Origin of the sequence: Sinorhizobium sp. NFACC03 (assembly GCF_900103435.1) — a bacterium.
Taxonomy (GTDB): domain Bacteria; phylum Pseudomonadota; class Alphaproteobacteria; order Rhizobiales; family Rhizobiaceae; genus Ensifer.
This window is the reverse complement of the sequence record NZ_FMXF01000006.1, coordinates 1-55887: the sequence shown is the minus strand read 5'-3', so window position 1 is coordinate 55887 and position 55887 is coordinate 1. Positions and strand designations below refer to the sequence as shown.

The window sequence follows — 55887 nt, the reverse complement described above, 5'->3', positions numbered from 1 at the left end:
TTTCTTGATGCGCATTTCCAAACGGACTATCCCTCTTTTCGGGCGGCGGGGACACCGCCTCCGACGGCAGATCAGCCGTCGTTTTCACTAGATCACGATGATTGTGGGTCGTTCGACCCACAATCATAAACGTGATCGATTCTCAGAAATGAGAGCGAGATGCGGGCGGAAAACCGCACGCACTTTTCCTCATCTCGCTCGGATATTGGGGCGCTTTGCTCTCGCCGGAGGGCTTTCGTGCGCCCGCAAGAGGGCCAGACATGCGAAAGACCTTGCCGATCCACTTCATGCGCGCGTCGCGCCGCGCGCTCTCCGCAAGCACCGTCCTGGCTGCAAGCGCTGCCGCCGTATTCCTTTCGTCGACTGCGGCCTATGCGCAGTCGGCCGAAAGCCAGAAGACGACACGGCTGGAAAAAATCGAGGTGACGGCCGGCAAGACAGCCGCGACGATCGCTGAGGATAACGATACAATCGTGCCGACGCGCAACGTCTCGGCGCTGAAGACCGACACGCCGCTGATCGAAACGCCCCGCTCCGTCTCGGTGGTCACGCGCAAGGAACTCGAAGAGCGCGGCGTGCAGGACATGATCCAGGCGACGCGTTACGCCGCCGGCGTCACCACCGGCGCCTTCGGCTTCGATCCGCGCTTCGACCAGATCTACATCCGCGGCTTCGAGACGACGACGACCGGTGACTTCCGCGACGGCCTGCGCCAGCCCTACATGAACTACGGAACCTTTCCGACGGAGGTCTACGGCCTCGAACGAATCGAGATCGTCAAGGGTCCGGTCTCGGTCATGTACGGCGCGGCCGGCGTCGGCGGCATCGTCAATCGCATATCGAAGATGCCCGAGGAGGAGACGCACCGCGAGGTCGAGCTGCAATATGGCACGATCGGACGCACCCAGGCCGCCTTCGACATCGGCGGGCCGGCAACGGCCGATGGCGATTTTCTCTATCGCATCGTCGGGCTCCTCAGGAACGGCGAGACCAACTACGACGTCGCCGACGACCGCTACCTGCTGCAGCCCTCCTTTACCTGGAAGCCCGACGAGGGCACGTCGCTGACCGTCTATGGTCTCGCGCAGAAAGGCGAGAGCGACGCCAGCCCGCGGGTGCTCGAACATGATGGCCGGCTTCTGCGCTACAGCGACCCGGACTACGACTATCAGAAGGTTCGGCAGTATCAGGCCGGCTACAAATTCGAGCACGAATTCGACAATAGCCTGACCTTCCGCCAGCACGGCCGCGTCAGCGATCTCGATCTGAGAGCCCGTTACCTGCAGTTCGGGACTGAGGTGGCACCCGACGTCTTCGATCGCTCGCCCGTCGCCATCAAGGACGACCAGCGCGCCTACCAGATCGACAATCAGCTCGAGGCCATCTTCGATACCGGCGCAGTCTCGCACACGCTCCTGACCGGCCTCGACTATACGTGGATCACCTCCGATTTCGGTCTCGGCTTCGGAGCCGTCGATCCGGCCTATCGTTTCGATCTCAACAACCCCACCTTTGGGATCAGCGGCCCGACGCCTGCGCTCACCAGCTTCAGCGGGCGGGATCTTCGGCAGACCGGCATCTACATCCAGGACCAGGCGGAGTTCGGCAACTGGCGCGCCGTCGGCGGCCTTCGTTATGACTGGGTCGACCAGACGAGCACCGACAAGAACATCGGCGTCGTCGACCGCAAGGACGATGGCGAACTCACCGGCCAGGCTGGTCTTCTCTATCTCTTCGACAGTGGCATCGCACCCTATGCCAGCTACAGCACCTCCTTCGTGCCGCGCACCGAACTTTCGGCCGACGGCAGAGTGCTTGATCCGACGACCGGCGAGCAGATCGAGCTTGGCGTGAAATACCAGCCGGAAGGCGGGGCCTATTCGCTGAGTGCGGCCTACTACCGGATCGTCGAAACCGGTGCTGCGCAATACGTATCGGACGCATCGCTTCCCGTCGGCTATTACTACAAGTCGGCAGGCGAGGTGACGACCAACGGTTTCGAACTGGAAGGACGCCGGGAGTTCGACAACGGCCTGAGCGTCATCGCCGCCTACACCTACAACGACGCCGAAATCACCGGGAATGTCGACCCGTCGCTGATCGGCAACGTGCCGTCGACGAAGCCGCGCCATGTCGCATCGCTGTGGGTCAATTATCTGCTGCCCGACGACACGCAGCTTGCGGGCCTGAGCCTCGGCGGCGGCGTGCGCCTGGCATCAAGCTCCTACACATCCGATGCCAATACCGCCAGGAACGGTGGTGCCGTCTATTTCGACGCCTCGATCGCCTACGACTTCAGCGTCAAGAACCCCGACCTCGACGGGCTGTCGCTCGCCGTCAGCGCCACCAATCTCGGCGATCGCCGCGAAGAGGTCTGCACCGATGGCTATTGCTATTTCGGCCAGGGCCGCACGGTACTCGGTTCGCTGAAATATCGGTGGTAGCAGCCGGAAGCCGTTACTTACTTCAAACAAAGCGGCCGGCGAGCGCGCCGGCCCGGCGGATCATCGCCTGCAGGTTCTCGCGGATGCGGGCTTCGACGAGCTCTGCCACTTCCGGGTACTCTTCCAACATGCGGCGGAAGAGCGGCCGGTTGATGCGGATGACCTCGCTGTCTTCCTCGGCGGTCGCCGTGAACTTGCGTTCGACCATCGAGATCAGCGCCAGTTCCGACAGCAGCGCCCCGCGGCCGACCGTCGAAACCGTCGCCTCGGAACCATCGACGCCAACTTTCGACAAGGACAGGCTGCCGCTGGCAATGGCAAAGGCGCAATCCGCCGGCGCCCCTTCGCGAAACAGTTCCTGCCCCTTGAAGATGCGACGTCGCTCCGCTCCAAAGGCGATCAGCCGCAGCTTGTCCTCGCTGATATCGGCAAACAGCGGGACGTTGGACAGAAGCACGATATCGTCGTTGAGCGCCAAACGGCTAACCTCCCGAAATCACGGCACCCGACCCCAAGCGAGCCGGATCGCGCACGATCAGTCTAGATGACATGGAGCAGGATTCGGGCGGCAAACCGCTTCGCACCTTCCCCACCCCGGCTACGGTACGATCTTGTAGCCGCCGTTCTCTGTCACCAAAATCTCGGCATTGGAAGGGTCCCGCTCGATTTTCTGGCGCAGCCGGTAGACGTGGGTTTCGAGCGTGTGTGTCGTGACGCCGGAATTGTAGCCCCAGACCTCTTCGAGCAGCACGTCGCGCGTCACCACTTTCTGGTCGGCGCGGTAGAGGTAGCGGATGATCGCCGCTTCCTTCTCGGTGAGGCGGATCTTCTGGCCGTTTTCCAGCGTCAGCAGCTTCTGGCTGGGCTTGAACGTATAGGGCCCGACGCTGAAGGTCGCATCCTCGCTCTGTTCATGCTGGCGCAACTGCGCACGGATACGGGCAAGCAGCACGGCGAAGCGGAACGGCTTCGTGACATAGTCGTTGGCGCCGGCCTCGAGACCGAGGATCGTATCCGAATCGGTGTCGTGCCCGGTCAGCATGATGATCGGCGCCTTGAAGCCGCCCTTGCGCAGAAGCTTCACCGCCTCGCGGCCATCCATGTCGGGCAAGCCGACATCCATGATCAAGAGGTCCACCTGCTGCGCCCGCGCGGTCTGGATGCCCTTGCCGGCGGTCGCTTCCTGGATGAGATCGAACTCTTCATAGAGTGAGAGCTGCTCGACCAATGTCTCGCGCAGGTCATTGTCGTCATCGACAAGAAGAATGGTACGGGTCGCCATGGGACAATTCCTGTTTGCTTCCGTTTTCAAACTAGCTCAAATGCCCGTGTTGGCAAGCGAGCCAGCGTCGGTAAGTCCTTATACCTGCAACCGTGCTTATGGTGCCGCCCAAATCACGGGCAAAGCAAAAATCCGTGAGAATGATGCGCAAGAAAACGTCGGGAAAAAGACCAGCCAAGTCCATCATCACAGTCCGCCCGGCGCCGCGCGATCGAAAGCGGGCCCTGGTGTGTTTCGATGGCCGCGTCGAGCAGGCGGCGATCGGACGAAGCGGCATTACCAGCCTGAAGCGTGAAGGCGACGGCGCCACGCCGCGTGCCGCCATGAAGCTGATCGGCGGCTATGTCAGGCGCGATCGTCTCTTTCTGCCGCCGACACCACTGCCGACGCGCGCGACGCGCAAGGACATGCTCTGGTGCGACGCCCCAGGTCACGCCCAATACAACCGTCCGGTCATGGCACCTTTCTCACCGAGCCACGAAGAGATGATGCGCGAAGACGGGCTCTACGACATCTGCCTGGTGATGGACTGGAACCTCCTCGCACGCCGTCGAAATGCCGGTTCGGCGATCTTCTTCCACCTGATCCGGCCGGGTTATGAACCGACGCAGGGCTGCGTCGCGGTCAGCCTGCCCGCCATGTCGCGGCTGATGCCTCATATGCGGCGCGGCACCGTCGTGCGGGTGCTTTGATCCAGGCCTGCAAACAACTCAGTCGAGCGAGCGCGGGGTCACAAAACGCGCGAGTTTGGCGCCGCCGGGCATAAGCTCACGCCAGCCCACAGCTTCGAACTCGAGCACCGCAAGGGCGGCCGTCGGAAACTTGTCCGCCATGCGTATGCGCAGATCCGCATCGCCGGAGCCGACGAGTTCGTGCGCCAGATCTTCCATGCCGGGATTATGGCCGACGATCAGCAAAGTCCTGACAGCCGGATCCGTCGCGCGCAGAACGCTCAGGATCTGCGAGGCGCCCACCTCGTAGATCGCACGGGTATTCTCGACCGCGACCTCGGACGACAGGGCGGACGCCACCAATTGCCAGGTCTCTTGCGCGCGCTTGGCGGTCGAAACCAGTGCAAGATCCGGCACGAGCTTATGCCGGGCTATGTACTTTCCCATCAGCGGCGCCGCCTTGCGACCACGCTCGCCGAGCGGACGATTAATATCGGCGACACCATCGGGCCAGGCGGATTTGGCATGGCGCAACAGCATCAGGCAGTAGCTTTGTGCAGGCAGATCGTCGCTCATCCGTCGTCCTCCCAAACGCCCTTCGGCCAACCGTTCCTACTGCATGTTTCCTTTAATCGTAGCCGATTTAAGGACAAAAACATGCAGCAATTCAAAGTGCTACAGCGACCTTTGCGCGTCTGATAAGACGCGCGGCGCTGTAGACTTGTGAGCAGGCAGCTTAGCGCAATTCGCCGACCCGCGCGGGGCGCCGACGTGCGGACAACAAAAAAGGCCGCCCCGAGGGGCGGCCATTTGCGCCGGAAAAGCTCAGATCCGGCTTATTTCCATTCGCGGATGTCGACGAAGTGACCCGAAACCGCAGCGGCCGCCGCCATTGCCGGCGAGACCAGATGCGTGCGCCCCTTGAAGCCCTGACGTCCCTCGAAGTTGCGGTTCGACGTGGACGCGCAACGCTCGCCCGGCTTCAGCCGGTCGTCGTTCATCGCCAGGCACATGGAGCAGCCCGGCTCGCGCCAGTCGAAGCCGGCTTCCTTGAAGATCTTGTCGAGGCCTTCGGCTTCCGCCTGTTCCTTGACGAGGCCCGAGCCCGGAACGATCATTGCCGAAACCGTCGAAGCAACCTTGCGGCCTTCCACCACCTTGGCAACTTCACGCAGGTCCTCGATGCGGCCGTTGGTGCAGGAGCCGATGAAGACGCGGTCGATACCGATGTCGGTGATCTTGGTACCCGGCTTCAGGCCCATATAGTCGAGCGCACGCCACTTGGAGGCGCGCTTGGTTTCTTCCTGGATCTCGTCCGGGTTGGGCACGATACCCTGAACCGAAATCACGTCTTCCGGAGAGGAACCCCAGGAAACGATCGGCGGCAGGTTGGCAGCATCGAGCACGACGACGCGATCATAATGGGCGCCCTCGTCCGTGTGCAGCGTCTTCCAGTAGTCGAGCGCCATGTCCCAGGCCTTGCCCTTCGGCGCGCGCGGCTTGTCCTTGATATAGGCAAACGTCGTCTCGTCCGGCGCGATCAGGCCGGCGCGGGCGCCGCCTTCGATCGTCATGTTGCAGATGGTCATGCGACCTTCCATCGATAGCGAGCGGATCGCTTCGCCGGCAAATTCGATGACGTGGCCGGTACCGCCGGCCGTGCCGATCTCGCCGATGATGGCAAGAATGATGTCCTTGGCGGTGACGCCGGGCGGAAGCTGGCCGTCGACGCGCACCAGCATGTTCTTCGCCTTCTTCTGGATCAGCGTCTGGGTGGCGAGCACGTGCTCGACCTCGGACGTGCCGATGCCGTGCGCCAGCGAACCGAAGGCGCCGTGCGTCGAAGTGTGGCTGTCACCGCAGACGATGGTCATGCCCGGCAGGGTGAAGCCCTGCTCCGGGCCGACGATGTGCACGATGCCCTGGCGCTTGTCGTTCTCGGAGTAGTATTCGACGCCGAACTCGGCGGCGTTCTTGGCCAGCGCCTCGACCTGGATGCGGCTTTCCTCGTTCTTGATGCCGAGGTGGCGGTCAGGCGAGGTCGGAACGTTGTGGTCGACGACGGCAAGCGTCTTTTCCGGGGCGCGGACCTGGCGGCCGGCCATGCGCAGGCCTTCGAAGGCCTGCGGGCTCGTCACTTCGTGAACGAGGTGACGGTCGATGTAGAGAAGACAGGTGCCGTCTTCCTGTTCGTTGACCAGGTGGTCGTCCCAGATTTTGTCATAGAGGGTACGCGGTGCGCTCATGGCGGTATATCCATCGAGTTTTTCAAAAGGTAGGGAAAGCCGGCGGCAGGGCGGCCGGAAACACTGATCAGCAGATCAGGATAGGCGGCTTGTGAGCGCCCCGTGGACGCGCGCAAAGAAGCGTGCCGGCAGGCGCTTGTGATCCTGCAGCACGACGATTTTCTGTTCGCGACATCCGAATTTGGATTCCATGAGCGCGTTCATATCAATTTTTTGACAGGTCGGCAATTGGCGTGATCGCGCTCAGCGGGCCTCCGCGCGCCGCAGCCGCCGCTCCAGACCCCGCAATCCCAGCGACAGACCAATAGTCAGCACCAGATAGACATAGGCGACGATCGAATAGGTCTCGAAGAAGCGAAAGGAACCGGAAGCATAGACCTTGCCCATCTGCGTAATGTCGGCGACGCCGAGCACCGAGACGAGCGAGGAATCCTTGACCATGGCGATGAAGTCGTTGCCAAGAGGCGGCAGGATCACCCGGATTGCCTGCGGAAAGACGACCAGGCGAAAGCGCTGGTAGCGCGAGAGCCCGAGCGCCTTGGCCGCCTCGATCTGTCCCTTGTCGACCGAGAGGATGCCGGCCCGGAACACTTCGGCAATGAAGGCGGAATAGCCGATCATCAAGGCGATGATCGCCCGCCACATCAGCGATATGTCGCGAACGACGAAGGGCTCGATCCAGCCGGCGCCGATCAACGGCGCGCAGATGAAATTGGCGGCGACGACAAGCGCCGGCGCCCCGACGAAGGCGATATAGAAGAGAAGCACAAGGATCGGCACACCGCGAATGATCTCGGTGTAGAAGCGCGCGATCTGCCGGAGCGACGAGTGCTCGGACAGCGCCATCAGCGCAATACCGAGGCCGAGCGTCGTCGCCAAAACAAAGCCCATGAGCGTTACGAAGACGGTGACGCCAAGGCCTTTGAAGACGACGGTGAAGACCTCGGAGAAGATGTCATTGCTGACGATCACGGCGGCAAGCGCCACCGCGATCACAAGAAGGGCGACCAACCACCAGGGATAGTCGCCCTTGCCGGACATGTCAGGAGATTGCGGAGCGGCCATAGCCTCGGATCAGCCGCCCATCTTGTATTCGAGGAACCACTTCTTATCGAGGGCATCGAAGGTGCCGTCTTCCTTCAGCGCCTTGATCGCGGCGTTGACCGGAGCAACGAGGTCCGAGCCCTTCGGGAAGATGAAGCCGAAATCCTCGGTGCCGAGCGGACCGCCGACGACCTTGAGCTTGCCTTCGGAGGAATCGACATAACCCTTGGCAGCGACGCTGTCGGTCAGAACCACGTCGACGTCGCCGGCCTTCAGCGCCTGGACAGTCGCACCGAAGGTCTCGAACAGCTTGATGCGTGGGTTCTGCTCGTTGCCGTCGAGCATTTCGTAGACGGCGGTGTAGAACGGCGAGGTGCCCGGCTGTGCGCCGACGAGACCGTCGGCAAAGGCGCCGAAGCTCTTGCCGTCGTTGAAACGGTTTTCATCGCTGCGCACCAGCATGAACTGCTGCGAGCGCATGTAGGGGTCCGAGAAGTCGACCTTCTCCTTGCGGTCGTCCTTGATGGTGATGCCGGTCATGCCGATCTGGTACTGGCCGTCATGCACTGCCTGGATCATCGCGTCCCAGCTGGTGTTCTGGTATTCGACCTTGAAATTCAACCGCTTGGCGATCTCGTTCATGGCGTCGTATTCCCAGCCTTTGGCCTCGCCGGTCTTGGGGTCGACGAACTGCAGCGGCGGGTAGGCGTTCTCCGTGACGACGACAACCGTCTTGCCGCCGAGATCGGGCAGATCGCTGGCAACAGCCGGTGCAGAAAATGCGAAAGGAACGGCAAGTGCAGCTGCGATGCCCGCAAGCACGTGGCGACGGATTGTCATTGGAGGGCTCCCGAAAAGTGTGGCAGCGGAAAATGTCACAAATTCCGTCGGAAAGACAAGCGCATAGTACCAAAAAAGAAAGGCGGCCTGAGGCCGCCTTTCCAACAATCCGAATGGATTGAAATCTTATTCCGCTGCAGCTTCTGCTGCCTTGGCTTCGGCGGCTTCTGCAGCGGCCTTGGCTTCTGCTGCTTCGGCTGCTGCCTTTTCGGCGGCGAGAGCCTGAGCTGCTGCGATCTTTTCAGCTTCGATGCGTGCCTTTTCCTCGGCAACGGCCTGGCGCTCGGCGTCGTTCAGCTTGCGGGCGCGCGTGCCGGTGTTCTCGACGATACGAGCCGACTTGCCGCGACGATCGCGCAGGTAGTAGAGCTTGGCGCGACGGACCTTACCGCGGCGAACAACTTCGACGCTTTCGACGAGCGGAGAGTAAACCGGGAATACGCGCTCGACGCCTTCGCCGTAGGAGATCTTGCGAACGGTGAAGCTTTCGTTGATGCCGCCGCCCGAACGAGCGATGCAGACGCCTTCATAGGCCTGAACGCGGGTACGGCTGCCTTCGACAACGCGGACGTTGACGCGCAGCGTGTCGCCGGCGGAGAATTCGGGGAGCGTGCGCTTGGCGGCAATCTTGGCGGCCTGTTCGGCTTCCAGCTGCTGGATGATGTTCATCGGTTTAACCTTTCAAGTTCTTCTGAAACAGCCAGAGCGCTCTCGATGAACCTGTCGGGCTTGCCTTCAGGTCTTGCCGGAAACCGGCAGGAGCGGATTCGCCATTCTTTGTTTTGGTCGACGGGCACAGAACCCGAACCGGGCCGGCACATACACCAATCGATCCGCCTTGTCATCCCCGGAAGCCATATTTTCTCGGCGATCCGCGGCAAGAAACGCCTTTCTATCAGAAAACCCGGATGGATGCATGCTCGATTGTCCGAGCGGACGGGCTTGCGGCCATCCCTGCCACCGGCTATCCCGAGCGTGGTGGGTCGGGGGAGACCATGCATATCTTTGAAGTGCTCATGCTGTTTGCGGCCGGCTTCCTGTCCGGCGTCGTCAATGCCATCGCCGGCGGCGGAACGTTCCTGACCTTCGGGGCGATGACGCTTGGCGGCCTGTCGCCGATCGTCGCCAACGCGACCTCGTCGATCATCCAGTTCCCGGGCTACATCACCTCGGCACTCGCCTATGCCAAGGAGATCCGCGCCGACAGACGATACGCCGTCCTGCTCGGCGTGATCTCGGCGCTCGGCGGCCTTGCCGGCGCACTGCTTCTCATCTCGCTTTCCAACGCCTCCTTTCGTGCTCTGGTGCCCTGGCTGCTGCTCGCCGCGACGGCGATCTTCGCCGCCGGGCCGCTCTTGAAGCCCAAGGCGCGCGTCGACGAGCATGCGATCAATCCGGCCGGCATCGGCGCCCAGTTCGTCACGTCCATCTATGGCGGCTTCTTCGGCGCCGGCATGGGCATCATGATGCTGGCGGTGTTGGGGCTGGCGACCGGCGGCGGCTATCACCGGCTGAACGCGCTCAAGAACTTCATCTCGATCGTGATTGCGGCAATCGCCATCGTCGTCTTCGCCGCCGGCGGCGTCGTCTCCTGGCTGCATGCGGCAATCATGGTGCCGGGGGCAGCACTTGGCGGCTACAGCGGCGTCTGGGCGGCTCGGAGGGTACCCCAAGCCGTCATCCGCGCGCTGGTGGTCGCCGTCGGCCTGCTGCTTGCCGCCTATTATTTCTTCACGGGCTGATCGAGAAGGTCGGGCCTGCGCTCGGCCGTCAGACGCCGCGCCTCTGCCTCGCGCCATTTGGCAATGGCGCCGTGATTGCCCGAGGTCAGCACCGCCGGGATCTCGCGCCCCTCGAATATCTGCGGGCGGGTGTAGTGCGGATGTTCGAGCAGGCCGCCCTCGAAGCTCTCATGCACGCCTGAAAGCTCATTGCCCATGACACCCGGCAGGATGCGCACCACGGCATCGAGCAGTGTCAGTGCCGCCGGCTCGCCGCCCGAAAGTATATAGTCGCCTATGGAAACCTCTTCGAGGCCGCGGGCATCGATCACCCGCTGGTCGACGCCTTCGAAGCGTCCGCAGACGATGACGACGCCAGGCCCGGCCGCGAGCTCGCGCACCCGCTCTTGCGTCAGCGGGCGACCGCGCGGGCTCATCAACAGCCGTGGACGGTCGTCACCCTCAGAGACATGGTCGATCGCGCGGGCCAGCACATCCGGCTTCAGCACCATGCCGGCTCCGCCGCCGGCCGGCGTGTCGTCGACGGTGCGGTGCTTGTCCTCTGCAAAATCGCGGATCTGCACCGGCTCGATCGACCATTGGCCGCGCTCTAGCGCCTTGCCCGAAAGGGACGCGCCGAGATGGCCCGGAAACATTTCGGGATAGAGCGTCAGGACAGTCGCGCGAAAAGTCATCGCCGCATCGCTCACTTGCGCTTGGCGGAAAACGGATTGCCCGAATCCTGGTCCTTGTCCTCGGAAAGACCGGCAGCCACCGGATCGACCAGTAGCTTGCCCGCTTCCAGGTCGATCTCCAGCACCGACCATTCGGTGAAGGGGATGAGCACCGGGCGTCTGCCCGGACCTTTCAGCTCCAGAAGATCGCCGGCGCCGAAATCGAAAACGCCGCTGACCTTGCCATAGCTGGTGCCATTGCCGTCGATCGCTTCCAGCCCTTCGAGATCGGCATAGAAGAACTCGTCCTCGTCGAGGTCGTCGTCCGGCAGGTTGTCCCGCTCGATGAACAGCTCAAGACCATTAAGCGCCTCGGCGGCGTTGCGATCGTTGACACCACGGAAGCGCACGATGACGACGTTCTTCGCCTCGCGGATTTCCAGCACCTCGAAAACACGTCCGTCGGCGCTGTGCAAATTGCCGTAGTCGCCGAGCGCCGTCGGGTCGTCAGTAAAGGATTTGACCCTGACCTCGCCGCGCAAGCCTTGCGCCGCGCCGATCGTCGCCATCAGAACCGGGTTTTCGAGTTTGCTCATCGTCCGCGTCCATTTCGGGAGTTCAGGGTGCACATAACGGAAAACGGGCGGCATGGAAATGCCACCCGTTTCCTTAAAGTCACGACAGGTTGGAAGCGGACGCGGACGGAAGCCCTTGCATCCCGCTTCAAACCATTTGCCGGCTATTATTCTGCGGCAGCTTCTGCAGCGGCAGCAGCGGCGTCTTCAGCCTTCTGCTTGGCTTCAGCAGCGCGCTCCTGAGCCTTCTTGCCCGGAACGGCCTTGGTCGGGTTGCTGCGAGCCGGACGCTTTGCGAGGCCAGCCTGGTCGAGGAAGCGCAGAACGCGGTCGGTCGGCTGGGCGCCCTGGGCGATCCAGTGAGCGATGCGCTCGGCGTCGAGCTCGACGCGCTTTTCGTCGTCCTTGCCGAGCATCGGGTTCCAGGAGCCGATCTTCTCGAGGAAGCGGCCGTCACGCGGGCTGCGGGCGTCAGCAACGACGATCTGGTAGTACGGACGCTTCTTGGAACCGCCACGGGCGAGACGAATTTTCAGTGCCATTTCAATTACTCCTTGCAGGCTTTCTTGACCGCTTCGTTCAAGCGGAATGGTTTGTGCCGGCGTTGCCCGCGTTGTGCGAGCGATCGGCGGCGATGGCTTCATGATGCCGGATGACTTCCTTGATGATGAAGTTCAGGAACTTCTCGGCGAAATCCGGATCCAGATTGGCATCCTTGGCCAGGCGGCGCAGGCGTTCGATCTGGTATTCTTCGCGCGCCGGGTCGGCCGGCGGCAGATCATGCTTGGCCTTGAGAACGCCGACTGCCTGGGTGCAGCGGAAGCGTTCGGCCAGCATGTGGACGAGTGCGGCATCGATGTTGTCGATCGACTGCCGGTAACCCGCCAATTCCTGTTTGATTTCGGGATCAATCATCTCTCACCGATCCTCACTTCTTCTTCGGCAGGCCGGGAAGGCCGGGGAAACCGCCACCGAGGCCCGGAAGCTTGGCGCCGCCGAGACCCGGCAGGCCACCGCCGCCAAGACCCGGCATGCCGCCCGGCTTGAGGCCGGCTGCTTCCGCCTGCTTCTGCAGCGCTTCGAGCTGCTTCGGGTCGAGCTTCGACAGGTCGGGCACACCGCCGCCGCCGAGGCCACCAAGCCCCATCTTGTTGGCAAGGCCGCCCATCATCTGCTTCATCATGCCGCCTTTGCCCTTGCCACCCATCATCTTCATCATGTCCGCCATCTGGCGGTGCATCTTCAGAAGCTTGTTGATGTCGGCGGCATCGGTGCCGGAACCGGCGGCAATGCGCTTCTTGCGCGAATGCTTGAGCAGGTCCGGATTGGCGCGCTCGGCCTTGGTCATCGAGGAGATGATGGCGATCTGGCGTCCGAACAGCTTATCGTCGAGACCGGCGGCGGCCATCTTGTCCTTCATGCCGGCCATGCCGGGCATCAGGCCCATGATACCGCCCATGCCGCCCATCTTCTGCATCTGGCCAAGCTGGTCGGCGAGGTCGTTGAGGTCGAACTTGCCCTTGGCCATCTTGGCGGCCATGGCGGCCGCTTTTTCGGCGTCGATGTTCTCGGCCGCCTTTTCGACCAGCGAGACAATGTCGCCCATGCCGAGAATGCGGTCGGCAACACGGCGCGGATGGAACTCTTCAAGTTCGCCCATCTTTTCGCCGACACCGATGAGCTTAATCGGCTTGCCGGTGACGGCACGCATCGAAAGCGCTGCACCGCCTCGGCCGTCACCGTCCATACGGGTGAGCACCAGGCCGGTGATGCCGACGCGTTCGTCGAAGCTGCGGGCAAGATTGACGGCGTCCTGACCGGTCAGCGCATCGGCGACGAGCAGGATTTCATGCGGATTGGACTTCCGCTTGATCTCCGCCATCTCGATCATCAGCGGCTCGTCGATATGGGTACGGCCGGCGGTATCGAGGATGACGACGTCATGACCGCCGAGCTTGGCGGCCTGGACCGCGCGCGCGGCGATATCGGTCGGCGACTGGCCGGTAATAACGGGCAGCGTATCGACGCCGGTCTGCACGCCGAGCTGACGCAGCTGCTCCTGGGCAGCCGGGCGGCGCGTGTCGAGCGAAGCCATCAGGACCTTTTTCTTGTCCCGCGTCTTCATCCGGCTGGCGATCTTGCCGGTGGTGGTCGTCTTACCCGAGCCCTGCAGACCGACCATCATGATGACAACCGGCGCCGGCGCGTTGAGGTCGATGGTGACTCCCTCGGAGCCGAGCATCTCGATCAGCTGATCATGGACGATCTTGACGACCATCTGGCCAGGCTTGATCGATTTCAGGATTTCGGCGCCGACGGCCTTTTCGCGAACCTTTTCAGTGAAGGAGCGCACGACGTCGAGCGCGACGTCGGCTTCGAGCAGCGCACGGCGAACCTCGCGAAGCGCAGCGGAAACATCGGCTTCCGACAATGCGCCGCGGCCGGTCAGTCCATTCAATATGGAACCAAGGCGGTCCTGGAGGCTCTCGAACATTCTCACTTCCTTCTGGTTTCCGGTGGCGATCAACTCGCCGGAAACGTGGGTTCCTTCGCGCAGAAAACAAGGCGCAAAGCCAAAAACCACCCGAGGGCGCAACGCGCTGTCGGATGTTGACCTCCGGGTTCTCTTTACACCTTTACGGGACCCGGTCGGCGGCTTCGAAGACTTGAGCTTGCGAAGGAATTGCGGCGGATAAACAGGAAAGCGCGGCAAAAGTCAAGGACGGCAGGGCAATGACGGCTTTTTTGGCTCAGAGCGCCTCGCCCTCGACGGCTGCATCCAGTTCGCCCGCCAGCTGCTCAAAGGCCGTCGCCACCCGCGTCATCACCCGGAGCGTAGCCACCACTTCGGTCTGATTGATATCGCCGAGCAAGGCGTGCAGCATCTCGACTTCGCGGCGATGGATTTCCTCGAACAGATCGCGTCCGGCGGCGGTCGGGACACAAAGATAGGCGCGTCGGTGCTCCGGATTCGGCTGCCGTTCCAGCAATTGCTTGTCCATCAGCCCGGTGACGATGCGCAGCACGAACTGCCGTTTCATCGACAGGCGTCGCGCCGCGTCCGGCACAGTCAGCTGCACTTCGTAAAAAAGTTCGAGAACCGCGCGCTCCGCCACGGATATACCCGCGCCATCGAGCATATGCTCCGACGCTCGCTGCATATTGAGATGGACGGAGCGGACCAGCCGAAGGGTCTTGTAGAGGCGTTCATGCGGGTCGAATCGAACGAGCATGAAAGCACGATAGCAATCCAGTTGCTGTTTTCAAGAATTTGTTAAAGCCCGATCTTCCATCGGATGCGCCGGCGCACCATCTCATGCAATCACAAGACATGCCGAAAGGCTCGGGATGAAGAAATCGCACAATCCATACTATCGAGGCTCCGTCTCCGACCATTTCGACGGGACGCGCTTCTTCAATCCCGGCGGCAGGCCGCCCAAGGGCATGGCTGATTTGCTGCGCTGGCAGTTCGCTGGTGGCAAGGCACGCTGGCCGGCGCGCAATCCAAGTCCGTTCGAGCAAGTGAAACCCGACCTCAGCGTCGAAGGCGAACGCCTGCGCGTGACGATGGTCGGCCACGCGACGTTGCTCATCCAGGTGCACGGCGTGAACATTCTCACCGACCCCGTCTGGGCGCGTCGCGCCAGCCCTTTCGCGTTTGCCGGACCGCAGCGCTACAACGCCCCCGGCATCGAGCTCGACGATCTGCCGCCGATCGACATCGTGCTCGTCACCCACAACCACTACGACCATCTCGATGTAGAAACGCTGGCCGCACTGCAGGAGGAGCACGCGCCCCGGATCATCACCCCGCTCGGTAACGACACGATCATCCGCCACGCCGTTCCCGATGCCGAGATAACCGTGGTCGACTGGAACGACCGGGTCGATTGCGGTGATGACATCGTGATCCATGCGGAGCCGTGCCATCACTGGTCGGCCCGCGGCTCGCGCGACCGCCGCATGGCGCTCTGGGCCGCCTTCGTTCTGGAGACTCCGGCAGGCAAGATCTACCATGTCGGCGATACCGGCTTTCATGACGGCATAAACTATCGGGCCGCCCGCGAAAAACATGGGTCGTTCCGCCTCGCCAACCTGCCGTTCGGTTCCTACGAACCGCGCTGGTTCATGCAGGACCAGCACCAGAATCCGGAAGAGGCAGTGCGCGGCATGATCGATTGCGCCGCCACTCATGTCGCCGGCCACCACTGGGGCACGTTCCGCCTGACAGACGAGGGCGTCGACGAGCCGCGGCTGGCGCTGGAACGGGCGCTTGATGCGGCCGGCATCGCCCGCGCCCGCTTCCGGCCGCTGCGCCCCGGCGAGATCTTCGACGTGCCTGCCGTTGCGTCGGCCGCGGAATGAAGGCGGCACTGGTAATTTCCGGGCTTTTCCGCCATATACAGCGCGAATGAAGGGTGCCCTGCTTGACGCGGGCCGGTTTGGACCATCGCCACATGACCGACAACGTGCAATTCGCCAGAATGAACGGGCTTGGAAACAAGATCCTCGTCGTCGACATGCGCGGTCGGAAAGACCGGGTGACGCCGGCAGCCGCGATCGCGCTCAATGCCGAAGCAGCAACTGCCTTCGACCAGATCATGGCGATCCACGACCCGAAGGCCACCGGCACCGATGCCTGGATCGACATCGTCAATTCCGATGGCTCCATGGCCCAGGCCTGTGGCAACGGCACGCGCTGCGTCGTCCAGGCGCTCGCCGCCGAAACCGGCAAGAAGGCCTTCCTCTTTCATACGGTCGCCGGCCTGCTCGAAGCCAAGGAACACGACGACGGCACCATATCCGTCGACATGGGAACCCCGCGCTTTGCCTGGAACGAAATCCCGCTTTCCGAGGAATTCCACGACACGCGCCGCATCGAGCTGCAGATCGGCCCGATCGACAATCCCGTGCTGCATTCGCCGTCGGTCGCCTCGATGGGTAATCCGCACGCGATCTTCTGGGTCGACAACGACGTCTGGTCCTACGATCTCGAGCGCTTCGGCCCGTTGCTCGAGAACCATCCGATCTTCCCTGAGCGCGCCAACATCTCGATTGCGCGTGTCCTTTCGCGTGGCGAGCTTGATCTGAGAACGTGGGAGCGTGGCGCCGGCCTGACGCTCGCCTGCGGCTCTGCCGCCTGTGCCGCTGCCGTCAGCGCCGCCCGCACCGAGCGCACCGACCGCAACGTCATCGTCAACGTGCCTGGCGGGCCGCTGACGATCGAATGGCGCGAGCGCGACGATCACGTGATCATGACCGGCCCGGCCGAATGGGAATGGTCCGGCACGCTGAACCCGACCACCGGCACCTGGCAGCGCGACGAGGCGAAGAGCGCGGGCAGCGGAGCGCGGGCGCTTTGAGCGGCGTCGAGGTCATAACCTTCGGCTGCCGTCTCAATACCTACGAATCCGAAGTGATGCGGGCCGAAGCCGAGAAGGCGGGGCTGAACAACGCCATCCTCGTCAACACCTGCGCCGTCACCGGCGAGGCGGTGCGCCAGGCGCGCCAAGCAATCCGTCGTGCCCGTCGCGACAATCCGCATGCGCGCATCATCGTCACCGGCTGCGCCGCGCAGACGGAAAAAGAGACCTTTGCCGAAATGGCCGAGGTCGACGCCGTGCTCGGCAACGAGGAGAAGCTGAAAAGCGCATCCTATCGCTCGCTGCCCGATTTCGGCGTTTCGGCGGAAGAGAAGCTGCGCGTCAACGATATCATGAGCGTGCGTGCGACGGCACCGCAGATGGTCAAGCACATCGACGGCCACGTGCGCGCCTTCATCCAGGTCCAGAACGGCTGCGATCATCGCTGCACCTTCTGTATCATTCCCTATGGCCGCGGCAATTCCCGCTCCGTGCCGATGGGTGCAGTGGTCGACCAGGCGCGCAAGCTCGTTGAAACAGGCTACTGCGAGATCGTGCTCACCGGCGTCGACGCGACCAGCTACGGCGCCGACCTGCCGGGTGCCCCGACGCTCGGCCTTCTCGCCAAGACGCTCTTGAAGCAGGTGCCGGAGATCCGCCGCCTGCGCCTTTCCTCGATCGACGGCATCGAGGCGGACAAACACCTCTTCGACCTGATCGCCGATGAAGCGCGCTTCATGCCGCATCTGCACCTGTCGCTGCAGCATGGCGACGACATGATCCTCAAGCGCATGAAACGCCGTCATTCGAGCGCCGATGCCCGTGCCTTCACCGATCAGGTCCGGCGGCTGCGCCCCGAGATCAGTCTCGGCGCCGACATGATCGCCGGCTTCCCAACGGAAACCGAAGAGATGTTCGAGAATGCCGCGAAGCTCGCCGAGGATTGCGGCATCGCCCATCTGCACGTCTTTCCCTATAGCCCGCGTCCTGGAACGCCGGCAGCACGTATGCCACAGCTCGATCGGGCGCTCGTCAAGGATCGCGCCGCGCGTCTGCGCGCGGTTGGCGCAACGCTCTACGCCCGCCACCTCGCAGGCATGGTCGGCAGCGAGCAGACGATCCTGGTCGAAAACAACGGGCTCGCCCACACACAAAACTTCACGCTCGTCGATGCCGCCGGCCTGAAGGCCCGCGCGCTTGTCCCGGTCTTAATCACCGGCCACAATGGCAAGCATCTGACGATGCAGGTAAAACAGATGGCTGCGGCCTGATTTATGCGGAATTCCTGAATGGCAATGGGTTTCATCAAGAGGATCTTCACCTTCGGCAAGGGCGCGGTGGAGGAAACGAAGCCGCCGGAAGGTGTGCCCGAGGAGACGATTGTCTCTTCGCCAGAGGTGGAGCCAAGTGTCGAGGTGGTGGAACCGTCTGCGCCTGTCGCCGCGGCTGAAATTGCCGAAGAGACCCCGGACGCCGCCTTCGAGCCGCCTGTCGATATCGAGACGCTGCCGCTCTCCGAGGACGATCCGGTGCTCGAAGCCGAGATCGAGACTGCGGGCGGTCCGGCTTCCGACGATGCCGAAGAGCTGACGCGTGACGAGGCCGGGGCCACACCGTTTGAGGACAGCGTTGCGATACTCCCTTCTGTCCCTTCGGGACATCTCCCCCAAAAGGAGGGAGATCAGACGGAGACCAAGGCAGCCATCGACAATGCGTCTCTAACCACCGAGACCGCGGAAGCTGTTGCCGACGAGAAGCCAGCGGATTCCCCAGCGGATTCCATTGAGATCGTCGTAACCTCCCACGTGGCCGAGACCATCGAGGGCACCGCAGAAGCGTTGCCAACTGCGGACGATGCCGAAGCGGAACTACGCGACATCACGACAGCCGAAACGCCCGTAGCTGACGCCGTGGGCGAGCCCAGCGCAATCTCCCCCCCTGTGGGGGAGATGCCCGGCAGGGCAAAGAGGGGTGAAGCCGCAGCCCTCCCCAAAAGCTTCGAAACCACAGAGAGCGACGCTGCAGAAGCAGTGGCCGAAGTCGCGCCGACCGAGGCCGGCGAAGCAGAGGTAGCCGCCGCAGCCCCTGCCCTTCCCAAGGGCTTCGCGACCACCGACAACAAGCCCAAGGACGAGCCCCTCGCCGCGCCGAAGGAAAAGGTCACCTGGTACCAGCGCCTGCGCCGCGGCCTTGCCCGCACCTCGTCGCAACTGACCGGCCAGATCGCCAGTCTCTTCACCAAGCGCAAGCTCGATGAAGCAACGCTGCAGGACCTTGAAGACCTGCTGATCCAGGCCGACCTCGGCGTCGAAACCGCGATGCGCATCACCGACACGCTCGCCTCCGAGCGCTATGGCAAGGATGTCTCCGGCGAGGACGTCTCGCGCATCATGGCCGGCGAGATCACCAAGGTGCTTTCGCCCGTCGCCAAGCCGCTGGAGCTCGACCTCAGCCACAAGCCGCATGTCATTCTGGTGGTCGGCGTCAACGGTACCGGCAAGACCACGACGATCGGCAAGCTCGCCGCCAAGCTTTCGGGCGCAGGCCTCAAGGTCATGCTTGCCGCCGGCGACACCTTCCGCGCCGCGGCGATCGAGCAGCTGAAGATCTGGGCGGAGCGCACCAAGTCCGACATCGTTTCCTCCAAGCTCGGCGCCGATGCCGCCGGTCTCGCCTATGAAGCGTTCCAGCAGGCGCGCGAGAAGAAGTCCGACGTGCTGATCATCGACACCGCCGGCCGCCTGCAGAACAAGGCGGAGCTGATGGCCGAACTTGAGAAGATCGTGCGCGTGCTCGGCAAGCTCGATCCGGATGCACCGCACACGGTGCTCCAAACGCTCGATGCCACGACCGGACAGAACGCGCTGCAGCAGGTGGAGATCTTCCGCAATATCGCCGGCGTCAGCGGTCTGATCATGACCAAGCTCGACGGCACGGCGCGCGGCGGCATCCTCGTTGCCATCTCCGCCAGGCACAAGCTGCCGGTCTACTTCATCGGCGTCGGTGAAGGCATCGACGATCTGGAGCCTTTCGAGGCCAAGGATTTCGCCGAGGCGATCGCCGGCGTTGCCGCCTGACGAGGCCGTTCTGCGCCCGCGCATTTGCGCGAGCCCGTTGCCTTGATATGGTTTTGCCGCAAAGCTGGTGTTATGAGCAGCAGGCACATGCAGAAACAGGACCCGGAAATGTCGTCGATCGAGGCTACCAAGCCGCAGAAGGAAGTCAGCCCCTTGCTCAAGATGGTGCTGGAGCTTGGACCGCTGATGGTCTTCTTCTTCGCCAATTCGCGCGGCGAATGGCTGGCCGGGCATTTTCCGGCGCTCGCCGAGCTCGGCGGCCCGATCTTCATCGCCACCGGCCTGTTCATGGCCGCGACCGCGATCGCGCTCGCCGTCTCGTGGATGCTGACCCGCACCCTGCCGATGATGCCGCTGATCTCAGGCATCGTCGTCTTCGTCTTCGGTGCGCTGACGCTGTGGCTGCAGAACGACACCTTCATCAAGATGAAGCCGACGATCGTCAACACGCTGTTCGGCGCGATCCTGCTCGGCGGTCTTCTCTTCGGTAAGTCGCTGCTCGGCTACGTCTTTCACTCCGCCTTCAAGCTCGACGAGGACGGCTGGCGCAAGCTCACGCTGCGCTGGGGCCTGTTCTTCCTGTTCCTGGCCGTGCTCAACGAAGTGGTCTGGCGTTCGTTCTCGACCGATTTCTGGGTCGCCTTCAAGGTCTGGGGCACGATGCCGATCACCATCCTCTTCACGCTCGCCCAGATGCCCTTGATCATGAAACATTCGCTTGACCAGGAGAACGCCGAGTGAGCACCGCGCTTGAGGAGAATGACAGCCGCAACCGGCACGCACTCCTCTGGCTCGCCGCCTGTTTCGCGGTTCTGCTGATACAGATCGTCACCCAGCATCTGATGAGTCGCATCTGGATCTGCGACTGCGGCTACGTCAAACTCTTCGAACCCGTCGTCAAATCCAGCGGCAACTCGCAGCACATCGCCGACTGGTACACACCTTCCCACATCATCCACGGCTTCCTGTTCTACGGCCTCGGCCACCTGCTTTTGCGCCGCAAGCCGCTGACGGCAAAGCTCTTCCTGGCGATGGCGATCGAATCCGCCTGGGAAATCGCCGAAAACACCCCCATGGTGATCAACCGCTACCGATCGGCGACGATCTCGCTCGACTATTTCGGCGACAGCATCCTGAATTCGACCATGGACACCCTGGCGATGGTCGCGGGCTTTATGTTCGCGGCCCGCATGCCCGTCTGGCTGACGGTCACGATCGCCATCGTCTTCGAGCTTTTCACCGGCTGGCTGATCCGCGACAATCTCACTTTGAACGTGCTGATGCTGGTCTGGCCGCTCGATGCCGTCAGGGACTGGCAGGCTGGGATTTAGTCGGGCTCGTCTCCGGCGCGCCCGTCGAATCCGGCTTGCACAGCTTGCCCAGCGCATATGGGCAATGCAGTCTCATCAAGCTTTTGCTCGGATATCACAGGGATCCAGCAGCCGCGCGTCCGCGCGGCGGAAGACTTAACCGCGCTAGCTTCCGGTAACCGGAAAGAGAAAGCCCCACGCGCCGCCGACGCGGTGCGGCTGGTTTCCTGTGACAAGCACAGGAATGAGGCAAGGTAGGTGATCCGCCCGGAAACCACTAAGCCGTTGGCAGCATTTCCAAACTACCACTCACGAGCCCGCAACGGCCTTCTCGATCGCCGGCAGCAGTCCATTCTTGACGCTGTTCTCGTCGAACGGGCCGACACGCTTGTAGAGGATCGTGCCATCGGCGCCGACCAGATAGGATTCCGGAATACCGTAGACACCCCAATCGATCGCCGCCTTGCCGCGGGGGTCGACGCCGACGGCGGAAAATGGATTGCCGAGCTCGCCGAGGAAACGCAGCGCGTTTTCGTTCTGGTCCTTGTAATTGATGCCGACGACGGTGAGCCGCGGGTCCTTCGACAGTTCCAGAATGAAGGGATGCTCCTGACGGCAGGGCACGCACCAGGAGGCCCAGACGTTGACGAGCGTCAGCTTGCCTTTGATCGCCACGTCGGTCAGCGCCGGCATCGGCTGGCCATCGCGGGTCGCCCCTTCGAGTGCAGGAAGGTCGAGTTTCGGCGCCTTCGTGCCGATCAGTGCGGACGGGATCTCGCTCACGTCCTTGCCGGAATTGAGTTGGCTCCAGAAGATCGCCGCAAGCCCGGCGAAAATGATGAGCGGCAGTGCCGCGAGCACGAAACGCATCGGCCCCGGTTTGCGCTCGTCGCTGCCGGGCGCAGGAGTGCTGGTCATCGTGTCTCTCCCGATGCCGGTTCGGCGGAGCGCCTGCGAATGCCCGAGGCTTCGAGTTCGGCAAGCTCACGCCGACGCGCGCGCCCATCCAGAACCACCCAGGCGATCAGGCCTAGAACCGTCAGCGTCGCTATTCCATAGCTGGTAAAGACGTAGGCGGCGTGGCTCATCATTTCGTGCGGCCTCCCCGGCCGGCGCTACGCGCCGCCAGACGGCGCAGCGCCGTGACGCGCCGGCGCAGGATTTCGTTGCGCATGGCGGCGATGTGCAGCGTGAAGAACAGTAGCGTGAAGGCAACCGCCATCACGATCAGCGGCCACAGGAACTCCGGATCGATCGTCGGCCCATCGAGCCGCATGACGCTCGCCGGCTGATGCAGCGTGTTCCACCATTCGACCGAGAACTTGATGATCGGGATATTGACGAAACCGACGAGCACCAGCACCGCGGAAACCTTGGAAGACCGCGCAGGATCGTCGATCGCGCGGTTGAGCGCCATCAGTCCCAGATACATGAGGAACAGCACAAAGACCGAGGTCAGCCGCGCGTCCCAGACCCACCAGGTGCCCCACATCGGCTTGCCCCAGAGCGAGCCGGTGACGAGCGCCAGGAAGGTGAAACAGGCGCCGATCGGTGCTGCCGCGCGCGAAGAAACATCTGCCAGCGGATGGCGCCAAACGAGCGTGCCAAGCGCTGCCAGCGCCATCACCGAATAGCACATCATCGACAGCCAGGCGGCCGGAACATGCACATACATGATGCGCACCGTCTCGCCCTGCTGGTAGTCGCCTTCTGTGGCGAAGGACAGCCAGAGGCCGACGGCGAAGAACAGCGCGGTCAGGCCGGCAAGCCACGGCAGCAGACGGTCGGCCAGCGCCAGGAACCGTGTCGGGTTGGCGAGGTCGCTGAATTTGCGGATGGCCAGGCTGTTTTCGCTCATGATGGCTCTTTAACGCTTAAGTCCCCCTGCTGCAATTGATCCGCGTCAATCGACCGATCACGATCAGTTGGGGCCTTCAATCATAAACGTGATCGATCTGAAGGACTTAGCGACGGCTGCGACGGAAAACCGCAAACTGTTTCAGCCGTTCCGCTCCTATTGCGTCAATCGGACGCGTGCCGAAGTGCTGCGGCGGCGGCAACCGGCCCGATGACGGCAAAGAACAGGGTGATCGCCGCGAGGATCATCAGGGGCGGCAGGAACGGCGCCGGGTCCTCGATCGCCGCATAGACGGCGCTGACGCCGAAGATCAGCACCGGGATCGCAAGCGGCAGCACCAGGATCGACACCAGCAGCCCGCCGCGTGGCAGCGACACGGCGACGGCAGCGCCGACCGCACCGATGAAGGTGATCGCCGGCGTGCCGATCAGAAGCGTCAGCATGGTGGCGCCGATCGCGATCTCGCTCATGTTCATGAAGAGACCGAGCAAGGGCGAGGCGATCACCAGCGGCAGGCCGGTCGCTGCCCAATGGGCCGCGCATTTGACGAAGACGGTGAAAAGCAGCGGCGTCTCCTGCATCAGCATCAGGTCGAGCGAACCGTCGTCCCGCTCCGCCTGGAACAGGCGGTCGAGACCGAGTAGCGAGGCGAGCAGCGCGCCGATCCAGAGGATCGCCGGGCCGATGCGCGAAAGCAGGTTCAGATCCGGGCCGACGCCGAAGGGAATGACCGCGACCACGGTCATGAAGAAGAGCACGCCGATCATCGCGCCGCCGCCGGCGCGTATCGACAGCTTCAGATCGCGGAAGAAGAGCGCGATCATGCCGGCACTCTCCCGGCAGCGAGCACGGACGCGCTTTTACGCATCATGCCAGAGCCCTCCCGCGAAATGCTCGAAGCCCTTCATGTGCAATTCCCTCGTTTGATCGAGCCCCAGCGGTTGATGCGTCGCTGCGATCACGATGCCGCCCTTCCCGAGATGCGCCTTTACCAGGTCGGCAAACAGCCGATCGGCGCCGGCGTCGAGTGCCGCGGTCGGCTCGTCGAGAATCCAGATCGGGCGATGGGCGACGAGCAGCTTCGCCATCGCCATGCGGCGTTGCTGACCGGCCGAGAGATATCCGAAGGGCAGATGCGCGATATCAGGCAGGCCGACCGCTTCGACCGCCTCGGTAAGAGCGATTCCGACGCCGCCGGGCGAATCGCCCATGAAACGCTGCCAGAAGGAAAGATTTTCTGCGACGGTCAATTCGCGCTTCATCGCGTTGCGATGCCCGAGATAGTGGCTGAGCTCCGATGGGTGAGCTATTTCTGGGGGGGCGTTCTCAAGTTTCAAATGTCCGCTTTCGGGGCTCAGCAACCCGGCCAGAACCCGCAGCAAAGTCGACTTTCCCGAGCCGTTCGGCCCCGTCACCACAAGGGCCTCACCGGTATCGAGCGCAAAGGAAATATCGTTAAAAATCAGATCCTCGCCGCGCTTCGCACTCAAACCTTCAGCCAGCAGGCGCATGAATATTAGACTTCCCTTCGCGTGTCTTCCGCAGAGCAAAAAAAGTTCCAATTGGACCTTCGTTGCTCTGGCACGTTTTGGAGAAATTATCTATAAGGCGGCCAACACGCCAGCGGTCGGCGTGAATTTCATCCTAGCGCCGAACATGGAATGAATTTCCACGTACGGACAGCGGAAATGGCCGCACCCGCATCCCAATTCGCGCTTCATTGCGCTCGGGCGTTCGTACGTCAGTTTTTGGCGATCAGACGGAACGGGGTATTATCCAGTGTCCAAATCCCTAGACAGCTTCAATTGTCGCTCCACGCTCACCGTCAACGGTGTGGACTACGTCTATTACAGCCTGCCCAAGGCGGAGGCGAACGGTCTCGCCGGCGTTTCCAAGCTGCCCTACTCGATGAAGGTTCTGCTCGAGAACCTGCTGCGCAATGAAGACGGCCGCTCCGTCACCAAGAAGGACATCGAGAACGTTGCCGCCTGGCTCAACGACAAGGGCACGGCTGAAAACGAAATCGCCTACCGCCCGGCCCGCGTGCTGATGCAGGACTTCACCGGCGTTCCCGCCGTCGTCGACCTCGCTGCCATGCGCGACGCCATGGTCTCGCTCGGCGGCGACCCGGAAAAGATCAACCCGCTCGTTCCCGTCGACCTCGTCATCGACCACTCCGTCATCGTCGACGAATTCGGCACGCCGAACGCCTTTGCCCGCAACGTCGAGCTGGAATACCAGCGCAACGGCGAGCGCTACCGCTTCCTGAAGTGGGGCCAGCAGGCGTTCAAGAACTTCCGCGTCGTTCCGCCCGGCACCGGCATCTGTCACCAGGTCAATCTGGAGTATCTGGGCCAGACCGTCTGGACCCGTGAAGAAGACGGCGAAATCACCGCCTACCCGGACACCTGCGTCGGCACCGACAGCCACACCACGATGATCAACGGCCTGGGCGTTCTCGGCTGGGGCGTCGGCGGCATCGAGGCGGAAGCTGCCATGCTCGGCCAGCCGGTTTCCATGCTTTTGCCTGAGGTCATCGGCTTCAAGCTGACGGGCAAGCTGAAAGAGGGCGTCACCGCGACCGACCTCGTGCTCATGGTCGTTCAGATGCTGCGCAAGAAGGGCGTGGTCTCGAAGTTCGTCGAATTCTTCGGCCCGGGCCTCGACAACATGACGCTCGCTGACCGTGCGACCATCGGCAACATGGGTCCGGAATACGGCGCGACCTGCGGCTTCTTCCCGGTCGACAGCGAAACCATCAACTACCTCACCATGTCCGGCCGCGAAGAGCAGCGCATTTCGCTCGTCGAAGCCTATTCCAAGGCCCAGGGCATGTGGCGCGACGGTGACGGCTCGGAGCTTGTCTTTACCGACACGCTGGAACTCGACCTCGGCGACGTCGTTCCCGCTATGGCTGGTCCGAAGCGTCCAGAAGGCCGCATCCCGCTCGAAAGCATCGCATCCGGTTTCGCAACCGCGCTCGAAGGCGACTACAAGAAGCCGGGCCAGCTTTCGAACCGCTACGCCGTCGATGGCACCGACTTCGATCTCGGCCATGGCGACGTTGCCATCGCTGCGATCACGTCGTGCACCAACACCTCCAACCCGTCGGTGCTGATTGCAGCCGGCCTGCTCGCCCGCAACGCGGTTGCCAAGGGCCTGAAGTCCAAGCCGTGGGTCAAGACCTCGCTGGCACCGGGATCGCAGGTCGTCGGTGAATACCTCGCCAAGTCGGGCCTGCAGAAGGACCTCGACGCACTCGGCTTCAACCTCGTCGGCTTCGGCTGCACCACCTGCATCGGCAACTCCGGTCCGCTGCCGGCCCCGATCTCGAAGACGATCAACGACAAGGGCCTGATTGCTGCCGGCGTTCTCTCCGGCAACCGCAACTTCGAAGGCCGTATCTCGCCGGACGTTCAGGCGAACTACCTCGCCTCGCCGCCGCTCGTCGTTGCCTATGCACTCGCCGGTACGGTCCAGAAGGACCTGACCAACGAACCGCTCGGCGAAGACAAGGACGGCAACCCGGTGTTCCTCAAGGACATCTGGCCGACCTCCAAGGAAATCCAGGAGTTCATCTTCAAGTACGTCACCCGTGAACTCTACGCGACCAAGTATGCCGACGTCTTCAAGGGCGACGAAAACTGGCAGGCCGTTCAGGTTCCTCCGGGCCAGACCTACGCCTGGGACGATGGCTCGACCTACGTGCAGAACCCACCCTACTTCGTCGGCATGGGCAAGTCCGGCTCAGGCATCTCGGACATCAAGGGCGCGCGCGTCCTCGGTCTGTTCGGCGACAAGATCACCACCGACCACATCTCGCCGGCCGGTTCGATCAAGGCTGCCTCGCCGGCTGGTGCCTACCTCATCGGTCATGGCGTCGGCGTTGCCGACTTCAACCAGTACGGTACCCGTCGCGGCAACCATGAGGTGATGATGCGCGGCACGTTTGCCAACATCCGCATCCGTAACCACATGCTCGGCCCGAACGGCAAGGAAGGTGGCTACACCATCCACTATCCGTCGAAGGAAGAGATGTCGATCTACGACGCCGCCATGCAGTACAAGGAAGAGGGCGTTCCGCTCGTCATCTTCGCCGGCGTCGAATACGGCAACGGTTCGTCGCGCGACTGGGCTGCGAAGGGCACCAACCTGCTCGGCGTCAAGGCCGTCATCGCGCAGTCCTTCGAGCGTATCCACCGCTCGAACCTGGTCGGCATGGGCGTCATCCCCTTCGTCTTCGAAGAGGGCACGACCTGGGAATCGCTGGGCCTCAAGGGCGATGAAATCGTCACCATCGACAACCTCGCCAATGTCCAGCCGCGCGAAAAGCGCGTTGCCAAGGTCACCTATGGCGACGGCAGCGTGAAGGAAATTCCGCTGATCTGCCGGATCGATACGCTGGACGAAGTGACCTACGTCAACAACGGCGGCATCCTGCAGACGGTTCTGCGCGACCTCGCCGCCTGATCGCCAGACCATGGCAAAGCATTGGAGCCGGGACGTCGAAAGGCGCCCCGGCTCTTTCTTTGGTCGTCAAATCCCAAAACGTCCCAACACAAGCCCGTGCTCACCCGTCACCTCACTCCAACGTGACTTCCCGTTGATGCGTGGCCGGCGTATGTAATGAACTCCCCCATAAGGAGTAGGCCGACGGCCCCCAACGAAGTGACGCCATGACATCCGCAGACCGTTCTTTCATTCGCCCTTTTGCACTGGCTTTCGGGCTGTTCGCAGCCGCTGGTGCACCGGCCGGGGCACAGGACGGACAGGTGATCAAAGGCGTCGTGGAACTGTTCACCAGCCAGGGCTGTTCCTCCTGCCCGCCGGCCGATGCGGCACTGAAGGCCCTTGTCGATGGCGGTGACGTCGTGGCGCTCGCCTACCATGTCGACTACTGGAACTATCTCGGTTGGGCGGACACCCTGGCCTCCAAGGAAAATACCGAACGGCAATACGCCTATGCGCGCATGCTCGGCCGCAATGGCGTCTATACGCCCCAGGCGATCCTGAACGGGCGCGACCATGTCAACGGCGGCAATCTTCAGGCGATCAAGACGCGGCTGGAGACGATGAAGGCCGAAGGCAAGGGGCTTGCCGTTCCCGTCGAGGCGAAGATTGAGGGCGAAGAAATCCAGATCAACGTCGGTAGCGGCATCGGCAAGGCGAACGTCGTCGTCGTCTATTTCGACCGCGCGAAAGTGGTGAAGATGGAGAAGGGGGAGAACAGCGGCAAGGAAATCCCCTACTGGCATGCCGTGCGCGACATTCAGACGATCGGCATGTGGGACGGAAAGCCGGCAACCTTCACCCTTCCCGCAACGGTTCTGACCGAGCGGCCCGGCAACAGCGGCTGTGCCGTTCTCTTGCAATCGATGAAGGACAAGGAAACGCCGGGCGCGATCATCGGCGCCACGGCCGTGCTCGCCGGCCCGCAAGGCAAATTGTAAGCGGGCGCGGCGCAAGGGGGTGGTTCGGCCCGGCAGCATCGAGGGGCTGGGGCTGAGGGTTCGAAGTTACCGGACCGAACCGGCCATGGCTGCGTTCGGTGAACTCCCGCAGCATGACGACCTGACCGGACATACGGTGGCAACGACTCTGTCCGTCAGCGCTCGCGAGTTTTGCGGTGAATTGGGGCGGCGATTTGACTGAAATGGGGCAGAGGTAAGAAATGCCCTCTTCGTCCAACGGCTTCCGGCTTGCTTTTCGGCTCACGTCAGGCACACTGTTATCGTTCTGTCACAACAGAAGGCCGGATTGCCGATGACCGATGAGCCGGATTTGCCGCAAGGCGAGGCGCGCCATCAGCGCGAGACCACTTCCGAAGTGGTCGTCCATCTTCACGAATACAAGAACGCCAAGAACCCTCCCCCCATCACTTTCCATCGCCGCGAGTTGGACCAGATCCTTTGGGTCTACGGTCGAATGGTCGGCGAAGGCGAATGGCGGGACTACGCCATCGACCACCTGAAGGACCGCGCGGTCTTCTCGGTGTTCAAGCGTTCGGGAGAAATGCCGCTCTACCGGATCGAGAAGAACCCGAAGCTGTCGACGAAACAGGGCGCCTATAGCGTGCTGAACATTCACGGCACGATCCTGAAACGCGGCCACGAGCTCGCCCAGGTGCTCAAGGTGTTCGACAAGGTCCTGAAGCTGGTGGAAACCTGAAGCAGGTCGCGCAAAACTACGCAGCGGTTTTGCAATAACGACCTGCGAAATATCAGAAGCTTGAAGCGCTGGGAGCGGACCTGCAAGATCGCGACGCGCCTTAAGACCTGATCCGCACCGGCGTCCCGGTGAGATGCGCGGCGACCTCTTCCGACGCAGGGCTTTGACCCGCCCCGGGACGGCCGACTGCAATCAGCGCATGTCGGGCGTCCGCGAGGCGACGATCAGTTCTGATAGAGCGTGTCTGGATAGACGTCTTCCGGCGGATCGCTCTTCTGGCCCTCGCCAAGCGCGAGCTGCATGATCGCCGTGTCGAGCCAACGGCCATGCTTGAAGCCGGTCGCTTTCATCGTGCCCTGATGCTCGAAGCCGAGCGAACTGTGTACGGCGATCGATGCCGGGTGGGCACCGCCGATCACCGCAACCATCTGCCGGAAGCCGAGCTCGGTGCAACGACGAATGAGTTCGACGAGCAGCGCCTTGCCAGCACCCTTGCCGCGCGCTTCCGGCGCCAGGTAGATCGAATCCTCGACCAGAAAGCGATAGGCCGTGCGCGTCCGGAAGGCGGACGCATAGGCATAGCCGACGATCGATCCGCTGCCATCGCATGCGACCACATAGGGGTAGCCGTTGCCGATGATCGTCTCGAAGCGGTTTCGCATCTCCGCTTCGGAAGGAGGTTCGATCTCATAGGTGGCGACGCCGTTCAGTACGGATTCGCGATAGATCGCTGCGATGGCAGGAAGGTCGGCCAAGGTGGCGTCACGCAGACTCAGGGACATGGCGGTAAACTGCATCTCGAGGTTTCGTCGTCCTTTACTCCCATGGGGGCCGGGACGCGATCAACTATTTCCGGCAACAAAAAAGGCGGCCGAGGCCGCCTTTTCCGCTATTCGTTTCAAGCTTAGTTGTTCCGGTTGCCCATGAACTGCAGCAGGAACATGAACAGGTTGATGAAGTCGAGGTAGAGCGTCAGCGCGCCCATGATCGCCTTGCGGCCGGCAACGGTGCTGTCATCGGCTTCGTAGTACATTTCCTTGATCTTCTGCGTGTCGTAGGCGGTGAGGCCAGCGAAGATCAGAACACCGATCACGGAGATCGCGAAGCCGAGGGCCGACGAAGCAAGGAAGATGTTGACGATCGACGCGATGATCAGGCCGAAGAGGCCCATGATCAGGAACGTGCCGAAGCCCGACAGGTCCTTCTTGGTCGTGTAGCCGTAGAGCGACAGAGCGCCGAACGAAGCGGCCGTGACGAAGAACGTCTGCACGATGCTCTGGCCGGTGAAGACCAGGAAGATCGACGACAGAGACAGGCCCATCAGGGCGGCATAGATCCAGAACGTCGTCTGTGCTGCGGAGACGCTCATCGAATTAATGCGGAAGCTCATGAAGAAGACCATCGCCAGCGGCGCCAGCATCACGACCCACTTCAGGGGCGAAGCGTAGATGAGCTGGGCGAATGCCGGATTGGAGGCGGCAAGCGCATAGGTTCCGTAAGCTGCCACGCCGGTGATCGCCAGGCCCAGGGCCATCAGGTTGTAGACCTTCAGCATGTACGCGCGAAGGCCCTCATCGATCACGGCACCCGCCTGAGCGCCGGCGGGCGACATTCGGGTTTGGTAGTTTCTCAGATCAGCCATTGTTTCCTCATTTAAGCTCCGGTGGAAGTTACGGTGTCGGGCGGCGAACAGTCTCGCTTTGGAAGGCTGGCTTCCACGCCCAGGCGCCGCTGCGGAGCTCCAGCATGCCTGTGGATAAATATGATGCCGAAACCCGTTGCGTACAAGACCCGAAGCCCCTGGATTCGAACGCATCCGGCCGTTTCCGGCATGCACGAGAGGGATTTACGGTTAACTTCACCGCTCAAAGCTCCCGCAGGACCGGCGCCGCCTTCTGCCCGAGAATACGCCAGGTACCGGCAAGACCGATGCCGACGGTCATCACCAGCGCCCCGACGACGGTCAGGATGGCGACATCCGGCAGGAAGTCTGACGGCAACTTCATGATGCGGCTGACGACGAACCAGGCGGCAACTCCGCCGGCAAACAGCGCGAAAACCGCAGTTGCGAGGCCGAGAATGGCATATTCGTAGCTGAACGCCCGGATGAGGGTCGCGCGCGTCGCACCCAGCGTTTTCAGCACCACGGCATCATGGACGCGCGCCCGGTTGCCAGCGGCGAGCGCACCGGCAAGCACCAGGACGGAGGCGACGAGCGCCACCGCGGCGGCTGCCCGGATGGCGGTTGCCAACTGTCCAAGCAGCCCGTTCACGATGTCGAGAGCATCCTTGACCCGCACGCTTGTGATCGTCGGATAGGCGTTGGTGACGGCCTTCAGCACCGCCGCCTCCTCTTCCGGCGTCGCTGCCGGATCGATGACCGTTGCCAACCACGCATGCGGCGCACCGGCAAAGGTGTTCGGCGAAAACACCATGACGAAGTTGATCGAAAGCGATTCCCACTCGACGTTGCGGAAATTGGCGATCTTGGCGGTGATGTTGCGACCAAGCACGTTGACGGTCACGGTGTCGCCGATCTTCAGGCCGAGTTCGCCGGCCTCTTCCGCCGAGAAGGAAACCAAGGGCTCGCTACTATAGTCGGCCGGCCACCACGTGCCCGCGGAAAGCGTCGCGTTCTCCGGCTTGTTCTTGGCATAGGTGATGCCGCGGTCGCCGCGCAGCACCCACTGGCCGCCGGGCGGCACGTTGCGGCTGTTCACGTCCTCACCGTTGAAGGCAATGATCCGGCCACGCAGCATCGGCACCTCGATGACCTTGCCCTTCGGGATCGTCCGGTTGAGCACCGAGCGGAAGCCTTCGATCTCGTTGCCCTGGATATCGACGAAGAAGAAGTTCGGCGCCCGCTCCGCCATGCTGCCGGTAAGCTCGCGGCGCAGATTGCCGTCGATCAGAGCCAACGTTACAAGCAGCGCCAGCCCAAGACCCAGCGACAACACGACCGAGGACGTGAGTGCGCCGGGGCGATGGATGTTGCCGATCGCCAGCCTGAGGGCCGGCGAGTTGACCCGCGGGCTGCGGCGCGCAAGCCAGGCGATCGCGAGCGCGACGACGCGCAGGACAATGAAGGCAAAGGCGATCGCGCCCAGGAACACCAGCGAAATATAGCGGTCGTAGGCCGTCCAGATCGCGAGCCCCGCGAGCGCGGCAAGACAAGCGACGGCGCCGAGCAAATAGGGCCATGCCGGAAAGCCGGAGGGGTCGAAGCCCTGCTGGCGGAAGAGCGCGGTTGCCGGAATGGCCCGTGCCCGCCCGAGCGGCAGGATGGCAAAAGTCAGCGCCGTCAGCACGCCGAAGAGCGCGGCAAGACCGAGCGCCCCCGGATAGAGATGAAACTCCGTCGAGATCGGCAATAAATCTGCCAGGAACTGCGCTGCGATGAAGGGGATCAGCATGCCGAGGGCGAGACCGATCACGATGCCGATCAAGGCGATCATCAGGATCTGCGCGAGATAGATCATCGCCACCAGCGAGGCAGGAGCGCCCAGGCATTTGAAGGTGGCGATCACGCTGCGCTTCTGGTCGAGATAGGCGCGCACCGCGTTGGCAACGCCGACACCGCCGACGATGAGCGCCGTCAGCCCGACAAGCGTCAGGAACTGCGAGAAGCGGGTGATGTTCGCCGTCAATGACGGCGCGGCGTTGGCGCTGGTGCGGATCGACCAGCCGGCCGCCGGAAAGCGCTTCTCGGCGTCGGTGCGAATGGCCGCGAGCTGCGCCGGGCCCGCGACCTTTACCTTGTAGCTGTGCTCGACAAGGCTTCCTGTCTGCACCAGGCCGCTCACGGCCAGCGCCTCGGCCGAGACCATCAGGCGGGGGGCAAAGCCGAAGCCGTCGGACAAGGCGTCCGGCTCGCGCACGATCGTGCCGGAGATCCGGATCCTGGCGTTGCCGAGAAGGATCTCATCTCCCACCTGCACGCCAAGACGGTCGAGCAGCAGCGGCGCCACGACGGCGCCAAAGGTCTCGCCATCGCGCGCCAAAAGCTCATGCAGCGGACGGCTCGGCTCGCTTTCCAGCGCGCCGTAGAGCGGGTAGGCGGCATCGATCGCCTTCAGTTCGACCAGCGCCTGGTTGGATCCGTCGGGCAACCGCGCCATCGACCGCAAGCCGGCGGAAACCGCGACGGTTCCGAGACTGTCGAGATAGGCGCGCTCGTCCGCGGTCGCCACGCGATTGTTGAGCTCGAAGCGGATGTCGCCGGCGAGCAGTTCCTGCCCCTGCGTCGCGATCGTCGCGGTGATCGATTGCGACAGCGAATTGACGCCGGCAATCGCCGCGGTCCCGAGCGCGATGCAGGCGAGGAAAATGTAGAAACCTCTAAGCCCGCCGCGCATTTCGCGCAGTGCCAGGCGAAGGGCAAGCAGCGGCCGCAGCCGAACCGATGACGCGCCGCTCATGCCGAGGCCGCCTCCTGGCGCGGCGTCACCGCAAGCGGCCCCGCCTCGCCGCCGGCGACAATCTCGCCGGAGCGGACGCGGACTTGCCGCACGCAACGTGCGGCAAGAGCCGCATCATGCGTCACGAGAACGAGTGTCATGCCGCGGTCACGCTGTTCGGCGAAAAGCAGATCGGCGATCTGGCGTCCGGTTTCGGCGTCGAGGTTGCCCGTCGGCTCGTCGGCGATTAGCAGTTTCGGCGAAGGCGCCAAGGCGCGAGCGATCGCCACGCGCTGCTGTTCGCCGCCGGAAAGCTGGCCGGGATAGTGGCTGAGCCGCTCGCCGAGACCGACGGCGACGAGTTCCTTGCGCGCGATCTCGAAGGCGCCGGCCACATTGGCGAGTTCGAGCGGCACCGCGACGTTTTCGAGCGCGGTCATGTTGGGGATGAGGTGGAAGGACTGGAAGACGATGCCGATGTTGCGCCCGCGGAAGTCCGCCACCCGGTCCTCGTCAAGCCGATGCAACGGCGTACCGTCGATGACGATCTCACCGCTATCCAGCCGCTCGAGCCCGGCAAGCACCATCAGCAACGTCGACTTCCCCGAACCCGACGGACCAACGATCCCGACGGACTCGCCGGCATCGATCGTGAGGCTCATGCCCTTCAGCACGTGCACCGAGGCCGCCGCCTCCCCGAGCGTCAGATCCGCGTTTTTGAGTTCGATGATGGTGCTGGCCAAGCGAAACAACCCTATATGAACGAAATGGGGAACAGAAACGGCATTCGGGATTTAGGAACAGGCCCATGGCATTAAAAGGATTTCAACGGGTTTTCTTGGCACTGACGATGACAATTGCGTTATCATCGGCAGCACGCGCCGAGACGATCAGCCTCGTGGGGTTCGGCGACAGCCTGATGGCGGGCTATCAGCTCCCGCCGCAGGACGCCTTCCCCGCTCGGCTCGAAAAGGCGCTCAAGGAAAAGGGCCTGGACGTGACGATCGCGAACGCCGGCGTTTCCGGCGACACTTCATCCGGCGGTCTTGCCCGCATCGACTGGTCCGTGCCCGATGGCACGAAGGGCGTGATCCTCGAGCTTGGCGCCAACGATGCGCTGCGTGGTATCCCGCCGGAAGAGACCCGCAAGAACATCGAGGCGATGATTACACGTCTCAAGGACCGCGGCATCCCGGTGCTGCTCGCGGGCATGATGGCACCGCCGAACATGGGCGCCGACTATGCCGCCCGCTTCAACCCGATCTTTCCGGAGCTTGCCGAAAAATATGGGCTGGAACTCTACCCGTTCTTCCTCGACGGCGTAGTGACCGAGGCGAAGCTCAAGCTGGAAGACGGCATGCATCCCAATGGCGACGGCGTCGGCGTAATGGTCGAGAAGGCACTGCCTATCGTCGAACGCTTTCTGGCAACCTTGAATAAGACGGAGTGATGACATCGTCCACAGTTAAGGGAACGTTAATATTCGTAAGTGTCAAATACTAGTTGCGTGCAGACTCGATGCGTGATTCGCTGAGACATCTGCAAGAGATTCGGGGAGCTCGCCATGCCGAGACTATTCACCGCCCTCGAAATTCCGCGCAATGCAGCAATGAGTCTTTCGTTGCTGCGCGGAGGACTTCCCGGAGCTCGCTGGATAGATGTGGAGAACTACCACATCACCTTGCGCTTCATCGGTGACGTCGACTGGCGCACCGCCGACGAGATCATCGACAAGCTCGATCGGATCGAAAGACCGGAATTCCAACTGCAGCTGACCGGCACCGGCGCTTTCGGCTCGAAGAAGCCGCATTCCGTCTGGGCCGGCGTCAGCAACCACCCGGAAATGTACGCCCTTCAGGCCGAGATCGAGCGCATCTGCCAGCGGCTCGGGCTCGGGCCGGATCCGCGAAAATTCACGCCGCATGTGACGCTCGCCCGGCTGCGCTCAAGCCGCGTCGAGGATGTGGTCGAGTACCTCTCCGGACGCGGTAATTTCATGACTTCGCTCTTCACCGTCTCGCGCTTCGTGCTTCTGTCATCGCGCGACTCGGTCGGTGGCGGGCCATACCTCACGGAAGAGGTCTTCCCGCTTCACGAGGCGCGGTCACCGAACCTTTCGAGCAACGACGAGCACCCGGCTTCGAGCATCTGGTAGAGCGCCTCGAAGGCTTCTGGCCCTTCGTAATAGGGGTCCGGGACATCCTGATTGCGGGCGGACGCATAGTCGAGGAAGAGATGCACCTTCTCGGCCGCATCGGCGGGCGCCAAGCGCTTGAGCGTGCGGACATTGTTTTCGTCCATGCCGAGGATCAGGTCGAAATCCCGGAAATCGTCCGGCCGAACCTGGCGCCCGCGCAGCGCAGAGATGTCGATCCCGCGCCGCCGCGCCGCCTGGATCGAGCGGTTGTCGGGCGGATCGCCGATGTGCCAGGCACCGGTTCCGGCCGAATCCACCTGCAGCGCTGGTGCCAATCCCTTTTGCTCGGCCAATGCGCGCAGCACACCCTCGGCCAGCGGCGACCGGCAGATATTGCCGAGACAAACGAAAAGAACTCTGACCGGTTTCATGCTATTCAATTTCGACAGGACTGGAGATTGATGCGCATTTATACGCAGCAGCTCGGCCTTCGAACAGGTCGATGTGTGGGAGAGAGACGATGACTGCGGAAAAGCTCGACGAGGCAACGATTGCCGAAAACCTGCACAAGATGGAAGGCTGGGTGCGAGCCGAAGACGGCAACTCGATCTGGAAGGCGTTCCGCTTCAAGAACTTCGTCGAAGCCTTCGGTTTCATGACCGAGTGCGCGATCGTCGCCGAAAAATTCAACCATCATCCCGAATGGTTCAACGTCTACAATCGCGTGGACGTAACCCTGACCACCCATGATGCCGGTGGGCTGACGGAACTCGACTTCAAATTGGCGGCGCGCATGGACAAGGCGGCGGCCGGCCGGATGCCGGATCATTTGAAATAGCACGGCCGATCCCCATATTGAGAAACGCCAGAGCATCCCGCTTTCAAGCGGAAAGCGGATAAGATGCTCTGGAATCAAAATGCAGAGCGCCGGAAGCGGGACGATGGACGACATCAAGATCGGTGAAATTCTCTTGCCAGGCGAAGAATCCGAGCAGGAGCGCCGGGAAAAGCGCGTGAAGCGACGCTTCTGGCCGACCTTTCGGCGCGCTGCCCGGCAGATCCCGTTCAGCCGCGATCTCGTCGCCGCCTATTACTGCGCGATTGACCCGAAGACGCCGACACGCACCCGCGGCATTCTGCTCGCAGCGCTCGCTTATTTCGTGCTGCCGCTCGACTTCCTGCCCGACGTGCTGGCAGTGGTCGGTTTCTCCGACGACGTGGCGGTGCTGACCGCGGCCTTCGCCGCCATCAGCGGACAGATCAAGGAAACGCACTATACCAAGGCCGACGAGACGCTGGCCGACACGCCCGAGGGCTGATGTTGAAAGCCGGCCGCCAGGTTGTGGCGCCCCATTCCTGCCCGAAAGTCAAACTCTTGCCCGAATCTTTGTGGCATAGACTTGCAAATGACGCTGGTCGCACGGTTAGGCGCGGCTGGCGCCATGTAATGGCTTGGGGCAGGAAACCTTCTGGAACAGCATTCCGAGGCGACGCGCATCCGGCATCGACCCTTGGTTCGCTCACCGCGAATCATCGGGTGAAAGACGCTGGGGCAGATGGGGCAAACCGCCCCATTTCGGGGCTAAACCCGCGGTTTTCAGCCTTCGTTGACGGTTTGGTAACCTGAATTAAGTCAAAACAAATCAAATCATGACTACGCGTCGCCCGTCTGACCTGTTTCGGGTGATCGAAAAGCAAGAAAAGCGGCAGGACCTCATGTTTGTAAGAAAGATCGCAACCGCAATCGCACTCGTTCTGGCAACCGCCAGCATGGCTGCCGCTCAGTCTCCGACGCGCATCCAGCAGTTCAACGCCTGGGGCGCCTATTCCTACAACGCCGGCGGCGGCAAGGTCTGCTACGTCCTCTCGGTTCCGAAGGAAAAGAGCCCGGCCGGCGTCGACCACGGCGACATCTTCTTCCTCGTATCCCAGCGCCCGGGCCAGAACATCAGCTATGAGCCGCAGGCGATGATGGGCTACCCCCTTCAGGAAAACTCCAAGGTCAACGTCGTCATCGACGGCCGCACCTTCGTGATGTTCACCAAGGGCAACTCCGCCTGGGTGGAAAACGCGGCCGAAGAACCGGCGCTCGTCGCCGCGATGAAGACCGGCAAGGCGATGTCGGTCAACGCCAAGTCGCGCAAAGGCACGGCCACCTCCTACTCCTATTCGCTCTCGGGCATCTCGGCTGCGCTGAAGCAGATCGAAGCCTGCAAGTAGTCCAGGCATGTCACGCAGTGTGCAGCGGTCTTGCGGCACAACAGGCGTGAAAGCCATGGCGAAGAACCAGACATTGGGCCGGCTGCGAAGCCGGCCTTTTGCGTTCAAAGGGTCTGCCTCGTGACTCCTGGCCAAAACAATGCTAAAGCGCGGCCCAACTTGAGAGCCTCCGCGCCCTGATTGGCCGCTTTCGATGGCTCGACCGATTTCAATTCGCGCATCAGGACGAACTCCGGACCCGCTCTCCGGACGGCCTCACGCCCGTACGACAGGACATCACGAGCATGGCAGCCACTGAAATTCTGAACCGGGTGGAGATCGCTAAGGCGCCGCAGGTGCGCACGGCACCGCAGGCGGAGAAGCCGTCGCTGATCGGCCTTCTGCGCGAGCACATGGCCAAGGCGCTGGTCGAGAAGGGCATCCCCGAGCGCCAGGTCAAGATGCGCGTCAGTCAGCTCTGGCACTGGCTCTACGTGCGCGGCGTCTCCGACTTCGACCACATGACGAACGTGTCGAAGGACATGCGCGAGATGCTGAAGCAGCATTTCACCATTGCCCGGCCCGAAATCGTCGAGGAACAGATCTCCGGCGACGGCACCCGCAAGTGGCTGTTGCGCTTCCCGGCTCGCGGCGCCGGCCGCCCGGTCGAGATCGAGACCGTCTACATTCCCGAGGAAGGCCGCGGCACGCTCTGCATTTCAAGCCAGGTCGGCTGCACGCTCACCTGTTCCTTCTGTCATACCGGCACGCAGAAGCTGGTGCGCAACCTGACCGCCGAGGAAATCCTCGCGCAGCTGCTGCTCGCCCGCGACCGGCTCGGCGACTTCCCGGAACGCGACACGCCGCAGGGTGCGATCGTTCCGGCCGAAGGCCGCAAGATCACCAACATCGTCATGATGGGCATGGGCGAGCCGCTCTACAATTTCGAACAGGTGAAAACCGCGCTGCTGATCGCCTCTGATGGCGAGGGCCTGTCGCTCTCCAAGCGCCGCATCACTCTTTCGACCTCCGGTATCGTGCCGGAGATCTATCGCACCGGTGAGGAAATCGGCGTCATGCTGGCGATCTCGCTGCATGCGGTGCGCGACGACCTGCGCGACATGCTGGTGCCGATCAACAAGAAGTACCCGTTGAAGGAACTGATGGACGCCTGCCGCGCCTATCCGGGGCTTTCCAACGCCCGCCGCATCACCTTCGAATATGTGATGCTGAAGGACGTCAACGACAGCCTCGAAGACGCCAAGCAACTGGTGAAGCTCTTGAAGGGCGTGCCGGCAAAGATCAACCTTATCCCCTTCAACCCATGGCCGGGCACCAACTACCAGTGTTCCGACTGGGAGCACATCGAGAAATTTGCCGACTTCATCAACCAGGCCGGCTACGCCTCACCGATCCGCACCCCGCGCGGTCGCGACATCCTTGCCGCCTGCGGCCAGCTGAAGTCGGAATCGGAGCGCATGCGCAAGGTCGACCGCCTCGCCTTCGAAGCAATGATGATTGCCAATCACGGCGAGGACTGAGACGAACCGCCTGCATCGCTGCAGTTCTGCGATCCCGGCACACCGGGATCGATGAAGAACTTTGATGGGTGATGCAGTTCCTATCGATTGATTTCATGTCACCGGTTTCCTAAGAAAGCGGGAAATCAATTGGAGGACAACCCATGCGCTCACTTCTCATCGCCCTTGCCGCCACGGTGGCATTCACCCTGCCCGCCCGTGCCGATGAGGTGACCGTCGCCGTAACCGCGATCGTCGAGCATCCGGCGCTCGATGCCGCCCGCGACGGCGTGAAGGATGCGCTGGCCTCCGCCGGCTACAAGGAAGGCGAGAACCTCAAGTTCATCTACGAGTCGGCCCAGGGCAACCCGGCAACCGCTGCGCAGATCGCCCGCCAGTTCGCCGGCGAGGCACCGAACGTGATCGTGCCGATCTCGACGCCGTCCGCCCAGGCGGTCGTTTCCTCGACCCGCGACATCCCGGTCGTCTTCACCGCCGTTTCCGACCCGCTCGGCGCCCAGCTCGTCAAGGACATGGAAAAGCCCGGCGGCAACGTCACCGGCCTCTCGGACATGTCGCCGGTTGCCGAACACGTGGCGCTGATCAAGGAGATCCTGCCGAACGCCAAGTCGATCGGCTATCTCTACAATTCCGGTGAAGCCAACTCCGTTTCGCTGCTTGCAGTTCTCAAGACCGAAGCCGAAAAGGCCGGCCTGACCGTCGTCGAATCCGCCGCCACCAAGTCGGCTGAAGTCCAGGGTGCGGCCCGCGCCCTCGTCGGTCGCGCCGATGCGATCTACGTGCCCACCGACAACACGATCATCTCCGCGCTGGAAGGCGCCGTCGCTGTCGCTGAAGAAGCCAAGCTGCCGCTCTTCACCGCCGACACGGATTCGGTTGCCCGCGGCTCGCTCGCAGCCCTCGGCTTCAACTACTACGACGTCGGCAAGCAGACCGGCGAAGTCGTCGTGCGCATCCTCAAGGGCGAAAACCCCGGCGACATCGCCGTGAAGGTCGCCGCCGGTTCCGACCTGGTGATCAACAAGAAGGCCGCCGAGAAAATGGGCGTCACCCTTCCGGAAAGTGTCGTAAAGCGCGCAACGCGCGTCGTTGAATAAGGCTTTCGGCCTTTTCAGGTTCAAGTTTGTTGCGTTTTGCCCGCCTCCGTTCCATACGGGGGCGGTTCGCTATGAGGGGCCTGCATCCTTGGGATTGAGGGGCCGCTCCGAAGTTCTAAGCCGCACATGCGCCCGGCCACAGATGGCCCCATGTGCCAGGCGGGAGCGTCGCGCCCATAAGGACAACCACGCGCGACACGTAGAAAAGAGGGTCTGGGGTTGAGTCTAATCGCTTTCTGGGGAGCCGTGGAACTGGGGCTGGTCTACGCCTTTGTTGCCGTCGGCGTCTTTCTTGCATTCCGGGTACTCGATTTCCCCGACCTGACCGTCGACGGATCGTTTCCGCTGGGCGCCGCCGTCACCGCCGTGCTGATCATTGCAGGCGTCAACCCATGGCTTGCCGCCTGCGTGGCGATGGTCGCGGGGGCTGCCGCCGGCATCGTCACAGCGATGCTCAATGTGCGCTTCAAGATCCTCAACCTGCTCGCCTCGATCCTGACGATGATCGCGCTGTTCTCGGTCAACCTTCGCGTCATGGGCAAGCCGAACGTCGCGCTGATCAATGCCGACACGATGCTGTCGCCCTTCTACGGTCTCGGTCTTCGTGATTTCTACGTCCGGCCGCTGTTCATCGGCGTGCTCGTCGTCATCGCCGTCATCGTGGTCTGGCGTTTCCTTGAAAGCGATGCCGGTCTTGCGATGCGTGCCACTGGCGCCAATGCCCGCATGGCTCGCGCACAAGGCGTCGACACCAACCGCCAGATCTACCTGGGCATGGCGATCTCCAATGCGCTCGTCGCCTTCGGCGGTGCGCTCTTTGCCCAGACCAACGGTTTCGCCGATGTCACCTCGGGCGTCGGAACCATCGTCGTCGGCCTTGCCGCCGTCATTATCGGCGAGACGCTGCTCGGCGCGCGCGGCATCCTGATCGCACTGATCGGCTGCGTGCTCGGCTCGATCCTCTACCGCATCGCCATTCAGTTGGCGCTGTCGACCGACATGCTCGGGCTGCAGGCCTCCGACCTTAACTTCGTCACCGCCGCGCTCGTCACCTTCGCCCTCGTCCTTCCCCGCCTGCGTCGTGGAGGTGCGGCATGATCAGCGTCAACAACATCCAGGTCGTCTTCGGCAAGGGTACGCCGCTGCAGAAGCAGGCGCTGAATGGCGTTAGCCTGACGATCGAACAAGGCTCCTTCGTCACCGTCATCGGCTCCAATGGCGCCGGCAAATCGACACTTCTCGGCGTGCTCGCCGGCGATGTGCTGCCGAGCGAAGGCCAGGTGATGATCGGCAAGACCGATGTCAGCCGCAAGGGCACCGCCGCCCGCGCCGGCCTCGTCGCCCGTGTCTTCCAGGATCCGCTGACCGGCAGCTGCGGCGCGCTCTCCATCGAGGAGAACCTGGCACTCGCCGCCAAGCGCGGCGAGGCGCGCGGCCTGACTGCCGCGCTCGGCCCCAAGCGCCGCGAGCATTTCCGCGAGCGCATCGCCGAACTCAACCTCGGCCTTGAAAACCGCATGGGCGATCGCATGGATCTGCTCTCCGGCGGCCAGCGCCAGGCGGTTTCGCTGGTCATGGCGACGCTCGCGGGTTCCGAAGTGCTGCTGCTCGATGAGCACACCGCAGCGCTCGACCCGGGCATGGCCGAGTTCGTGATGAACCTCACCCAGAAGATCGTCTCGGAGCGCAAGCTGACGACGATGATGGTCACCCATTCGATGCGCCAGGCGCTCGATTACGGCCACCGCACCATCATGCTGCACGGCGGCGAGATCGTACTCGACGTCGCCGGCGACAGCCGCAAGGAATTGCAGGTCGAGGACCTGATCGCCATGTTCCGCCGCATCCGCGGCCAGACGCTCGACGACGACGCCCTGCTGATCGGCTGATCCGGTCTGCCTGTCTCGCGGTCACAGCCGGCCCCTCATCTGCCTGCCGGCATCTTCTCCCCGTTGCCACGGGGAGAAGAGACAAGTGGCAGCCTCTCAGTCCTTTTTCGGCAGAGGGCGTGGGTTGCAACCTATGACCGCTTCACACTTCGCCTGAAAGCACCCCCAACAATCACCGTTTCCGCCGAACAGTGCGGCACGTGTTCTTCTCCCCGCAAGCGGGGAGAAGATGCCGGCAGGCAGATGAGGGGCGAAACTGTCCGCTTACCGCGCCGTCGTCATGAAGATCTTGACCGCAAACACCGAAAAGACCCCGGCGAAGCTGTAATCGAGCGCTCGCATCACGCCCCTGTTGCGCTGCAGCCAGGAGGCCAGCCAATCGGCGGTGAACACCACCAGCATATTGACCGGCATGCCGATCAGGATGAACAGCAGGCCGAGGAACAAAAGCTTGCCGGTGACCGAAGGATCGTCGGCGCTGACGAACTGCGGCAGGAAGGTCATGAAGAAGATGATGACCTTGGGATTGAGCAGGTTCACCCAGAAGCCGGCCGAAATGTTGGCAAGCGCGGTGCCCTCCGTGACCTCGACCTTCTGAACGGAAATGCTCGAACCAAAGCGGATCGCCTGCACCGCAAGCCACAGAAGATAGGCGGCACCACCGGTCTTGAGGATGGTGAAGGCGGTGGGCGAAGCGGTGATCAGCGCCGAAATGCCGAAGGCGACGAGAAGCGTATGCACGACGATGCCGAAGCTGGTGCCGAGCACCACGAAGAGTGCCGCCTTCTTGCCCTGAGCCAGAGCCCGGCTGATCGAAAGCGTCATGTCCGGGCCGGGCGTCGCCGCCAGAAGCAGCGTTGCGGCGGCGAAGGTGGCGAGGGTCGGCAGGCCAGGAATGAAGTCCATCGTCAGTCACCTCGGGGCAAGATCGCCCCCTCTAACGCCACGCCTTCGCTTTTGCCAGCGGATTCGCGCCATGGCGCGTTCTAGCGCTTGTATCGCCGCAGGTTCTGGCTAAAGTGCCGCAGATTTGCACGCGGCATCGCCGCCCTCCCCAAGACCAGACGGACGGAAACCATGGCATCGCATAAAGACGTGAAAAAGGTCGTTCTCGCCTATTCGGGCGGTCTCGACACCTCGATTATCCTGAAGTGGCTGCAGACCGAACTCGGCGCGGAAGTCGTCACCTTCACCGCTGACCTCGGCCAAGGCGAAGAGCTCGAGCCGGCGCGCAAGAAGGCCGAAATGCTCGGCATCAAGGAGATCTACATCGAGGACGTCCGCGAGGAATTCGTCAAGGATTTCGTCTTCCCGATGTTCCGCGCAAATGCCGTCTATGAAGGCGTCTACCTGCTCGGCACCTCGATCGCACGCCCGCTGATTTCCAAGCACCTGATCGACATCGCCAAGAAGACCGGTGCCGACGCCATCGCCCATGGCGCCACCGGCAAGGGCAATGACCAGGTTCGCTTCGAGCTTTCGGCCTATGCTCTGAACCCGGATATCAAGATCATCGCTCCCTGGCGCGACTGGTCGTTCAAAAGCCGCACCGACCTGCTCGAATTCGCCGAGAAGCACCAGATCCCGGTTGCCAAGGACAAGAAGGGCGAGGCGCCGTTCTCCGTCGACGCCAACCTGCTGCACTCCTCCTCCGAGGGCAAGGTTCTCGAAGATCCGGCCCAGGAAGCCCCGGAATACGTGCATATGCGCACGATCTCGCCGGAAGCCGCTCCGGACCAGGCGACCGTCATCAAGATCGGCTTCGAGCGTGGTGACGCCGTCTCGATCAACGGCGTGCGCCTGTCGCCCGCCTCTCTGCTTGCCAAGCTTAACGAGTACGGCCGCGACAACGGCATCGGCCGTCTCGATCTCGTCGAGAACCGCTTCGTCGGCATGAAGTCGCGCGGCGTCTATGAGACCCCCGGCGGCACGATCCTGCTCGCCGCGCACCGCGCGATCGAATCGATCACGCTCGACCGGGGTGCCGCACACCTCAAGGACGAGCTGATGCCGCGTTACGCCGAGCTGATCTACTACGGCTTCTGGTTCTCGCCGGAGCGCGAAATGCTGCAGGCAGCGATCGACAAGAGCCAGGAGCATGTCGAGGGCGAAGTGACGCTGAAGCTCTACAAGGGCAACGTTATGACCATCGGCCGCGAAAGCGACAAGTCGCTCTATTCCGACAAACTCGTCACCTTCGAGGACGACCAGGGCGCCTACGACCAAAAGGATGCCGCCGGCTTCATCAAGCTCAACGCGCTGCGCCTGCGCACGCTGGCTGCGCGCAACCGCTAAGTCGGTAAGCGCTGAAAGACAAAGCCTCCGCGATCCGTTCGCGGAGGCTTTTTTGTTTCCGCTACTCCGCCGCCTCCAGCAGCGGATCCTCGCGGTCAACGGCCGCCGCCAGCGGCTTCAGCCGAACCGTCCGGCGATACCAGACATAGCTGAGGATAGAGACGAGGCCGAAGCTCGGAATGATCGTGCCGAGTGCCAGCACCGGGACCCCCACCGCAGCGGCGATCGCGCCACCGAGCAGGCCTGAGCCCATCTGGACGAAGCCCATCATCGCGGATGCCGTGCCGGCGATATCGGGAAAGGGCGCCATCGCCGCCGTCATCATGTAGGGCATGACGAAGGCGATGCCGAAGGCATAGATGCCAATCGGCAGCATGACCGAGAGGAAACTCGGCGCAAGTGCATGCATGCTGTAAGCAAGGATCAGGCTGGCGAGACCGATGAAGACGAGGCCGGCCGGTACCAGCGCCTGCGGTGTGAAACGACGCATCAAGAGCCGCACAACCACCGTTCCCGAGAAGAACAGGCCTGACTGCATCAGCATGCCGACGCCGAACTCGGTGGGCGTCAGGCCGACTTCGTTGATGAGCACGAAAGGCAACATCGTCGCCCAGGCGTAGAGCGCGCCGACCGCTCCGCCGATGACGAGCGTCGAGGTGACGAAGCGGCTGTCGCTCACCAATCGCCGATAGGCCGCAAGGATCGGCTTCAGGTGGCCCTTGGCCGGGTCGGGTGTCACGGTCTCGGCCATGAAGAACTGCACGGTGAGGCAGGCCATGGCGGCAAAGCCGACCATCAGGAAAAAGATCGACTGCCAGCCGAAAAGGCCGAGCGCCAGGCCGCCGAGGGTCGGCGACACCGCGGGCCCGAGCGCCAGCATCATGCCGATCATGTTCATGATGCGCGCCGCTTCGGTGCCGGTGAACTGGTCGCGCACGATCGCGCGCGCCACCGTCATGCCGACGGAAGCACCGATGCCCTGTACCAGGCGTCCGGCAAGCAGCACCGCGACCGACGGCGCAAAGGCAGCCATCAGGCTGCCGACGAGATAAATCGCCATGAAGATCAGCGTCGCGCGGCGGCGCCCGATGACGTCGGACAGCGTGCCGGAAACGAGCTGGGCAAAGGCGAAGCCGGCGAAATAGAGCGACAGCGTCATCTTGATCGCCGCTTCGCTCGACGAAAACGCCCGCACCAACTCCGGCATGGCCGGCGTATACAGAGCCATGGAAACAGGCCCGAGCGCCACCAGGAACGCCCCGATGATGCTGGTGCGCCGCTCGCTCATGCGACGCGTCATTGCGAGGCTCCGGACTTGTCCTCGGACTTCTCGCCAGTTTCCTTGCCGGCGAGACACGGATCAAGCTCACGCAAGTTGTCGCGCAGGATGCGCAGATTGGCGCAGAGAACCTCGCGCGTCGCCTCGTCGAGCCCGGCAGTATAGGCGTCCATCATCTCCCTGAGCCCCGTCATCAGCTCGGTGAGCAGCGGACCGGCCTTCTCGGTGATGACGACGTTCTTGGCGCGGCGATCCGCCGGATCCGGCACGCGGGCAACAAGGCCCATCGCCTCCAGCCGGTCGAGATAGGCCGAAAGCGTCATCGGCTCGATGCCCATGCGGGTGGCGATTTCGGCCTGTTTGATACCCTCTTTCAGCACCACCTGGATCAATGTGCGCGCTTCGCCGGGCGTGATGCCCAGATCCATGGCATTGACCTTGCGGTCGAAAGCCCCGCGCAAAAGGCGCGAGACATCCGTGAGCAGCATTCCGATGGTTTCGGATTCAAGTTTGAAGGGCATCAGGATCGTTCACAAATGATATAATAAGCTTTTCTTATCATATCCCCTGACGCCGTTCAACACGCCCCTGGTTGCGGCTAGCCTTCGAGCTCCTCGCGCAGCATTTCGAGCTCCAGCCATTCCTCCTCCATGCGGGCGAGATCCGCACGAAGCTTCTCCAGTTCCTGCGCGAGCTTCGCAAAGGCGTTTGGATCTTTTGTGAAAAGCTTGGGATCAGCCATCTTTTCTTCGCGCTTGGCGGCCTCGGCCTCTGCCTTGGCGATCTCCTTCGGCAGGTTTTCGAGCGCGAATTTCTGCTTGTAGGAAAGCTTGCCCTTGGCGGCCTTCGGCGCATCGGCGGCGGGTGCAGCGGCGTCGGCTTTGGCCTTTTCCGCCTTCTCTGCCTTGCGCTTCTCTTCAATCGCGCCCTTGCGCTGCGCCATCATGTCGGAATAGCCGCCGGCATACTCGATCCAGCGGCCATCCGGCTCCTCCGGGTTTGCCGGCGCGATCGTCGAGGTGACCGTACGATCGAGAAAGTCGCGGTCGTGGCTGACGAGGATGACCGTTCCGGCAAAGCCGGCGACGATCTCCTGCAAGAGGTCCAGCGTCTCGATGTCGAGGTCGTTGGTCGGCTCGTCGAGGATCAGAAGATTGGTCGCCCGCGAAAGGATGCGCGCCAGCATCAGCCGAGCGCGCTCGCCACCCGAGAGCTCGCGGATCGGCGTGCGCGCCTGTTCCGGCTGGAACAGGAAATCCTTCATGTAGCCGGTAACGTGGCGCTGCTCACCGTTGACAAGCAGGTTGTCGCCGCGCCCGTCGGTCAGGTAATGGGCCAGCGTATCGTCCAGGTTGAGGTCTTCGCGCTTCTGGTCGAGCGTCGCCATTTCGAGGTTGGTGCCGAGCTTGACGGTGCCTGTGTCCGGCTCGATCTGCCCGGTCAGCATCTTGAGGAGCGTCGTCTTGCCCGCACCGTTCGGGCCGACGAGACCGATGCGGTCGCCGCGATGCACTCGGATCGAGAAGGGCGCGACGATGGTGCGGTCACCATAGGCCTTGCTGATCTTCTCCGCCTCGATCACCAGCTTGCCGGATTCCTTGGCATCGGCTGCCGTCGCCTGCACGGTCCCCTGCGGCCCCTTGTGGCCACGATAGACCGCCCGCATGCTCTGCAGCTCGCCGAGACGGCGCATGTTGCGCTTGCGCCGGGCCGTCACGCCATAACGCAGCCAATGCTCCTCGCGCTCGATCGCCTTGCCGAGCTTGTGCTGCTCCAGTTCCTCAGCCTCCAGCACCTCGTCGCGCCAGGCCTCGAAATGGGCAAAGCCGCGATCGAGCCGGCGCGACTGGCCACGATCGAGCCAGACGGTCGCCGTCGAGACCTTCTCCAGGAAGCGCCGGTCGTGCGAGATCAGCACCAGCGCCGAACGGCTGCGGGTAAGCTCATCTTCCAGCCATTCGATCGTCGGCAGGTCGAGATGGTTGGTCGGTTCGTCAAGCAGCAGGATGTCAGGTTCCGGCGCCATGACGCGCGCCAATGCCGCACGGCGCGCCTCACCGCCCGAAAGGCGCGTCGGGTCTTCTTCGCCGGTCAGGCCCAGATGCTGCAGCAGGTAGGCGACGCGATAGGGATCGTCGCTCGGGCCGAGACCGGCTTCGGCATAGGCCTGCACCGTGTCGTAGCCGTCGAAATCCGGCGCCTGGTGCAGATAGCGGATGGTCGCTGAGGGATGGCGGAACACCTCGCCCGACTGTGCCTCTGAAAGGCCCGCGGCGATCTTCATCAAGGTCGACTTGCCCGAGCCATTGCGCCCGACAAGGCAGATGCGATCGCCCGGTTCCACTTGCAGATTGGCACCGGCAAGCAGCGGCGCGCCGCCGAAGGTCAAGAAGATATCGTCGAGTTTCAGAATTGGGGGCGCCAAGGCTCAGGCTCCGGAAAGATCATAGGGGCGGGCAAGCACGATGGCGCGTCCGCTCTTGAGGCTGAAGCGAAGGGGACCCTCCGCAACGTTGGAAACGGTTCGGGACGATCCGAACGGCAGGGTGAAATCGTCAAGCGGATAGCGCGCATTGACGATCGAAAGGCCGGTCAGCTCGGTCAATCCCAGCACGGAAAAGAGACAACCTTTCGGCAGGTCGAGATCGAGCGTGCCTGCCAGCAGCGGGTAGGCTTCTTCCTCGCCCGAGGTCATCAGCACCGAAAGCCCGCGCTCGGCAAGCGCTGCGGCCTGCAGCAGGTGCAGGAAGGCATGGTCGCTGCGGCTGCCGCCAAGCGCGCCGGCAAAGATCAGCCGATCAGCGCCGCGGGACAACGCAGCCTCGACCGCGATCTCGCCATCCGTCGCAGCCTTTGCCGCCGGGTAGGGCTCGCGTGGAACGGAGGCGAACTCGGACAGCAGGGCGTCTTCGGTCGAATCGAAATCGCCGACCCAGACATCCGGCACGACGCCGAGCAAGCGGGCATGGCGCATGCCGCCGTCAGCGGCAACGAAGCGGCTGCCGCTGAGCTGCTCTGTCAGCCGGCTGGTCACCGAGAGGGCGCCGCCAAGCAATATGGTGAAGGTCGATCGAGCCATGGCAATGCCCATAGCGCAAAGGATCGCGGAAGGAAAACGAAGAAAACCGCAAACCGCTGCGATCGCAGCAATTTGCCGAAGCCGTCAGTGTCCTTCCGGCACCGGTTCCGGGAATAGCATGCCGGCATAGATCCCGGGTGTTGAATCGGGAATTTCGATCGCGCCGGCCACGCGCTCGTAGAACTTCGCCGGGCCGACGCCACCGATGACCGCATAGCCGTAGCCCGCCTCGCGCATCGCCGTCAGGCTTGCAAGCAGCAGCGCCTCGCCGATGCCCTGCCCACGCATACCTTCATCGACGCCGGTTGGGCCGAAGAAGCCGAGCGCTGTCACGTCGTGGCAGGCAAAGCCGACGATCTTTTCGTCGTGCACCGCGACGTGCATGCGTGTCGGGGTCGAGGAGAAGGCAGCTTCCGCTTCGCCTGCCCAGCCGGCGCCAAACGTCTTTTCGATCCAGGAGACCACCAGACGGCGTTCCGGCGCCATGGCGCGACGGATGCTGATGCCTGAACCAAGCCGCGACTGGGGCTCTGCCGGAAGGGCATAAAGTCGAACTAGCATATCTGGCATGGGATTTCCTCCTTGCGGCCAAGCGTGATGGTGTCATAGCGCAGTTGCCGGTTGGCGAAAACGCCCGACAGAAAATGGGCTCGCCCCATGCGTCGCCCATTCCAAACACCGCTTGCCATGGAGCCGCCGCAGCGGTAAATCTCTTGCCGCTCTAACGGGGTGCCTCCCGACCGCATGGCGGCCGGAGGCTGAGAGGCGTCAAAACGCCAACCCGCGGAACCTGATCCGGCTCATACCGGCGGAGGGATTAGACGCGATCGCACCGATACGCCCTTTTCCCGTGCAACAACGAACTTTGGGAGAGGTGCTTCGCATGTCCAATTCATCACAGCTCAAAATACTTAGCCGGCTAGCGCTGGCCGCAAGCGCAAGCCTTGTTTTCACCGGTTATGCCGCCGCTGCCGACAAGACGCTGACCGTCTACACCTATGAAAGCTTCATCACCGAATGGGGGCCGGGCGCCAAGGTGGCGGAAGCCTTCGAAAAGACCTGCGAATGCAAGGTCAACTATGTCGGTGTTGCCGATGGCGTCGAACTCTTGACGCGCCTAAAGCTCGAGGGTGCTGCCTCGAAGGCCGACATCGTGCTCGGTCTCGACACCAACCTCGTGGCGGAAGCAAAGGCAACGGGCTTCTTCGCACCGCATGGCATCGAAGCGAAGGACCTGAAGGTGCCCGGCAACTTCTCCGACGACACCTTCCTGCCCTATGACTACGGCCATTTCGCCGTCGTCTACGACACCGAGACGCTGAAGACACCGCCGAAGAGCCTCAAGGAACTGGTCGAAGGCGACGCGTCGCAGAAGATCGTCATCGAGGACCCGCGCACCTCGACGCCGGGCCTCGGATTGCTGCTTTGGGTCAAGGCGGTCTATGGCGACGAGGCGGGTGCTGCCTGGGCGAAGCTCAAGGACCGTGTTCTGACCGTCACCCCCGGCTGGTCGGAAGCCTATGGCCTCTTCACCAAGGGCGAAGCGCCGATGGTGCTCTCCTACACCACCTCGCCCGCCTACCACATGGTCGCTGAGAACACCGAGCGCTACCAGGCGGCCACCTTCTCGGAAGGTCACTACATCCAGATCGAAGTCGCCGGCATGACCAAGAGTGCCAAGGAGCCGGAACTGGCAAAGCAGTTCCTCGCGTTCATGACCGGTCCGGAATTCCAGTCGATCATTCCGACAACCAACTGGATGATGCCGGTCGCAGCAACCAAGGAGCCGCTGCCGGACGCCTTCAACAAGCTGGTCAACCCGGAGAAGACCTTCCTGCTGCCATCGGAAGAGGTCGCGAAGAACCGCAAGGCCTGGATCGACGAGTGGCTTGCTGCCATGAGCAAGAACTGAGGCCGGATTGTTCGCACTTCGCGAAAACCGCATGACTGTTGTCGCCGGGGCGATTTGCCTCGGCGCCTTCCTGCTCTTCGTCGGCCTGGCGATCGCCGCCTTGCTCGCCCAAACCGGCGGCACGGACGAAGGCACTCTGTTCGACGCCTATATCTGGCGCGTCACCCGCTTCACGCTGCTGCAGGCAAGCCTTTCCACTCTGCTGTCCGTGCTCTTCGCGATACCGGTGGCGCGGGCGCTGGCGCGGCGGCCGCGTTTCTTCGGCCGGATCTGGCTGTTGCGGCTGATGGCGCTGCCGCTCGGCCTGCCCGTTCTCGTCGGCGCACTCGGGCTGATCGAGATCTGGGGACGCCAGGGCTTCCTCAATTCCGGCCTGCGCTGGCTCGGCCTCGAGCAACCGATCAGCATCTATGGCCTGTTCGGCATCCTGCTTGCCCATGTCTTCTTCAACATGCCGCTTGCGGCGCGCCTGTTCCTGGCCGGCCTCGAGCGCATTCCCGCCGAATACTGGCGCAGCGCTGCCAATCTCGGCATGCCCTCCCGAGCGCTCTTCCGCTTCATCGAATGGCCCGTCCTGCGCGGCCTGTTGCCGGGCGCGGCCGGCCTCGTCTTCATGCTCTGCGCCACCAGCTTCACGCTCGTGCTGACGCTTGGCGGCGGGCCCGCTGCCAGCACCATCGAGGTCGCGATCTATCAGGCGCTGCGCTTCGATTTCGATCCGCCACGCGCCATCGCGCTGTCCGGCCTGCAGATCGCCATGACCGGCGTCCTGCTTCTCATCCTCAGACGTCTGGCAACGGATCCGGAAGAGGGCATGACCGGCGGCCGAACCGTTCGACGCTTCGATGGCACAACGACAGCGGCGCTGTTCAACGATGGCGCCTGGATCATCCTGGCATTGCTCTTCCTCATCGTCCCGTTGATTGCGGTGGTCGTCTCCGGCCTGCAGGCCGATCTTCTGAAGCTCGCGCGCGATCCGAGCGTGCACCGGGCACTGATGACGAGTGCGGCGATCGCGCTCGCCTCGGCACTCGCCTCCGTCGCCATGGCGGCCGTGATGATCCGCGCCGCGGCGACGGTCACCGCGCCACGCCATGCGGGCGCGCCGGCACACGGCCTTGCCGGTGCGATCGGCGCCAGTACCTCGCTGATCCTGCTGGTGCCGCCTGTCGTGCTCGGCGCCGGCTGGTTTCTGCTCCTTCGCCCCTTCGGCGATGTCGCGCGCTTTGCGCCTGCCATCGTCGTGGCAATCAACGCCCTGATGGCGCTTCCTTTCGTCCACCGCATCCTGGCGCCGGCCATGGCGACGCACGCGGCGCGTTCCGAGCGGCTGACAGCGAGCCTCGGCATCCGCGGTTTTCATCGCCTGCGATGGATCGACCTTCCGGCGCTCCGAAGGCCACTGCTGATGGCGCTCTCCTTCGCCATGGCGCTATCGCTCGGCGATCTCGGCGCCGTCGCCCTGTTCGGCTCGCAGGACATGGTGACGCTTCCCTGGCTGCTCTATAGCCGCATGGGCAGCTACCGCACCGCCGATGCGGCCGGCCTCGCCCTCTTCCTCGGGCTTCTCTGCCTGATCTTCACCATCCTCGGCACAGCGGAAGACGTCCGCCGGCGGGAAGGACGCAAAGCATGACCGAGCCCAACGCTGCCATAGAACTGCGCAATGTCGAGATTCGTTTCGAAACGACCACGCTGCACTTCGATTGCACTATCGCTGCCGGCGGCATCGTCGCCGTTGCCGGCGCCTCCGGTTCCGGCAAGTCGACGCTCTTTCACCTCATCGCAGGCTTTGAAGATGCCGACCACGGCGAGATCCGTGTCCTCGGCCAGAACGCTGCCAACCAGGCACCTTCGGAGCGTCCGGTCTCGATGATCTTCCAGGACAACAATCTCTTCGCCCATCTCGATGTCGCGACCAATGTCGGCCTCGGTATCGACCCGGCACTTCGCCTGACGGACGAAGATCGGAAGAGGATCGAGGACGCGCTTCGCCGCGTTGGGCTTGAAGGCTTCGGACGAAGGCTGCCGCCTACGCTTTCCGGCGGCGAACGCCAGCGGGTCGCGCTTGCCCGCGCACTTGTGCGGCACCGCCCCCTCCTGTTGCTGGATGAACCATTTGCTGCCCTCGACCCCGGGATGCGCACCGGCATGCGCACGCTTCTTGGCGAACTGCACGCGGAAGAAGGCAACACCATTCTGATGATCACGCACCATCCCGAAGACGTGAAGGCGTTGGCCGATAGCGTGCTTTTTCTCGACCAGGGGCGTATCATTGCACACGATATGCTCGACCGCTTCCTGGAGCGGCGCGACAATGCGGCAATCGACCGCTTTCTTGGCAACGCGTGACGGTGGGGCCGGTTTCTCCTCGCCCTCAGCCGATCGCCACAATTTGACCGCGGCGCCGTGCGACGCGCGAAATATCCGGCCGGGAGCGCGAATATTCGCGCATCCGTTGCCGTGATACCACGGGGCAACTATTTCTACCGAGACAAACTAGGCAGGTGGCGCTGAAATCAGATACAGCAAGACCAGGGCTGAACGGTCGCGGCGGAGCAACGCTGCCGGACTGAAAAAGTAGGACTTTCAACGCTGTCGTTCCATTGCCCCGCTGCATGCGGGTGGAGCGACAGACGGGAAACGGGCTGAGGCATGGAGAGGCATACAGTCACACACGACCGGTTCCCGCCGAAACGCGGACGGCTGCGTGCACGCGCCGTGGTTGCACTGATCGCGACCGCGCTTCTCTCCGCATGCCAGTCGGTGATCGAGCAATCCTACGAGCCGACAGTTTCGCCCTCGTCCAATCCGCAGATTGTCGACGAGGTCCAGAAGAACGATCCGCGCGCGAAGATGGGCGCACGCGAACATCCGCGCATCGTCGCAAGCTACGGCGGCGAATACAAGGACGCGAAGACCGAACGGCTGGTCGCCCGCATCGCCGGAGCGCTGACCGCCGTCTCGGAGAACCCGCAACAGTCCTACCGCATCACCATCCTCAATTCGCCGGCGATCAACGCCTTTGCGCTGCCGGGCGGCTATCTCTATGTCACCCGCGGCCTGCTGGCCCTTGCCAATGATGCCTCCGAAGTCGCCGCCGTGCTCTCGCACGAGATGGCGCACGTCACCGCCAACCACGGCATCGAACGTCAGCAACGCGAGGAAGCGGAAGTCATCGCCAGCCGCGTGGTCTCCGAGGTGCTGTCGTCCGATCTCGCCGGCAAGCAGGCGCTCGCCCGCGGCAAACTGCGGCTTGCGGCCTTCTCGCGCAACCAGGAGCTCCAGGCCGACGTCATCGGTGTGCGCATGCTCGGCGAAGCCGGCTACGATCCTTACGCCGCCGCACGCTTCCTGGACTCGATGGCAGCCTATAGCCGCTTCACCGCCGTCGATCCGGAATCCGACCAGAGCCTCGACTTCCTGTCGAGCCACCCGAATGCACCGCAGCGTGTGGACCTTGCGCGCAGGCATGCCCGCGCCTTCGGGCCGGAAGGCACCAGCGGCGATCGCGGCCGGGACTATTACCTCGCCGGTATCGACGGCCTGCTCTACGGCGACAGCCCCCAGGAAGGCTATGTCCGCGGCCAGACCTTCCTGCACGGCCAGCTCGGAATCCGTTTCGACGTGCCGACCGGCTTCCAGATCGACAACAAGGCAGAAGCGGTCCTTGCGACCGGACCCGGTGACATCGCTGTGCGCTTCGACGGCGTGGCGGATACGGGCGGTCGCAGCCTGACCGACTATATCGCCAGCGGCTGGGTCACCGGCCTGCAGCCCGACACGATCAGGCCGATCAACATCAACGGTCTGGAAGCCGCGACCGCGCGTGCCTCGGCCGATCGCTGGGATTTCGATGTCACGGTCATCCGCATCGACACCCGCATCTACCGCTTCCTGACCGCCGTTCCCAAGGGTTCGAACGCGCTCGAGCCGACAGCGAACCAGCTGCGCAGCTCGTTCCGCCGCATGACGCAGGGCGAGGCCCAATCGCTGAAGCCTCTGCGCATCCGCGTCGTAACGGTAAGGCCCGGCGAGACGATCGCAACGCTTTCCGCCCGCATGATGGGGACGGATCGCAAGCTGGACCTGTTCCGGGTGATCAATGCGATGCAGGTCACCTCGACAGTGAAGCCGGGCGACAAGGTCAAGATCGTTTCCGAGTAAGCACGGCACCAAGGCGCATATGCTGCTGAAGGCTCCGGCCTTCGCTGCTGCGCCAGACCTCGATGTTCGAACACAGGGCAGTGCCTCGGATTGAGGTCCAAGCCCGTACGACTATGCCCCTGAGGCCTACAGCGCCGCGCGTCCTGTCAGACACGCAAAGGCACTTTGAAGTGCTGCATGGTTTTGTCCTTTGACCGGCTACGGCCAAAGAAAACATGCACGGCTAGAGCATTTCACTGTTTCATTAAAACAGCGAATTGCTCCAACTGTTTGAAATTGCGCAATTCCGGACGGAAAACCGTTTCGCACTTTTCCTGGAATTGCTTGTCTTATGACATTGGCTGCCGAACAGGTCAGAACGGAACCGCTGCGGGAGGGTCGCCGCCCTCCCGCAGCGGCGAGGGTCGGATCGTTGGAATTGCGGACCTTTTGATGGGTCGAGCTAGAGTCGGATCGCCCTCGTCTTTCCCTTGAGGCCTGAACGGATACCCGGAGTTCGGCTCCGGATGACAAGCACAGGACAAGCGAAAGATGATGAACGATAGCATCGGGGTCGACATCTCGAAAGACCATCTCGACGTCCACAGGCTGAGCGACGGTGTGAGCCGGCGCTTCGCCAACG

55 protein-coding genes and 1 riboswitch are annotated in these 55887 nt (G+C 62.9%); of the genes, 26 read left to right on the top strand and 29 right to left on the bottom strand.

Annotated features, from left to right (window positions below; translation table 11 throughout):
- The first annotated feature begins 260 nt into the window (after nt 1-260).
- Entirely contained in the window at nt 261-2444 is a 2184-nt protein-coding gene (locus tag BLU35_RS11230; RefSeq protein ID WP_093233082.1) for a TonB-dependent siderophore receptor, read from the top strand.
- A 22-nt stretch (nt 2445-2466) separates the two neighbouring features.
- On the opposite strand, the gene BLU35_RS11225 is transcribed toward BLU35_RS11230, so the two are convergent.
- A complete protein-coding gene (locus BLU35_RS11225) occupies nt 2467-2922 on the bottom strand; it encodes a cyclic nucleotide-binding domain-containing protein (protein ID WP_058325735.1) in 456 nt (151 codons plus the stop codon).
- 120 nt (nt 2923-3042) lie between these two features.
- Nucleotides 3043-3726 carry a response regulator transcription factor gene (locus tag BLU35_RS11220; RefSeq protein ID WP_034802783.1) on the bottom strand — a complete coding sequence of 228 codons (684 nt, stop codon included), beginning with the start codon at nt 3724-3726 and terminating at the stop codon, nt 3043-3045.
- Nucleotides 3727-3869: 143 nt separating this feature from the next.
- On the opposite strand from BLU35_RS11220, the gene BLU35_RS11215 reads away from it, so the two are divergent.
- Nucleotides 3870-4418, top strand: a complete 549-nt coding sequence (locus BLU35_RS11215) for a L,D-transpeptidase family protein (RefSeq protein ID WP_082640740.1) — start codon at nt 3870-3872, stop codon at nt 4416-4418.
- A gap of 18 nt (nt 4419-4436) precedes the next feature.
- Here BLU35_RS11215 and BLU35_RS11210 read toward each other — a convergent pair whose 3' ends face one another.
- From BLU35_RS11210 to rplS, 5 genes are all read right to left on the bottom strand, one after another.
- Nucleotides 4437-4973, bottom strand: a complete 537-nt coding sequence (locus BLU35_RS11210) for a SixA phosphatase family protein (protein WP_093233081.1) — start codon at nt 4971-4973, stop codon at nt 4437-4439.
- Nucleotides 4974-5233: 260 nt separating this feature from the next.
- Entirely contained in the window at nt 5234-6643 is a 1410-nt protein-coding gene (gene leuC, locus BLU35_RS11200; RefSeq protein WP_057254927.1) for a 3-isopropylmalate dehydratase large subunit, read from the bottom strand.
- A 243-nt stretch (nt 6644-6886) separates the two neighbouring features.
- The gene (locus BLU35_RS11190) at nt 6887-7708 is read right to left on the bottom strand and encodes an amino acid ABC transporter permease (RefSeq protein ID WP_057254926.1); all 822 of its coding nucleotides are present in this window, start codon (nt 7706-7708) and stop codon (nt 6887-6889) included.
- A 9-nt stretch (nt 7709-7717) separates the two neighbouring features.
- Nucleotides 7718-8527 (bottom strand): basic amino acid ABC transporter substrate-binding protein, encoded by an 810-nt coding sequence (locus tag BLU35_RS11185; RefSeq protein ID WP_057254925.1) that lies wholly within the window; start codon nt 8525-8527, stop codon nt 7718-7720.
- Between the two features lie 126 nt (nt 8528-8653).
- The gene (gene rplS, locus BLU35_RS11180; protein ID WP_057254924.1) at nt 8654-9196 is read right to left on the bottom strand and encodes a 50S ribosomal protein L19; all 543 of its coding nucleotides are present in this window, start codon (nt 9194-9196) and stop codon (nt 8654-8656) included.
- Between the two features lie 326 nt (nt 9197-9522).
- On the opposite strand from rplS, the gene BLU35_RS11175 reads away from it, so the two are divergent.
- Nucleotides 9523-10269, top strand: coding sequence for a sulfite exporter TauE/SafE family protein (locus tag BLU35_RS11175; protein ID WP_058321798.1), 747 nt, complete (start codon nt 9523-9525; stop codon nt 10267-10269).
- Here BLU35_RS11175 and trmD read toward each other — a convergent pair.
- From trmD to BLU35_RS11140, 6 genes are all read right to left on the bottom strand, one after another.
- A complete protein-coding gene (gene trmD, locus BLU35_RS11170) occupies nt 10251-10943 on the bottom strand; it encodes a tRNA (guanosine(37)-N1)-methyltransferase TrmD (RefSeq protein WP_058321797.1) in 693 nt (230 codons plus the stop codon). The genes BLU35_RS11175 and trmD overlap by 19 nt on opposite strands.
- 11 nt (nt 10944-10954) lie before the next feature.
- A complete protein-coding gene (rimM, locus tag BLU35_RS11165) occupies nt 10955-11518 on the bottom strand; it encodes a ribosome maturation factor RimM (RefSeq protein ID WP_065374096.1) in 564 nt (187 codons plus the stop codon).
- Between the two features lie 146 nt (nt 11519-11664).
- Nucleotides 11665-12039, bottom strand: a complete 375-nt coding sequence (gene rpsP / locus BLU35_RS11160) for a 30S ribosomal protein S16 (RefSeq protein ID WP_057254922.1) — start codon at nt 12037-12039, stop codon at nt 11665-11667.
- A gap of 37 nt (nt 12040-12076) precedes the next feature.
- A complete protein-coding gene (locus tag BLU35_RS11155; RefSeq protein WP_065374094.1) occupies nt 12077-12412 on the bottom strand; it encodes a chorismate mutase in 336 nt (111 codons plus the stop codon).
- Nucleotides 12413-12425: 13 nt separating this feature from the next.
- Nucleotides 12426-13991, bottom strand: coding sequence for a signal recognition particle protein (ffh, locus tag BLU35_RS11150; protein ID WP_093233080.1), 1566 nt, complete (start codon nt 13989-13991; stop codon nt 12426-12428).
- A gap of 256 nt (nt 13992-14247) precedes the next feature.
- Nucleotides 14248-14637, bottom strand: a complete 390-nt coding sequence (locus BLU35_RS11140; RefSeq protein ID WP_245295995.1) for a MarR family winged helix-turn-helix transcriptional regulator — start codon at nt 14635-14637, stop codon at nt 14248-14250.
- A 208-nt stretch (nt 14638-14845) separates the two neighbouring features.
- On the opposite strand from BLU35_RS11140, the gene BLU35_RS11135 reads away from it, so the two are divergent.
- From BLU35_RS11135 to BLU35_RS11110, 6 genes are all read left to right on the top strand, one after another.
- A complete protein-coding gene (locus BLU35_RS11135) occupies nt 14846-15862 on the top strand; it encodes an MBL fold metallo-hydrolase (RefSeq protein WP_093233079.1) in 1017 nt (338 codons plus the stop codon).
- 92 nt (nt 15863-15954) lie between these two features.
- Nucleotides 15955-16860 carry a diaminopimelate epimerase gene (gene dapF / locus BLU35_RS11130; RefSeq protein WP_176907211.1) on the top strand — a complete coding sequence of 302 codons (906 nt, stop codon included), beginning with the start codon at nt 15955-15957 and terminating at the stop codon, nt 16858-16860.
- Nucleotides 16857-18131, top strand: coding sequence for a tRNA (N(6)-L-threonylcarbamoyladenosine(37)-C(2))-methylthiotransferase MtaB (mtaB, locus tag BLU35_RS11125; protein WP_093233078.1), 1275 nt, complete (start codon nt 16857-16859; stop codon nt 18129-18131). The genes dapF and mtaB overlap by 4 nt, the downstream gene beginning before the upstream one ends.
- A gap of 18 nt (nt 18132-18149) precedes the next feature.
- Nucleotides 18150-19937, top strand: a complete 1788-nt coding sequence (ftsY, locus tag BLU35_RS11120) for a signal recognition particle-docking protein FtsY (protein WP_093233077.1) — start codon at nt 18150-18152, stop codon at nt 19935-19937.
- Between the two features lie 108 nt (nt 19938-20045).
- Nucleotides 20046-20678: a septation protein A gene (locus BLU35_RS11115; RefSeq protein WP_093233170.1), complete on the top strand. Its 633-nt coding sequence runs from the start codon at nt 20046-20048 to the stop codon at nt 20676-20678.
- Complete coding sequence (locus tag BLU35_RS11110) at nt 20675-21268, top strand: DUF2585 domain-containing protein (RefSeq protein ID WP_093233076.1); 594 nt, start codon at nt 20675-20677, stop codon at nt 21266-21268. Before BLU35_RS11115 ends, BLU35_RS11110 begins: the two co-directional genes overlap by 4 nt.
- A gap of 288 nt (nt 21269-21556) precedes the next feature.
- Here BLU35_RS11110 and BLU35_RS11105 read toward each other — a convergent pair whose 3' ends face one another.
- From BLU35_RS11105 to ccmA, 5 genes are all read right to left on the bottom strand, one after another.
- On the bottom strand, nt 21557-22165 hold the full coding sequence (locus BLU35_RS11105; RefSeq protein WP_058321685.1) for a DsbE family thiol:disulfide interchange protein: 609 nt from the start codon (nt 22163-22165) through the stop codon (nt 21557-21559).
- On the bottom strand, nt 22162-22338 hold the full coding sequence (gene ccmD / locus BLU35_RS11100) for a heme exporter protein CcmD (protein WP_082640735.1): 177 nt from the start codon (nt 22336-22338) through the stop codon (nt 22162-22164). The genes BLU35_RS11105 and ccmD overlap by 4 nt, the downstream gene beginning before the upstream one ends.
- Nucleotides 22335-23105, bottom strand: a complete 771-nt coding sequence (locus tag BLU35_RS11095; RefSeq protein ID WP_058325741.1) for a heme ABC transporter permease — start codon at nt 23103-23105, stop codon at nt 22335-22337. Before BLU35_RS11095 ends, ccmD begins: the two co-directional genes overlap by 4 nt.
- Nucleotides 23106-23269: 164 nt before the next feature.
- Nucleotides 23270-23929 carry a heme exporter protein CcmB gene (gene ccmB, locus BLU35_RS11090; RefSeq protein WP_034802831.1) on the bottom strand — a complete coding sequence of 220 codons (660 nt, stop codon included), beginning with the start codon at nt 23927-23929 and terminating at the stop codon, nt 23270-23272.
- Between the two features lie 36 nt (nt 23930-23965).
- Nucleotides 23966-24616, bottom strand: coding sequence for a heme ABC exporter ATP-binding protein CcmA (ccmA, locus tag BLU35_RS11085; RefSeq protein ID WP_057254912.1), 651 nt, complete (start codon nt 24614-24616; stop codon nt 23966-23968).
- A gap of 268 nt (nt 24617-24884) precedes the next feature.
- Here ccmA and acnA point away from each other — a divergent pair, with 268 nt between their 5' ends.
- The 3 genes from acnA (at nt 24885) to BLU35_RS11070 (ending at nt 29273) form a co-directional block, all read left to right on the top strand.
- On the top strand, nt 24885-27575 hold the full coding sequence (gene acnA / locus BLU35_RS11080; RefSeq protein WP_093233075.1) for an aconitate hydratase AcnA: 2691 nt from the start codon (nt 24885-24887) through the stop codon (nt 27573-27575).
- A gap of 206 nt (nt 27576-27781) precedes the next feature.
- Nucleotides 27782-28555, top strand: coding sequence for a DUF1223 domain-containing protein (locus BLU35_RS11075; RefSeq protein WP_082616169.1), 774 nt, complete (start codon nt 27782-27784; stop codon nt 28553-28555).
- 313 nt (nt 28556-28868) lie between these two features.
- On the top strand, nt 28869-29273 hold the full coding sequence (locus BLU35_RS11070) for a DUF2794 domain-containing protein (RefSeq protein ID WP_058325742.1): 405 nt from the start codon (nt 28869-28871) through the stop codon (nt 29271-29273).
- A 224-nt stretch (nt 29274-29497) separates the two neighbouring features.
- Here BLU35_RS11070 and BLU35_RS11065 read toward each other — a convergent pair whose 3' ends face one another.
- The 4 genes from BLU35_RS11065 to BLU35_RS11050 all read right to left on the bottom strand — a co-directional run bounded on the left by BLU35_RS11065 (nt 29498) and on the right by BLU35_RS11050 (nt 34413).
- Nucleotides 29498-30055 carry a GNAT family N-acetyltransferase gene (locus tag BLU35_RS11065; RefSeq protein WP_058321793.1) on the bottom strand — a complete coding sequence of 186 codons (558 nt, stop codon included), beginning with the start codon at nt 30053-30055 and terminating at the stop codon, nt 29498-29500.
- 122 nt (nt 30056-30177) lie between these two features.
- Nucleotides 30178-30915, bottom strand: coding sequence for a Bax inhibitor-1/YccA family protein (locus tag BLU35_RS11060; protein WP_057254909.1), 738 nt, complete (start codon nt 30913-30915; stop codon nt 30178-30180).
- A gap of 223 nt (nt 30916-31138) precedes the next feature.
- Nucleotides 31139-33691 carry an ABC transporter permease gene (locus BLU35_RS11055; RefSeq protein ID WP_057254908.1) on the bottom strand — a complete coding sequence of 851 codons (2553 nt, stop codon included), beginning with the start codon at nt 33689-33691 and terminating at the stop codon, nt 31139-31141.
- Nucleotides 33688-34413 (bottom strand): ABC transporter ATP-binding protein, encoded by a 726-nt coding sequence (locus tag BLU35_RS11050; protein ID WP_057255089.1) that lies wholly within the window; start codon nt 34411-34413, stop codon nt 33688-33690. The genes BLU35_RS11055 and BLU35_RS11050 overlap by 4 nt, the downstream gene beginning before the upstream one ends.
- Before the next feature lie 65 nt (nt 34414-34478).
- Between BLU35_RS11050 and BLU35_RS11045 the strand changes: the two genes are divergently transcribed.
- Together BLU35_RS11045 and thpR are read left to right on the top strand one after the other, a co-directional pair.
- Nucleotides 34479-35120, top strand: a complete 642-nt coding sequence (locus BLU35_RS11045; RefSeq protein ID WP_057254907.1) for an arylesterase — start codon at nt 34479-34481, stop codon at nt 35118-35120.
- 114 nt (nt 35121-35234) lie between these two features.
- Nucleotides 35235-35825 (top strand): RNA 2',3'-cyclic phosphodiesterase, encoded by a 591-nt coding sequence (thpR, locus tag BLU35_RS11040; protein ID WP_057254906.1) that lies wholly within the window; start codon nt 35235-35237, stop codon nt 35823-35825.
- Here the strand turns inward: thpR and BLU35_RS11035 are convergent.
- Nucleotides 35762-36238, bottom strand: a complete 477-nt coding sequence (locus tag BLU35_RS11035; protein WP_057254905.1) for a low molecular weight protein-tyrosine-phosphatase — start codon at nt 36236-36238, stop codon at nt 35762-35764. The genes thpR and BLU35_RS11035 overlap by 64 nt on opposite strands.
- 89 nt (nt 36239-36327) lie before the next feature.
- Between BLU35_RS11035 and BLU35_RS11030 the strand changes: the two genes are divergently transcribed.
- The 7 genes from BLU35_RS11030 to BLU35_RS11000 all read left to right on the top strand — a co-directional run bounded on the left by BLU35_RS11030 (nt 36328) and on the right by BLU35_RS11000 (nt 42533).
- On the top strand, nt 36328-36645 hold the full coding sequence (locus BLU35_RS11030; RefSeq protein ID WP_057254904.1) for a 4a-hydroxytetrahydrobiopterin dehydratase: 318 nt from the start codon (nt 36328-36330) through the stop codon (nt 36643-36645).
- A gap of 103 nt (nt 36646-36748) precedes the next feature.
- Nucleotides 36749-37126, top strand: a complete 378-nt coding sequence (locus BLU35_RS11025; protein WP_057254903.1) for a YkvA family protein — start codon at nt 36749-36751, stop codon at nt 37124-37126.
- Between the two features lie 397 nt (nt 37127-37523).
- Nucleotides 37524-38027, top strand: coding sequence for an invasion associated locus B family protein (locus tag BLU35_RS11020; RefSeq protein WP_057255088.1), 504 nt, complete (start codon nt 37524-37526; stop codon nt 38025-38027).
- A 284-nt stretch (nt 38028-38311) separates the two neighbouring features.
- Nucleotides 38312-39547 (top strand): dual-specificity RNA methyltransferase RlmN, encoded by a 1236-nt coding sequence (rlmN, locus tag BLU35_RS11015; RefSeq protein WP_093233073.1) that lies wholly within the window; start codon nt 38312-38314, stop codon nt 39545-39547.
- Between the two features lie 143 nt (nt 39548-39690).
- Nucleotides 39691-40644, top strand: a complete 954-nt coding sequence (locus BLU35_RS11010) for an ABC transporter substrate-binding protein (protein WP_058325743.1) — start codon at nt 39691-39693, stop codon at nt 40642-40644.
- 219 nt (nt 40645-40863) lie between these two features.
- Nucleotides 40864-41742, top strand: coding sequence for an ABC transporter permease (locus BLU35_RS11005; protein WP_057254900.1), 879 nt, complete (start codon nt 40864-40866; stop codon nt 41740-41742).
- Nucleotides 41739-42533 carry an ABC transporter ATP-binding protein gene (locus BLU35_RS11000; RefSeq protein ID WP_058321678.1) on the top strand — a complete coding sequence of 265 codons (795 nt, stop codon included), beginning with the start codon at nt 41739-41741 and terminating at the stop codon, nt 42531-42533. Before BLU35_RS11005 ends, BLU35_RS11000 begins: the two co-directional genes overlap by 4 nt.
- A 264-nt stretch (nt 42534-42797) precedes the next feature.
- Here BLU35_RS11000 and BLU35_RS10995 read toward each other — a convergent pair whose 3' ends face one another.
- A complete protein-coding gene (locus BLU35_RS10995) occupies nt 42798-43439 on the bottom strand; it encodes a LysE family translocator (protein WP_058321677.1) in 642 nt (213 codons plus the stop codon).
- Between the two features lie 171 nt (nt 43440-43610).
- On the opposite strand from BLU35_RS10995, the gene BLU35_RS10990 reads away from it, so the two are divergent.
- On the top strand, nt 43611-44828 hold the full coding sequence (locus tag BLU35_RS10990) for an argininosuccinate synthase (RefSeq protein ID WP_057254897.1): 1218 nt from the start codon (nt 43611-43613) through the stop codon (nt 44826-44828).
- A 61-nt stretch (nt 44829-44889) separates the two neighbouring features.
- On the opposite strand, the gene BLU35_RS10985 is transcribed toward BLU35_RS10990, so the two are convergent.
- The 5 genes from BLU35_RS10985 to BLU35_RS10965 form a co-directional block, all read right to left on the bottom strand.
- The gene (locus tag BLU35_RS10985; protein WP_058325744.1) at nt 44890-46128 is read right to left on the bottom strand and encodes a multidrug effflux MFS transporter; all 1239 of its coding nucleotides are present in this window, start codon (nt 46126-46128) and stop codon (nt 44890-44892) included.
- Nucleotides 46125-46628, bottom strand: coding sequence for a MarR family winged helix-turn-helix transcriptional regulator (locus BLU35_RS10980; RefSeq protein WP_093233072.1), 504 nt, complete (start codon nt 46626-46628; stop codon nt 46125-46127). The genes BLU35_RS10985 and BLU35_RS10980 overlap by 4 nt, the downstream gene beginning before the upstream one ends.
- Nucleotides 46629-46705: 77 nt before the next feature.
- Nucleotides 46706-48532 carry an ABC-F family ATP-binding cassette domain-containing protein gene (locus BLU35_RS10975; protein ID WP_093233071.1) on the bottom strand — a complete coding sequence of 609 codons (1827 nt, stop codon included), beginning with the start codon at nt 48530-48532 and terminating at the stop codon, nt 46706-46708.
- A gap of 3 nt (nt 48533-48535) precedes the next feature.
- On the bottom strand, nt 48536-49186 hold the full coding sequence (locus BLU35_RS10970) for a thiamine diphosphokinase (RefSeq protein WP_057255087.1): 651 nt from the start codon (nt 49184-49186) through the stop codon (nt 48536-48538).
- 84 nt (nt 49187-49270) lie between these two features.
- Nucleotides 49271-49756, bottom strand: a complete 486-nt coding sequence (locus BLU35_RS10965; protein ID WP_057254893.1) for a GNAT family N-acetyltransferase — start codon at nt 49754-49756, stop codon at nt 49271-49273.
- Between the two features lie 145 nt (nt 49757-49901).
- Nucleotides 49902-50020, top strand: a riboswitch (TPP riboswitch).
- 49 nt (nt 50021-50069) lie between these two features.
- On the opposite strand from BLU35_RS10965, the gene thiB reads away from it, so the two are divergent.
- From thiB to BLU35_RS10945, 4 genes are all read left to right on the top strand, one after another.
- Nucleotides 50070-51098 (top strand): thiamine ABC transporter substrate binding subunit, encoded by a 1029-nt coding sequence (thiB, locus tag BLU35_RS10960; RefSeq protein WP_058321672.1) that lies wholly within the window; start codon nt 50070-50072, stop codon nt 51096-51098.
- 31 nt (nt 51099-51129) lie between these two features.
- Nucleotides 51130-52734 (top strand): thiamine/thiamine pyrophosphate ABC transporter permease ThiP, encoded by a 1605-nt coding sequence (thiP, locus tag BLU35_RS10955; protein ID WP_058325753.1) that lies wholly within the window; start codon nt 51130-51132, stop codon nt 52732-52734.
- Nucleotides 52731-53450 carry a thiamine ABC transporter ATP-binding protein gene (gene thiQ, locus BLU35_RS10950; protein WP_093233070.1) on the top strand — a complete coding sequence of 240 codons (720 nt, stop codon included), beginning with the start codon at nt 52731-52733 and terminating at the stop codon, nt 53448-53450. The genes thiP and thiQ overlap by 4 nt, the downstream gene beginning before the upstream one ends.
- A 303-nt stretch (nt 53451-53753) precedes the next feature.
- Nucleotides 53754-55265: a M48 family metalloprotease gene (locus BLU35_RS10945; protein ID WP_057254890.1), complete on the top strand. Its 1512-nt coding sequence runs from the start codon at nt 53754-53756 to the stop codon at nt 55263-55265.
- The last annotated feature ends 622 nt before the right edge of the window (nt 55266-55887 follow it).

Excerpts from the sequence above, each read along its gene's own strand:
- BLU35_RS10970 (WP_057255087.1), bottom strand. The coding sequence starts at position 49,186 with ATGGCTCGATCGACCTTCACCATATTGCTTGGCGGCGCCCTCTCGGTG.
- BLU35_RS11230 (WP_093233082.1), top strand. The coding sequence starts at position 261 with ATGCGAAAGACCTTGCCGATCCACTTCATGCGCGCGTCGCGCCGCGCG.
- rpsP (WP_057254922.1), bottom strand. The coding sequence starts at position 12,039 with ATGGCACTGAAAATTCGTCTCGCCCGTGGCGGTTCCAAGAAGCGTCCG.
- thiP (WP_058325753.1), top strand. The coding sequence starts at position 51,130 with ATGACTGTTGTCGCCGGGGCGATTTGCCTCGGCGCCTTCCTGCTCTTC.
- BLU35_RS11025 (WP_057254903.1), top strand. The coding sequence starts at position 36,749 with ATGGACGACATCAAGATCGGTGAAATTCTCTTGCCAGGCGAAGAATCC.
- BLU35_RS11155 (WP_065374094.1), bottom strand. The coding sequence starts at position 12,412 with ATGATTGATCCCGAAATCAAACAGGAATTGGCGGGTTACCGGCAGTCG.
- BLU35_RS11220 (WP_034802783.1), bottom strand. The coding sequence starts at position 3,726 with ATGGCGACCCGTACCATTCTTCTTGTCGATGACGACAATGACCTGCGC.
- ffh (WP_093233080.1), bottom strand. The coding sequence starts at position 13,991 with ATGTTCGAGAGCCTCCAGGACCGCCTTGGTTCCATATTGAATGGACTG.
- rlmN (WP_093233073.1), top strand. The coding sequence starts at position 38,312 with ATGGCAGCCACTGAAATTCTGAACCGGGTGGAGATCGCTAAGGCGCCG.
- BLU35_RS11060 (WP_057254909.1), bottom strand. The coding sequence starts at position 30,915 with ATGGCTGATCTGAGAAACTACCAAACCCGAATGTCGCCCGCCGGCGCT.
- thiB (WP_058321672.1), top strand. The coding sequence starts at position 50,070 with ATGTCCAATTCATCACAGCTCAAAATACTTAGCCGGCTAGCGCTGGCC.
- BLU35_RS11030 (WP_057254904.1), top strand. The coding sequence starts at position 36,328 with ATGACTGCGGAAAAGCTCGACGAGGCAACGATTGCCGAAAACCTGCAC.
- BLU35_RS11020 (WP_057255088.1), top strand. The coding sequence starts at position 37,524 with ATGTTTGTAAGAAAGATCGCAACCGCAATCGCACTCGTTCTGGCAACC.
- BLU35_RS11105 (WP_058321685.1), bottom strand. The coding sequence starts at position 22,165 with ATGACCAGCACTCCTGCGCCCGGCAGCGACGAGCGCAAACCGGGGCCG.
- BLU35_RS11190 (WP_057254926.1), bottom strand. The coding sequence starts at position 7,708 with ATGGCCGCTCCGCAATCTCCTGACATGTCCGGCAAGGGCGACTATCCC.
- ccmD (WP_082640735.1), bottom strand. The coding sequence starts at position 22,338 with ATGATGAGCCACGCCGCCTACGTCTTTACCAGCTATGGAATAGCGACG.
- BLU35_RS10945 (WP_057254890.1), top strand. The coding sequence starts at position 53,754 with ATGGAGAGGCATACAGTCACACACGACCGGTTCCCGCCGAAACGCGGA.
- BLU35_RS11045 (WP_057254907.1), top strand. The coding sequence starts at position 34,479 with ATGGCATTAAAAGGATTTCAACGGGTTTTCTTGGCACTGACGATGACA.
- BLU35_RS11210 (WP_093233081.1), bottom strand. The coding sequence starts at position 4,973 with ATGAGCGACGATCTGCCTGCACAAAGCTACTGCCTGATGCTGTTGCGC.
- BLU35_RS11175 (WP_058321798.1), top strand. The coding sequence starts at position 9,523 with ATGCATATCTTTGAAGTGCTCATGCTGTTTGCGGCCGGCTTCCTGTCC.
- BLU35_RS11070 (WP_058325742.1), top strand. The coding sequence starts at position 28,869 with ATGACCGATGAGCCGGATTTGCCGCAAGGCGAGGCGCGCCATCAGCGC.
- BLU35_RS11115 (WP_093233170.1), top strand. The coding sequence starts at position 20,046 with ATGTCGTCGATCGAGGCTACCAAGCCGCAGAAGGAAGTCAGCCCCTTG.
- BLU35_RS11140 (WP_245295995.1), bottom strand. The coding sequence starts at position 14,637 with ATGCTCGATGGCGCGGGTATATCCGTGGCGGAGCGCGCGGTTCTCGAA.
- BLU35_RS11135 (WP_093233079.1), top strand. The coding sequence starts at position 14,846 with ATGAAGAAATCGCACAATCCATACTATCGAGGCTCCGTCTCCGACCAT.
- BLU35_RS11035 (WP_057254905.1), bottom strand. The coding sequence starts at position 36,238 with ATGAAACCGGTCAGAGTTCTTTTCGTTTGTCTCGGCAATATCTGCCGG.
- BLU35_RS10995 (WP_058321677.1), bottom strand. The coding sequence starts at position 43,439 with ATGGACTTCATTCCTGGCCTGCCGACCCTCGCCACCTTCGCCGCCGCA.
- BLU35_RS10980 (WP_093233072.1), bottom strand. The coding sequence starts at position 46,628 with ATGCCCTTCAAACTTGAATCCGAAACCATCGGAATGCTGCTCACGGAT.
- BLU35_RS10965 (WP_057254893.1), bottom strand. The coding sequence starts at position 49,756 with ATGCCAGATATGCTAGTTCGACTTTATGCCCTTCCGGCAGAGCCCCAG.
- ccmB (WP_034802831.1), bottom strand. The coding sequence starts at position 23,929 with ATGATCGCGCTCTTCTTCCGCGATCTGAAGCTGTCGATACGCGCCGGC.
- BLU35_RS11075 (WP_082616169.1), top strand. The coding sequence starts at position 27,782 with ATGACATCCGCAGACCGTTCTTTCATTCGCCCTTTTGCACTGGCTTTC.
- BLU35_RS11055 (WP_057254908.1), bottom strand. The coding sequence starts at position 33,691 with ATGAGCGGCGCGTCATCGGTTCGGCTGCGGCCGCTGCTTGCCCTTCGC.
- BLU35_RS10990 (WP_057254897.1), top strand. The coding sequence starts at position 43,611 with ATGGCATCGCATAAAGACGTGAAAAAGGTCGTTCTCGCCTATTCGGGC.
- ccmA (WP_057254912.1), bottom strand. The coding sequence starts at position 24,616 with ATGCGCCTGCTGGCTGAAGGTTTGAGTGCGAAGCGCGGCGAGGATCTG.
- BLU35_RS11215 (WP_082640740.1), top strand. The coding sequence starts at position 3,870 with ATGCGCAAGAAAACGTCGGGAAAAAGACCAGCCAAGTCCATCATCACA.
- trmD (WP_058321797.1), bottom strand. The coding sequence starts at position 10,943 with ATGACTTTTCGCGCGACTGTCCTGACGCTCTATCCCGAAATGTTTCCG.
- rimM (WP_065374096.1), bottom strand. The coding sequence starts at position 11,518 with ATGAGCAAACTCGAAAACCCGGTTCTGATGGCGACGATCGGCGCGGCG.
- ftsY (WP_093233077.1), top strand. The coding sequence starts at position 18,150 with ATGGCAATGGGTTTCATCAAGAGGATCTTCACCTTCGGCAAGGGCGCG.
- BLU35_RS10985 (WP_058325744.1), bottom strand. The coding sequence starts at position 46,128 with ATGACGCGTCGCATGAGCGAGCGGCGCACCAGCATCATCGGGGCGTTC.
- BLU35_RS11065 (WP_058321793.1), bottom strand. The coding sequence starts at position 30,055 with ATGTCCCTGAGTCTGCGTGACGCCACCTTGGCCGACCTTCCTGCCATC.
- BLU35_RS11010 (WP_058325743.1), top strand. The coding sequence starts at position 39,691 with ATGCGCTCACTTCTCATCGCCCTTGCCGCCACGGTGGCATTCACCCTG.
- BLU35_RS11095 (WP_058325741.1), bottom strand. The coding sequence starts at position 23,105 with ATGAGCGAAAACAGCCTGGCCATCCGCAAATTCAGCGACCTCGCCAAC.
- rplS (WP_057254924.1), bottom strand. The coding sequence starts at position 9,196 with ATGAACATCATCCAGCAGCTGGAAGCCGAACAGGCCGCCAAGATTGCC.
- dapF (WP_176907211.1), top strand. The coding sequence starts at position 15,955 with ATGACCGACAACGTGCAATTCGCCAGAATGAACGGGCTTGGAAACAAG.
- BLU35_RS11185 (WP_057254925.1), bottom strand. The coding sequence starts at position 8,527 with ATGACAATCCGTCGCCACGTGCTTGCGGGCATCGCAGCTGCACTTGCC.
- thpR (WP_057254906.1), top strand. The coding sequence starts at position 35,235 with ATGCCGAGACTATTCACCGCCCTCGAAATTCCGCGCAATGCAGCAATG.
- BLU35_RS11000 (WP_058321678.1), top strand. The coding sequence starts at position 41,739 with ATGATCAGCGTCAACAACATCCAGGTCGTCTTCGGCAAGGGTACGCCG.
- thiQ (WP_093233070.1), top strand. The coding sequence starts at position 52,731 with ATGACCGAGCCCAACGCTGCCATAGAACTGCGCAATGTCGAGATTCGT.
- leuC (WP_057254927.1), bottom strand. The coding sequence starts at position 6,643 with ATGAGCGCACCGCGTACCCTCTATGACAAAATCTGGGACGACCACCTG.